This window comes from Parabacteroides caeci, assembly GCF_023656795.1.
GTDB classification, from domain to species: domain Bacteria; phylum Bacteroidota; class Bacteroidia; order Bacteroidales; family Tannerellaceae; genus Parabacteroides; species Parabacteroides segnis.
The window spans coordinates 1-57,671 of record NZ_JAMOKT010000037.1; the positions used below are offsets into that span (position 1 = coordinate 1).

Here is a 57,671-nt window from a genome sequence, read left to right on the forward strand (position 1 = left end):
ATATCTGACAACAAATGTAGACAGCGACCTGTTACACGAGGATCTGTCACTTCTGAAAAATAATTAGAGGTATTCATTTTGCAATGATAAACTTTTTAGAGGAATTTTGGTGCGGTCGCCCTGATTCTTTATCGGTCTTCGCCATTAGTTGCAGCCAGAGGAATAAGGCTCCTGGTACCATGATGATCGCGGCAGATGCCAGTAAGGCGATCCTGAGCGAATACATATCGTTCAGCCAGCCGATGAACGGAGCGATGGCGGCAAACATCAGGCGGATGATAAAGTTACGGATGGAAAGGACGGTGGCACGCATCTCCGAAAAGGTCATCTGGTTGATGTATCCTTTTAATATCGGGGTGGCAAAGCCTCTTATGATGTAGAAAACGAACAGGATGGCTAGCCCTGCGTAGGTCAGGTTGAAGGCGAGTGCCACGTAACCGCCTGCCACGAATGTCAGGATCAGTATGCCCATCTTTTTGGGACCGAAATAGCTGTCCACACGGTCCGAATAAAGAGCGGCGATCCCTACGGTCAGGTTCAGCACCGTCCAGATTACGCCGAACCACGAAGTGGGCGTATTCATAATACATCAGGTAAGGTTGTACGAACCACGCCATGGTGAGTGTGGCAGCTCCGATAATCCCTGAGAACATAATGTTGTAGCAGAGCCTTTTATTAGTGACCAGCGAGTACCTGATGATCCGTACGATCTCCTGTACAGGGCTTTGCACCTTACTTTTAATATTCAGTTCCTGTAGGGCGAAGGCTGCCGGAATGCCGCTGAATGCGATCAGTGCCTGTGCATAAAACGGATAACGCAGCGAATAAGCCGCCAGCAATCCGCCGAAAATACCGGCAATGGCTTCGGCAAAGTTACCGATCATGGTAATACGTCCTTCGTAACGCAGATAAAGGTTTTCCTTCTTATATTGGACTGTCGTATCGTACAGCAAGGCGGAGTCTGCCCCGTTGACCAGCGTTTGCCCTGTTCCCAATAGTATTTCGGCTATGACAAAGGCGGCGAAGGTAGAGGTGAAGGAGTAACAGAGATATCCAAAAAAGAAAAGAATGCATCCGAGTATGAGGCATTTGCGCCGTCCCCACACGTCAGCAAGATATCCGGAGGGTATCTCGAGTGCTACGGCTGCGATTGAATAAACACTCTTCAGTATAAATACATCCTGCAATCCCAGTCCGTGATCTTCATAGAAAAGCACGATGATTGGCATGACCAGGGTGAACCATTTGGATAGTTTAATAATGTATAGCGCAAGTATGTTTCGTTTCATCTTGTCCGGAAATCTATCTTTAATCGTTGGGCAAAGGTACGTATATTATCACTCTTGCGTCTTACAGGGACGAACCATTTTTCTCCCGGCGGTTTGGAGTAGTCCATGTGAAATGTTAAATACAGGTATGTATACATTCATCTTCTTCGCTTTACGAATATAATGTATGTTTTACGAATTCATCGTAATATCCTTGCTTCTTTGAAATATTATCCCTTTATTTGCGCTATGTTGTATTAAATTCAAAGGGATTATGAAAAGGATATGTTTATGTGCTGTGGCAGTGATGTTGGTTGTGGGACTGAATGGATGTAAGAATGGAGCAAAGAATGAAGGCCCGTTGCCTGTATTGGATTTTCGTGCGGATATTCCGGACAGGGAGGCCGCTTTGCAGGATTTGGGAAAGGTACGTTATTTCCGTCTGCAAACGCCTGAAAACGTGTTGCTGGGCGACCAGATGAAACTTATTCCCAGCGAAGCCGGGTTGTTCTTTATCGGGTCTTCTACCGGCGACGTGATCGGTTTCAATAAGAAAGGAGAGATGATCAGCCGTTTTAATCGCAAGGGGCAAGGCGGTGAAGAATATGCCCGAATACGCCATATCCTGTATGATGAGAAACGTCAGGAACTCTTTTTAGATGGAATAACCCAGATGCAGGTTTATGGTTTGGACGGGACTTATAAAAGGTCTTTCAGTCTGCCGGATTCTTTACAGATGGATGTAATCGAATCGCTGGATGAGAATGCAATGGTCTTTCTGGATATGAAAGGCGCTCTTTTTGTGAAAGAAGGTGAGACCGCTAAAATAGATGATAACCCGGAAGCAAGTAACCAGCCTTATGTCCTGATGGATAAGGAAACCGGAAAGAAGATCGAACGTCTGCCTATCGTCTCCGACAATCGTTATCGCAGTATGATCGTAACTACCCGCGACGGACGTCCTTTTATTCTGCTGAACCGTATGAGAAACCTGCTATCCTGCGGCGACGGAGGATGCCTGATCAGCGAACCGGCTGCCGATACGTTATATCGGTTGTCGCCCGACCGCCAACTGAAACCGGTCTTTACCAAACTGCCGTTATCGACAGAGAAAGATGGAAAGATCGCTTGCGAGATCCGGGCATTGACTCCGAATCAGATGCTTGTCAACGCCGTCTTCCTGAAAGATGAAGGTCAAATGAAACTGCGTGACGAACTCTATTTATATAATGTGGCAGAAAACTCTTTCTCGCATGTCAAGCTGACAAATAAAGACTGGCAGAACGGCGACATGATGAACTTTGTCTTCAATAATAACAAGCTCTATTATACCTTATATCCTTTTACTTTGCTGGAAGCAATGGAAAAGAACGAACTGGGCGGAGACCTGCTGGAGATAACCAAAACATTGGACGAGGACGAAAATTTGATCCTTATGGAAGTAAGTCTCGATTGATTTGGCGTTATTATTTATTGTCAGTTAGTAAAAAAGTTATTACTTTGCGACAGTTTTACACTACTAACAATTAAATGATAACAAACTGATACCATGATTTGGAACGAAACTATTGAATGTATGGACCGCGAAGAAATGCGGAAATTACAGAGCATCCGGTTGAAACGGGTTGTCGAACACGTTTATCATAATACTCCTTTCTATCGCAAGAAAATGCAGGAGATGGGTATTACTCCGGATGATATTCAATCAATTGAAGATATTTCCAAGCTGCCGTTTACGGTAAAGCAGGATTTAAGAGATAATTACCCGTTCGGACTGATGGCTGTGCCGATGTCCGTGATTGTTCGTTTGCATGCCTCTTCCGGTACGACCGGAAAACCCATTGTTGTGGGATATACCCGTAAGGACCTGTCGATCTGGTCGGAAGTGGTGGCACGCTGTCTGACAGCTTACGGACTTACGAAGAATGACTCTGTGCAGGTATCTTACGGTTACGGTTTATTTACCGGAGGTCTGGGTGCTCATGCTGGCGTGGAAAATATCGGTGGTACCGTAATTCCGATGAGTAGTGGTAACACGCAAAAACAGATTCAGTTGATGCACGACTTCGGAGCGAAAGGTCTGGCTTGTACGCCTTCCTATGCTCTGTATCTGGCGGAAACGATCCATAACTCGGGCATTCCTTTGGAAGAATTCCAACTAAGGGTAGGAGCGTTCGGCGCGGAACCCTGGACGGAAAATATGCGTAAGGAACTGGAGCAGAAACTGAATATTAAAGCATACGATATCTACGGATTAACAGAAATCTGCGGTCCCGGTGTCGGTGGCGAATGCGAATGCCAGAACGGTACCCACCTGTGGGAAGACCATTTCTTCCCGGAAATCGTCGATCCGGTAACTTTGCAACCTGTGCCTGAAGGTGAACAAGGCGAGTTGGTATTTACTACCCTGACCAAGGAAGGTATGCCGATGATCCGTTACCGTACGCGTGACCTGACGCACCTGATCTATGAAAAGTGCGAATGCGGCCGTACCGCTGTCCGTATGGGACGTATCCTCGGACGTAGCGACGATATGATGATCATCCGTGGTGTCAACGTATTCCCGTCGCAGGTAGAATCCGTATTGCTGGAAATGCCGGAATTCGAACCGCATTACCTGATTGTGGTGGACCGTGTGAACAATACCGATACTTTCCAGATCCAGGTGGAAGTACGACCGGATTATTATTCGGATGAAATGAACAAGATGATCGCGCTGAAAAAGAAGATCGCCGCCCGTATGCAGAGCGTGATCGGCATTCAGCCTGATATAAAGATTGTGGAACCGCGTAGCCTTGAACGCAGTATGGGTAAGGCAAAACACGTGATCGACAATCGTAAGTTAGTTTAAACCCTAAAAATAGTAAAGTGCTATGCTAATTAAACAATTATCAATCTTTCTTGAAAACAAGAAAGGCCGTTTTACGGAAGTGGCAAAGATTTTGGGTGAAGCCGGAGTGAACATGTCAGCCTTTACGGTGGCGGAGAATTCCGATTTTGGTATCCTGCGTCTGATCGTGTCGGACACAGACAAAGCAATTCAGGTACTTCGTGAAAAATTATATGCGGTGAGTGTGGCTGATGTGGTGTGCCTGCATTGCCCCAACCAGCCCGGTGCATTGGCGAAGGCGATGGAGATCATAACTTCGGCAGGTATATTTGTCGAATATATGTATGCTTTCTCGCAAGGAGAGGCAGCCAATGTGATCATCCGCCCCGACAATGTGGAGAAGTGTGCGGAGGTTCTGAAAGCCAACAAACTGGAGCTTATTGCTGCCAGCGATTTATATAAGTTGTAAATATTAACGTTATGCGCTTCGTTATTTTGCAATAAAAAATGTAACTTTGCGCGCTAAAAGTATGTGAATGAAAAAGGTTGTATTTTTATTGATGATGATTACGGTCTTGTTATCCTCCTGTGGGGAATATAACAAGATATTGAAAAGTACGGACTATGAGTTGAAGTATTCGTATGCAAAGAAGTATTTCAATGCAAAGCAATACAACAAGTCTGCTACCCTGCTGGATGAACTGGTTACAATCTTTAAAGGAACTGCTTATGCCGAAGAATCCTTGTACCTGCTGGCTCAGAGCTATTATGGACAAAAAGATTATCAGACGGCTTCGCAATACTTTAATACGTATTACACCACCTATCCGAAAGGCGAGTACACGGAATTGGCCCGCTATTATTCGGGATATGGTTTGTATCTGGACTCTCCCGATCCGCGGTTAGACCAGACGCAGACGTATGAAGCTATTAACCAGTTGCAGCTCTATCTGGAGTATTATCCGCAGAGCGAACGTGCCGCCGAAGCCCAGAAGATCATGTTTGAATTGCAGGAGAAACTGGCTTACAAGGAATTACTGGCTGTAAGATTGTATTATAACCTGGGTACTTACATGCGCGACAATAACTATTTGTCTGCCGTGATCACTGCCGAGAATGCCTTGAAGAACTATCCTTATTCCAAATACAGGGAAGAGTTTATGTTCTATGTTTTGCGTTCGAAGTATGAACAGGCTATTGCCAGTGTGGAAGAAAAGTTGCAGGGTCGTTATCGTGAGGTAGTGGATGAATACTACACTTACATGAACGAATATCCGGAAGGCAAATATGTAAAACAGGCACAGAAGTTCTACGATTATGCCAGCAAGAGAATAACAGATGCGTATTAACGATATTATTTAATCAATAAAGTAAAATGGATTACAGAAAGTCTAACGCCCCTTCGAATACGGTAACCCGTGACATGATGAAGTTGTCAGCCGACACGGGAAATGTATATGAAACAGTAATGATCATCGGAAAACGGGCTAACCAGATTAGTGTTGAAATGAAGCAGGACCTGGAAAAGAAACTTCAGGAGTTTGCTTCTTATAACGATAATCTGGAAGAAGTTTTCGAAAACAGAGAGCAGATCGAGATCTCCCGTTATTATGAAAAGCTTCCGAAGCCGACTCTGATCGCTGCTCAGGAATATGAAGAAGGTAAGGTTTACTATAAGAACCCTGCTAAAGAAAAGAATAACTTTTAACGAGTTGATGGTCGACAAGTAACCGTTGACAGTGAAATGTTCCAAATATAATGGGCAATTGTAATTAATAAAAATGCAATTGTCCATTTTTATTAGCCCATTTCCTATCTCTCTTTAACTGTCACTTGTCAACTGTCAACTGTCAACTTTAAGAATTATGTTACAAAGAATACAAACAGTTTACTTGCTTATTATCGTGGCCTTAATGGTCGCAACATTGTTTTTACCTCTTGCCATGTTGCAGGCGGGAGACCAGTTTTACTCTTTTGATGCAACAGGCGTAAGCACGATCGCTGCTGAACCGGAACTCGTTTATCCGACTTGGGGACTTTTTGCTTTGACGGCAGTAATCTCCATCCTGTCATTGATAACGATCTTCTTATTTAAGAAGAGGATGTTGCAGATCCGTCTTTGTATCTTTAACGGGATTCTGATGTTGGGTTTCTATGCCCTGTTCGGCTTCTTTGTATGGATTTTGAAAGATCAGCTGGCTGGTGCAGCGCTGAGTGTGAAGATTGCCCTTTCTTTCCCGATAATTGCATTGATCCTGGATTATCTGGCTATCCGTAACATCGGTGCGGATGAAGCATTGGTTCGTTCGCTCGACCGGTTGAGATAAGTTCAGATACTGTCTGAGACAGATAAAAAAAGCGCATTCATGTATTGATCATGGATGCGCTTTTTTATTGACGTATTCCGTATTTTAGCGTGATTGAATCCAAATATGTACTAACTCTATCTGTATAGCTTGTATTATATTTTATTTATCAAAAAACGAAAATTCTTTAGACGATATTGGATATCGAATGATTATCATATCGTTTTTTTTGTTGTGTGAAATAAATAAAAATTTGCCTATGATTAAAAAAAGAGAACACAACGACTGAAAAGGGATAATCCCCCTTAAGATCTAAATTAGAGAGAAAAAGAATTATCTAGGAAAAAACTTAAAGAAAATGACATTTAACATGAAGAGAGAGAATTTCCGGGGAATGAAAAACTGGAGCGTGACCTTTGCCCTTCTTTTTTTATTCTCTGCCGCCCCATCAAAAGCGGACACAGGAAAAGGCTTGGTAGCCTTAAATCCTATTATAGAAAAAGATGCTGGTACACTAGGTGTCCAACAAAATGAACGTACAATAAAAGGTTCAGTAAAGGATGAAAATGGTGAATCTGTTATTGGAGCTTCTATTCAGGTGAAAGGAACTTCTATCGGGACAATTACTGATGTAAATGGTGATTTCCACTTGTCTGTACCAACAAATGCTGTATTGAAAATCAGTTATATTGGTTATGTAACTCAGGAAATCCCTGTTGATAAAGAAAATCTTTTTAGAATTACTTTAAAAGAGGATACACAAACATTGGATGAGGTTGTCATTGTTGGTTTCGGAACACAGAAAAAAGTAAATCTCACAGGTTCGGTATCTGTAGTTGATTCCAAAAAACTCCAATCCCGACCGGTTGCTACTATTTCAGAAGCTTTACAAGGTTTGGTTCCCGGTATGAACTTCTCCTATGGTGGTACAGGTGGTGCAGAAATTAATCAAAATATGAAGATTAATATTCGTGGTGCTGGCACGATCGGAGAAGGATCAAAATCAGATCCTCTAGTCCTTATTGATGGTATGGAAGGTGATATGAACGTATTGAATCCGAATGATATCGAAACTATCTCCATATTGAAAGATGCTGCAGCCTCTTCCATATACGGTTCTCGCGCTCCTTTTGGTGTTGTTTTGATTACGACTAAAAAAGGAAAAGCCGGTAGGATTAGTATCAATTATAATAATAACCTTCGCTGGACTCATGCAATTAATATGCCGCATGTTGCTGACTCTTATACATTTGCTCAGTATTTTAATCGTGCGGCAGCTGCTGATGGTCAAAATCCAACATTTAACGAAGAGACAATGCAGCGTATTATAGGGTATCAAAATGGTTCATTTACAGACACGACAGTACCTAATACGAATGATCCGAATACATGGAACTGGATAGGAAATAGTAACAATGACTGGTATGATCTTCTTTTTGGTAATACAGCATTTTCACAAGAGCATTCGTTGAGTGCAAATGGTGGAACAGAAAAAATTCAGTATTATCTTTCTGGTAATTTTATGGATGAGAATGGTTTAATGAGTTATCGCCCGGATAATGTGAAACGATATACGATGACAGCTAAGATTAATGCAGAGCTTTTCCCTTGGTTACATGTAAATTACAGTACTAAATTTATGCGGAAAGATTATGAGAAAACCTCTTATATGGGTAATCAGTTATATCATGAATTAACGAAACGTTGGCCGACAGAACCGGTATTAGATCCGAATGGATATATTCTGAATGATCAGATATCAGGTCTTGTTCATAGTGGTTCCGATAATACACAGACAGATTGGTTGTATCAGCAATTCCAGATCGTGTTGGAGCCGATAAAGAATTGGAAAATATTTGGAGAAATAAATTATAAGACCATTGATGAGTTTTGGCATAAGCATACGTATAAACTACCTAAATGGAATGTTGACGGAAGCATGTTCTATAAGGGAGGCTTCGATGTGACTTCTGCAGAGGAATCAGCAGGGCGTACTAATTTTTTTAATCCGAATGTTTATTCAGAATATATGAAGGCATTTAAGGGAGGCCATACAATGAAGGCAATGGTGGGTTTCCAAGCTGAATTGAATAAATATCGTAAGTTAGGTGCAAAAAAGAATGATTTGATTACGGACAATGTTCCTAACATATCTCAGGCTACCGGGCAAGAGAAAATTACAGATTCGAAGTTGGAACATTGGGCTACGGCTGGTTTCTTTGGTCGTCTGAATTATGATTATAAAGAACGATATTTGTTGGAAGTAAATCTCCGTTATGACGGAACTTCACGTTTTATTCAGGATAAAAGATGGAATTTATTCCCATCTTTTTCTCTTGGGTGGAATATTGCCCGTGAAGAGTTTATGCAACCTTATGAACATATTGTAAATACGTTTAAAGTACGTGGATCATGGGGGGAGTTGGGTAATCAGAACACAGAATCTCTTTATCCATATATTCAAACAATGAAATTTGCAGCAGCCGATAAGGATGGTAAATGGCTTATCAATAATCAGCTTCCGAATACCTCAAATGCTCCGGATTTAATTTCTGTATTGCTTGGCTGGGAAACGATGCGCTCATGGGATATAGGTTTGGATATGGGATTCCTTCAGAATCGTTTGAATGTTAGTTTTGATTGGTTTGAAAGGAAAACAGTAAATATGGTAGGTCCGGCTCCTGAGCTTCCGGTAATTTTGGGAACAAAGGTTCCGAAGACGAATAATGCCGACTTAATGTCTCGGGGATTCGATTTGGATATATCCTGGAGAGATCAGATTAGAGACTTGCAGTATGGTGTTCATTTTATTCTTTCTGATGACCGTCAGAAAATATTGAAATACCCGAATGAAACAGGTTCTTTGAATACTTGGCGTGCTGGTCAGTATATGGGTGAAATTTGGGGATATGAAACGATAGGTATAGCAAAAACAGATCAAGAAATGAATGATCATTTGGCTACTTTGCCTAACGGAGGTCAGAATGAACAAGGTAGTAAATGGGCAGCCGGCGATATTATGTATAAAGACCTGGACGGTAATGGAGTGATTCATGAAGGAAAAACGATTACAGATCCGGGGGACTTTAAAATAATAGGAAATAACACACCGCGTTTTAAATTTGGTCTTGATCTGGATGCTGCTTGGAAGGGTATTGATGTTAGACTATTTTTACAGGGAGTTGCTAAAAGAGATTATTGGTTGGATGGCAATATGATGTTTGGTGCCAGTGGCGGAAAATGGGGATCGACTGTATTTACAGAACATATGGATTTCTTTCGTCCGGAAGGAGACGAATGGGGGACTAATCTGGATGGTTATTTTCCACGTCCGAACTTTGCTGGCGATAAAAACCAGAAGAAGCAGACGCGTTATCTTCAAAATGCAGCTTATTGTCGCTTGAAGAATTTGCAGATTGGTTATACGATCCCTGCTTACCTGACAAAAAGAATCGGTATACAAAATCTCAGAATATTTTTCTCGGCAGATAACTTGTTAACTATAACTTCATTACCTAATAGTTACGATCCTGAAACCTTAGGGACGGGATACGGGGCTGATAATGGTGCGACAAGTACGGCTAAAACATATCCGCTTTCACGGACTTATTCAACAGGATTTAGTGTTAATTTTTAAATGAAGTGACAATGAAAACATGGAATAAATATATAGTTATTTTGTTCGGAGGATTCATCGGACTGACATCATGCAATGACTTCTTAGAAATGAAACCGCTTGATAAAGTGACACCAGATGACTTCTTTTGGACGGAATCTGATCTAGCATCGTATGCTGTTAAGCATTATGAGTTCACAACTCATGATGGGTATAATATAGGTATATGGAAGGAAGATAATAATACAGATAATCAGGCTACTTCTTCTTTCGATAACCAATGGGCACCGGGTGAACTAAAGGTAAAGGAATCATACAATAAAAGAGAAGATGATCCTTGGAATTTTGATGTTATAAGGGAACTGAATTATTTTCTTGAAATTGTACTTCCTCGCTATGAAGCAGGTGAAATTACAGGCGTTGAAGAAAATATCAGACATTATATTGGAGAGATTTATTTTGAACGTGCCTGGAAATATTTTAGTAAATTGAAGACGTATGGTGATTTCCCGATTGTGAAGAATACCTTACCTGATGAGAAAGAGGCCTTGATTGAAGCAAGTAAGCGGCAGCCTCGTAATGAAGTTGCAAAATTTATTCTTAGTGACCTGGATCAGGCGATTTCATATTTAAGTAATACACCTCCTGGAGGAAAGAACAGGATAACCCGGAATGCAGCACTGTTGGTTAAGTCCAGAGTTGCTTTATTTGAAGCCAGTTGGTTGACTTATCATAAAGGGACGAGCCTTGTTCCGGGTGGACCCGGTTGGCCGGGTAAAGACTTCTCTGGGAATCTTGATGCCGATATCGCTTATTTCGTGTCTGAATGTAAAAAGGCGGCTGCAGAAATAGCAGATCTTGGCTTACTAGCTGTTAATCAGTCAGGAGAAAGAAAGATGGGAAATCCTTATTATGCGCAATTCTGTCTGGAAGATATGGAGGGTTGTCCTGAAATTTTGTTATGGAAGAAATATAATAATACTGATTTCAATATTTATCATTTTGCTACGTCGTATCTGCCAAGCGGTGGAAATTCGGGATTTACCCGTCAGTTTGTAGAAACATTTCTAATGAATAACGGACTGCCAATTTATGCTTCCGGTTCAGGATATAAAGGAGATACTTCTGTTGATAATGTAAGAGAAGGTAGAGAATCTCGTTTGGATTTATTTATGATGAAACCGATGGAAGTCATGGATACAAAAGTTGGTTTGAAATGGGGGGGAGATAACGGTGCTCCTGGAATTTTGAATTTGGCAGAAAATAGAGCTGTTACAGGATATGGATTACGTAAAGGTTTAAGTGATAACTATTATAAAGGTGGACAGACGAGTATAGAAGGTTGTCCTGTATTCCGTGCAGCGGAGGCTTATCTGAATTATATTGAAGCTTCCTGTATTGAAAATAATGGTACGAGTATTGATTCTAAGGCACAGGGATACTGGACTGCAATTCGTGACAGGGCTAATCTGCCAGATTATAAAATAACACTTGATGCTACGGATTTGGGTAAAGAATCAGATTGGGGTGTATACTCTGCAGGACAGCAGGTAAGTAAATTATTATACTGTATTCGCCGTGAACGTCGTTGCGAGTTACTGGAAGAAGGTTTTCGTATGACTGATTTGAAACGTTGGAGAGCACTTGATCAGGTACGAAATTATCAAGTAGAAGGTGTAAATTTATGGGAATCAGAGTTGAAGGATGCTTATAAAGATGAAACAAGCGGAAAGAATTTATTGATCCCGCAAGGACAGGAGAATCCCAATGTCTCTAATTACACAGAGAGTGGTAAATACTTGAGGCCATATCAGATCGTGAAAACTAATAATATTATGTTCAACGGATATAACTGGTGTGAAGCACATTATTTGACACCTATTGCTTTGACACATTTCAGAATTTCGGCAACGAACCCGGATGATCTGTCCACTTCTGTAATTTATCAGAATCCTGGATGGCCGTTAACACCTTCCGGTCCATCTAAATAGTATGATATAAAAGCTGAGTATTAGATCTATTATACTATGAATTTTATTATTATAATTATTTCATAGGTATTAGTACGCATCGTTGATGTGGGAAGGTTTCCTCCTCTGTGAAGAGGGGGAACCTTTAATGTACTATATAATTGAATTTTATTATTTTACCATAAAATAGAAATGTTATGAAAAAGGCAAGACTTATGATCTTATCATATCACTGTTTGTATGTGTTATAAGTTTTGCAACAACAATAGTTACTGTATTTTTATTTTTAATAATTTAAAGTTTTATAACTATGAGTATTTTAATTAAAGCAATCCAGCGTGCTAATCCGCGGGACAAGAATGCACCCAAAAAATGGTATGTCGTTCAAAACTCCACCGGATTGATCGGGGAGACCGAAGTTGCCGACCTCATTGCTGATGAGACGACACTTAATCCGGCAGAGGCTTTGATGTCTCTTCGTCAATTTCGAAAAATATTGCAACGTCTGATGTCGGACGGGCATAGTGTGAAACTCGGTAATTGGGGTACGTTTTCTCCATCCCTTAACAGTAAGGGCAAGGATAAGAAAGAAGATCTGAAGGCTACGGACATTAATTGTGTAAATATTAATTTCCAGCCCGGTGAAGAATTGAAGACAGCTATGCAAAAAGTGGACTTTGTATGGATCGACAAGCTGGTTGAAGGCAAGACAAATACCGGTGGCGGTTCTGGCGAGTCTGGTGGTGACCGTCCGGAGATTGAATAATTTCTATTTTCTGAATGATTAAAATTTCCTCTCCGGTTTTCCGGAGGGGATTTTTATTTCGGCTTTTCGGGTAGAAGAACTCTGTTTCGCAACATGAAGGAGTAAACTCCGAAACATGAAGAGACTTGCTTTGAAACATCAAGAAGTCTTTTCCGAAACTTGAAGAAGCCAGTATCGTGAGATGAAGAGGTTGGCTTTGCGAGATGAAGAAGTCAACTTCATGAGATGAAGAAGTCAACTTCATGAGATGAAGAAGTCGGAATTTCGAGATGAGGAACTTATAAGTTTTCCCTTATTCAGGTGCAGGTTTTGGTATATTTTACATTTATATATAATTTGTTTTTTATTCCGAAAAAGATTTTTACCTTTGGCACATCGTTCACTATCGGACGTCCAACCATTTAAAACCTTGTACTATGGAACAGTACGTAAACATTATGTTAGATCGCGGCTTCAAAGCCGTATTCGGTAACAAACAAGTAGCTATCGACTTTATCAATGCCGCCTTGGAGGGCGAGCGACAAGTTAAAGACTTGACTTACCTGGATAAAGAAATTTTACCCGAGTCATTGGACCAGCGCACAGTTATTTTCGATTGTCTTTGTGAAGATGTAGATGGCACGAAGTTTATTTTGGAGATGCAGAATTGTCCCCAACGCTATTTTTTTAACCGTGGATTTTATTATATTTGCCGAATGATCTCCCGTCAGGGACAGATAGGTTCGGGGTGGAAGTATGAACTTCTTCCCGTGTATGGTATCTACTTGTTGAACTTCAGCTTGCCGGAGTTTTATTCCTGGCGAACGAACGTAGTCTTGGCGAATGAAGAAACAGGTGAATCTTTTGGTGAAGTCAAACTGAAACAGATTTATATTTCGTTTGAGTTGTTTAATTTGAGTAAAGAGGAATGCGTAACTCCTTTTGAGAATCTGATTTATATATTGAAGAATATGGATATATTTGATATGTCTCCTTTCAAGGAGGAAAATGAAGCGTTTCGTCGTATACTCGATGCTGCAAACGTGAATGCAATGACATCCCATGAACGTGACGTGTATGACGAAGTCCTGAAGCGTTATCGTGATTGGCGATGTACGACCGAATATGCTATCGAACAAGCCGAGGAGAAAGGTTTGAAGAGAGGCATGGAAAAGGGCCTGGAAAAGGGCCTGGAAGAAGGTATTGAAAAAGGTCAGCAAGAAGCTTTGCAAAGAACTGTTCAAAACATGAAAGCGATGCAAATATCGACTGATGTCATAATGAAAGCAACTGGTATGACTTCCGAAGAGATCGAACAGCTTTAAAGATTTATATTAAGAAGATAGCCATAAAAAATCCCGGGGAATTTTTCTCTCCGGGATTTTTTGTAATATGAATAAGGTTTGCAACAGTCTGTTACTTTATCGGCCGGATAATAAACTCGAACGTTGCCTTCTTTACCGGGACGAGGTATTGAGGCAATACACCCGGGCCGCAGGTAGCCGTTCCTACGCCGGCCTGTTCAGCATCCAGATGGACGGTGACTGTGCCGCTTCGTTTCAGTTGGTTGATATGCGTGGATGCATCGATATTGCTGTCCGCGAAAGGAACCATACTGAATTGCCATGGGTGGGCAGCCGTTACGTGCAGGCCGTTACCGGCTTCGTTGGTGATTGTTGCCCAGCGCATATCCGTGCGGTTACCTGTCGATTGCGGTTTGACGTAATAATGGAACATACGTTCCGCGTCTGTCTGGTCGATGGCGATACGGCCGCTTTGGATACGGTCTGTGTAGGTTTCTCCGGTACGTCCCAGGTAGGAAACCTGTGCATATTCGGCAGGCATTTCAAAGGTTAGTCCGATGCGTGCCAACGATTTGACGATGGTGGTGTCCGGGGTAAAGGTAGTCGCTATCTTTACTGTGCCGTCAGGGTTGACACTATAGTGCTGTGTCGCTGTCCCTACTGTTTCGGATTTGTCATTCAGTAGTGCCAGGGTTGTCTGTACGCTGTTCTTGCCTGTGCGGAAAGCTGTTGCTTGCTGGCTGAGTTTGTCGAGGCCGGCGGTTTTCCAGAGGCGGGCACCATTGCGGTCGCGGTTATCGTTGTCGGTAATCGGACGGTACAGGCTGATGGTGAGAGGGGTTGAAAGTAACTCTTTATCATCGAGTTTGTAAGATGTCATGGCTCCTGTCTCCGGGGAGAAAGAGATGCTTATACGGTCGTTGTTGAACGTGTTGCCGTCCTGTTTCAACGCTGATGCTTTCAGACCCGGATATTTCGGCTGATAGTTTTTATTGGCTGCCAATACAAACTGGTCGTAAGCAACTTCATGAGTAGTCGGCAGGAACGGACGTGTCTGCTTAGGTGTCCAGCTCAAGTTCAGGAAGACTTCTTTGCAGTCTTTCGGTAAAACGGTTTTACCCAGTGTCAAAGTAGCTGTCTCGTGAGGGAGGCAATTGACGGTTTCCGTTCCCTGGCGGACAGTGCGGCCGTCGTCTGTAACCAACTGCCAGTTTAAGGTATATTCGTTCAGGTTGCTGAAGTCGTACCAGTTTTTAATGGAGAGGGTCAGATTGCGTTCGTCTGTCAGTTTTGTCTTGATATACTGGTAGACTTTTTTCACTTCGTTCAGATGCGGATGCGGTTCACGGTCGGCGCTGACCAGGCCGTTACAGCAGAAGTTGTCGAAGCTGGGGATACCTTTAGGACCGTAATCGCCGCCATACGACCAATACCAGTTGCCATTTTCATCCAGTTCGCGGAAAGACTGGTCCACCCAATCCCAGACGCAACCGCCTTGTGCCATCGGTTCGTTTTCGAATACGTCCCAGTATTCTTTCAGGCCGCCGACACTGTTACCCATCGCATGCACATATTCACAGAGGATAAAAGGACGGTAGATTTTCGGTTCCTTCTGGTTCAGATATTCTTTGATTACGTCTACGCTGCGGTACATGCGGCAATAGATGTCGGTATTGTAGTTTTGTTCGGCACGTTCGTACTGTACGGGGCGGTTCTTCTCGACCGATTTCAGCCAGTCGTAGGTACGTTCGAAGTTGATGCCGTTGCCAGCTTCGTTGCCCAGCGACCAGATTACGATGCAGGGATGGTTCTTGGAACGTTCGTACATCCGGCGGGTGCGGTCCATATGGGCCGGGAGCCAGGTGCTGTCTTTAGCCAGTGATTCGGGACCGTATCCCATTCCGTGCGATTCGATGTTGGCTTCGTCGATCATATAGAGGCCGTATTCGTCGCAAAGTTCGTACCATAACGGGTCGGTCGGGTAGTGGGAGTTGCGTACGGTGTTGATGTTGTACTGCTTCATCAACTCGATATCTTTCAGCATCAGTTCGCGGCTGACCGTACGGCCCAGTTGCGAATGTTCATGGCGGTTGGTCCCTTTCACCAGTGTCGGTACGCCGTTCACGCAGAAGCGGCCGTCTTTGATTTCGGACGTGCGGAAACCTACTCTGCCTCCGGTCAGTTCGGTTTCTTTGCCACCAGCGTCTTTCAGGGAGAGGACGAGCGTGTACAGGTTCGGATGTTCGGCACTCCAGGCTTTTACATCGGGGATTGTCGTTTCTTTGAATGTAATCCGGCTGTTTTCTCCGGTAGGGACTTTTGCCTCTTCTTTCAGGACGGTTTTACCGTCGGCATCTTTCAGCTGGTAAGCGATGCGGGCGTCCGGATTGGCCGGACCGGCAATCTGAACGTCCAGGTTGAAGATTCCGTCCTTGTAAGTATTCTTGTCGAGAGTGGAAACTACCTTGTAGTCGGCAATATACTGCCGGGGCGTGCTGTAAAGGTAGACGCTCCGTTCGATACCGCTTAGGCGCCACATGTCCTGGCATTCCAGATAGGAGCCGCTGCTCCAGCGATAGACTTCCAGGGCTACAGTGTTTTCGCCCGGTTTCAGCTTATCGGTAATATCCCATTCTGCCGGGGTTTTAGAACCCTGGTTATATCCTAGTTTTTCCCCGTTCACCCATACATAATAGAAAGAAATGATGCCTTCGCAGCAGAGAACTACGCGGCGGCCGTCCCAGTCTGTCGGAACGGTAAAGGTGCGGCGGTAAGAGCCGACTTCATTTTCTTCATAAGGGACGAAAGGCGGATTCTTCTTGAAGTTGAACATCGGGTCGTCGAACTCATACGTTTCGTTTACGTAAATGGCGGTACCGTATCCCTGCCGTTCCCAGTTGCCGGGAACGTTGATATCTGCCCATCCTCCGGTATAGAAAGAAGGCTTGTAGAAATCTTTCGGGCGGTTGTCCGGGTTCTTTGTCCAATGGAATTTCCATTTTCCGTTCAGGCTTTGGTACCAGGGGGACGATTCGTGGTCGCGTACGGACACGGCTTTCTCGTTCTCAAAAGGCCAGACGTAAGCATGCGGTTCCAGTTTGTTGAGTCCGGTTGCGTACTGGCTTTGCCACTCGGGCTTGTTGTTGTCTGTCGACCCTGTAGCCGCCTGGAGCATCCCCAGGCAGCACAGAGCGAAAATAGATAACCTCGTTTTTCTCATTTGTATTTTAGATTGATATGTTTCATTGTACTGTGACTTCATCTATATACATCCAGGTTCCTTGTCCGGGACGTGTATGGTCGTCCGGGCATTTACCTGGATTTTTCAGGGCGACTCTCAGGTAACGGCCTGTAGCCTTCAGGTTGTCGAATGTCTTGTCTTCGATGCGGATTCCTTCGCGGAATATTTCTTCCGGAGTAAAACTGCGTTCTGCAACCTGCGTATATGCCTGGTTGTCGTCTGAGACGGACAACGTAATCCGGCCGGGGATATGTGCGCCCATTCCGTAATTGGTGATGCAACCGATTGTTATTTCATTCATTGCCTCCGTTTTTCCCAGGTCGATCGTAAAGGTTGCATCTTCGTCGTACCAGCCGCACCATTCGAAGTCGGATTGTTTGTTGCTGCCCCGTAATCCGTTGGTCAGGCGATATGTCTGACTGTTTCCATCCTGAACGGGGCGGGCGGTGGCCTTGTTCCAATGGAGCGGGAGGGTCAGGGTTTTCCCCATTTGTTTGCCGTTTGCAAAGGTTGCAGCGTTGATTGTGATATCGTTGGTGACAACCAGAGAGTCGGTGTACAGGGATGATGTGGCGACCGGCTCGTTCCCGTCGGTCGTATAACGTATCTCCATATCCGGTCGGATACAGGTGAGGACAACTTTCAATGTATCGTTGTTGCCTGTTACCAGATGGTCGATGTTGAACATGGAACGGGCGTGGTTTACTCCCAGATAATCATAATGTTGTGTTAATACATCCAGGCGTTTCAGGAAGCCGGGCCAGTCTTTCCGGTCTTTTCCCGACCAGGCTATTTCGGCAACGGCGGCCAGACGGGGGAAAAGCAGGTATTCGACATCTTCTGCCGAATAGCAGAATTCCGTCCACATACATCCTTGCACGCCTATCAGGTTGGCGGCAACTTTCGGGTCCCAATCCGGCTGTATAGGTTCATAGTCGTATACGCCTTTTAAGGTATTGTTTCCGAAATAAGTACGTGGTTCAAACCATTGCGGGCCCTGATAGCGAATCAGGTAGAGGACGCGTGCCGGGGTCATAATAAACTTATGTCCCAGTTGCCCTGCCTTATATCCGGCCGTCCCCATTCCTTGCCATCCCAGGATTGTGGCGCCGTCGGGTATTTTGCTGTTGATGAGTTCGTCCCATCCGATGACCTGCTTGCCTTTACTTTTTACATAATCGGACATGCGGTTCATGAAATATCCCTGTAAATCTTCGATGTCCGTGTATCCTTCGGCTTTCATCCGTGCCTGGCAAAGCGGGCATTTCTTCCAGTTCTTTTTAGAGGCTTCATCGCCTCCCAGATTGATATAGGAAGAGGGGAAAAGGTCGGCCACTTCGTCTATCACATCTTCCAGAAAAGAATAGACTTTGTCGTTACCGGCGCAATAGACGATTTCAGAGGCATGTGCACCCATTCCTGGAATGACGCTGATAAAATCTTTTACTATGGGGCATGCCAGTTCCGGGTAAGCGGCCAGCGAGGAATTGGTATGTGCCGGCATCTCTATTTCCGGAATGATTTCGACCTGGCGGGCATTCGCATAGGCAATAATCTCTTTCATATCCTCCTGTGTGTAAAATCCGCCTATGGGTGTCGGTTCACTCGGTTTAGCATTTTTGCGTTGGGAGAAATCCCCTTCGCGTGCAACCCGCCAGGCACCGACTTCCGTTAACCGGGGATATTTCTTTATTTCCAGTCGCCAGCCGTTTCCGTCGACGAGATGCAAATTTAGTCTGTTCAGTTTCAGCATAGCCATGTAATCAATGATTTTGATTACATTTTCTTTAGGAATGAAACAGCGGGAGACATCGAGTAATAATCCGCGGTAGGGGAAACGCGGACTATCCTGTACGTTTAATGCCGGTACGTTCCATTGGATATTACTAACCGGTTCTTTGTTTTCTATAGCGGGAGGAAGCAACTGGCGGATTGACTGCACGGCATAGAAGAATCCTTCTTTACCGGCTGCCTGGATAGAGATACGGGATGGGGTTATATCCAGTTTATAGCATTCTTTTACGAGTGTTGTGTCGGTAGAAAAAATGACGGAGGCGGAAGCGGCGGACGAACCAGTGTTTACCACAGGTGTAAATCCGGCAGAAGAGGTAAACAAATCAGCTAATAATCCGGCAATCGGTTTCTGTTCCCGATTCTCGACCTGGATGACAGTATTCTTGCTGAATGTGAAATGGCTGTTTCCGGCTACTTGTTGTTCCGGTAGCGGGATGATATTCATTTCAGCCGGACCGGAGGTGGTGCATCCGGTAACTAACCAGCCAATAAATAAAAAAAGAAGGAGTTTGCCTTTTGCCATTTGATATACTTTTAGTGTTAACAATTTCGCTTTTATACTACCGGAGTATGCTGTTACAAATGTAGATGTATAGTTGGCGGTTAATGTCAGGATTTGTACAAAAAACTTCAATATTTGTCCAGAAAAGGGGAGAAATGTTGATTCCTAAGTGTTATTGGAGGAATATTAGTCCCGTAAGAACTCATGTTCTCTTATTTATTCAGCAAAGATATAAAAAGATTTTTTTACACAAAGATGCTTCTCTTATAGTTTATGGGCCAGGATTTTATTTCTTACTTAATTCTAACAAGTATACGGTAAAATTTAGTGAAGCGATATATAGTGTTTTATAGTCAGGCTGTACACCCTAGATTCTAAAACAGTAACTATTCCTCTGGTTATTCGTTATAATAAGCTACCTGTAAACTACCGAAGTATTTAATTCAATGACTAATTCTTTAATAATCTATTGATTAAGATACAATGGCATGAGTTCTTACGGAACACTGGTATTAATCTATTAATCAAACATTGAAGGTGTTGGCTACAAGAGTGTATATATATTTATTTTATGTCTTTTTTTGTTATTCGGCTCATACAAGCGTTATATCAGGAATGACCTGGTTCATGTTCTGTTGTAGCTTATTGGTTATAATAGGGCTGTTCTTTGTTTTCTGTCTGATCGTGAAAAAGCGGAAAAAGAAATCATCAGTTACACGTCTGCATTGGGCGGGGAAAGTGGTTGATGCCAATCTGCACAGGTTATTCACGGACTTTTCTGTAGGAAAGTATTCCGTTCTGATTATGGAGGATGAACCGGAACTTCTGAATTATCTGAAGATTTCATTGAAAACACATTTCAGGCAAGTGTATGTGGCGGAAGAAGGGGGAGAAGCATTGAATATCGCTGTGCATTGTGTACCCGATATTGTTGTTTGTGATATGATGATGTCTCGTATGAATGGCTTTGAATTTTGCCGGCAATTAAAAAGCACGCCGGAAGTCAGCCATATCCCGGTTATTTTGTTGACCGCCAGGGCAGACCAGGGTAGTACGATACAAGGATATAAAGAAGGAGTAGATTTTTATTTGCCGAAACCGTTTGATCTGGAGTTCTTGCTGGTAATGATCTGTAATCTTTTAAAGAACAGGGAAGCGGTTAAGCAACGTTATAAAAGCGATATTGCAGTCATTTCTCTTAAAGAAGATACGATTAGCAATGCGGATGAGGTATTTATGAAGAAACTGAATGAATTGATCGGGAGACAGTTGGAAAACCCAGACCTGGATGTGAACTATGTCGCCACGCAAATGGCAATGAGCCGTGCCTCCCTGTATAATAAGCTGAAGGCATTGACCGATATCAGTATCGGCGATTATATTAATAAATTCAGAATGACCCGTGTGATGGAACTGCTGGCGGATAAGAATCTCAGCATCCTGGAGGTTTCAGAGAAGGCAGGGTTCGCCAACCAGCGTTATTTTAGTACGGTATTTAAACAGGCGTACGGAACGACTCCGTCCAAATACCGTCAGGAACATTTCAGTTGAAAATTCTTATTTCCGGATGGGCAGCAGGTAGATGATACGTGCGGAGATTACCTGGCTGGACGATTTGTTGAAGTAATCGCTTTTGCGGCTACCGTAAATATCACCCAGCGCATAATAATAGCGTCCTTCCAGCAGGAAATAACCGATGCCGGTACGCAGTTCAAGCCCCGGACCACCACACAATCCCCAATCGAATTTTTTCTGGATGGCCATGTTGTGTTGCTCATTGGAGCCGGCGTTCGTATTTGTCTCGTTCGGGTTTGTTTCCGTCTTTTCGCTGAAGGCATAACCTATTTTGGGACCCAGGTTAAAATAAAACTTGAATCTGTTGCTGCCGAAATAGATATGGGTGAAGAACGGAATTTCGAAATAATTGATCGTACGACTGTATTTATAGGTCGGATGCTCTTCGAATTCCTCGTCCCATCCCTGTTGGCTGAAATTCAGTTCGGTTTGTAACCCCAGATTCTTTTCCGTGTTCCAGCGCAGCACCAGTCCGGCATTGTACCCCTGTTTCATTTTCGTATATACCTTGGGATTGAAACTTACGGACGAGAAGTTCATTCCGAAGGAAGCACCAACGGAGACCTCCTGAGGAAACCTGTTTTGCTGTGCCATGGCGCTTATAATAATGGCCAGGCACAAAAAGGATGTGATTATACTCTTTCTAATCATCTTACTTCGCTACGTGTTACGTTAAAATCACTCTGGTAGTGAACGATAAATATATTGGTATTGATGAATCCGCCCCAATTATTTACCCGTTCAAAATCGAATCCGGTTTGTATGCTCTTATAACGGATCTTGTCCAGGTTGTTTTCGAAATTGGAACCATATTTTTTGATGGCATCAAAAAAGAACATACCAGTGTCGAATCCTAATATACCGTATTTAGGGAACGTATTGATCAGGTTCTTACTATACCATGTCTTATATTTTGAATAGAAATCAGCAACTTCGGGCGAAAGGTTGTCGGCATAGAAGTTACTATATATATATGTATTCAGAGCGAAGAAGTCATCCAGGCATTCGCGGGTATACGTCTGCCATTCCGGATAACCGAACAGGGTGATATTGCATTCGGGTTTAGACTCAGCCAGCATGCGTAAAGGCGATTTGAGTTTATTCAGTGCATCCAGTGAGCCGGAAGTCGGAACGATCACGCTTCGTTTATCTGTACTGAGCATAGCTTCTATCTCGACTGGGAATGTTTCGGCTGAGTAGGTCAGTTCACGCCAGGCGATATTCCGTTGTTTCATTTCTGCTTTGAAGGCTTTGATGAAATCCGTTTTCTCTTCTGTGCCGGGCACTTTTACCAGGATGATATTATCGTTCCCAAACAGGTCGCAACCAGCTTGGGATGCTTTGGCATACAAATAGGAGTGAGGCGTATTAACTTGGTATACATGCGCATTGGATAATACATCGTCATTTTTGGAAGTGAATGGGATCACGTATTTGATATTATTCTTTTCTGCAAATTCGGCAACGGGAGCGATCTGGTCGTTTTGTACGGCTCCGATGATCAGGTTGGCTTCCTTCAAAGCATCTTCTTTCAGGATTTCTTTCACCTTCTTGGTTCCGTTGCCAGTATCGAAGACGGAAAGTTCGATCGAACAACCGCTGTTACGAAGGCTGTCGACAGCCAGCAGCATACCTTCGTAATATTCAATAAAACGCAACGTGTTTGCAGATGGAGTTGCTTCGTTTGTCATGAACGGCAATAACAAAGCTACCTTGATCATATTGACGCGCTTGATCTCTTGGGGGATCGACAAAAGGGCATTGACGTCTCTTTCATGCATGGCAGGAGCTGTTTCAGTCACTGTCTCTTTAGTCTCTACCGGTATTTTAATGACCATACCGGCTTTTACTCCGTTTTTCAGTTCGGGGTTCCTTTTGATCAGTTCTGCACTGGACACATTGAATTTCCGGCAAATGCGGTACATCGTTTCTTTCTTGGCGATCGTATATTCGATTTCCTTGGTTACGGTCTTTACTTCTTTGGTCGGCAGTGTTTCTATAGGAGTTGCCGGGATACGGATCGTCTTGCCAATGGTAAAAGTGGAAACGGATAATCCCGGATTTGCCGCGATAATATCAGGACCGGGCACTTTGTACCGGATAGATAATGAATACAGCGTTTCTTTAGGTTGTATAGTATGATACAGATAATTATCTTCAGCGTTTCCCATCGGAGCGGAACTTACATCCTTTTGCGGGATTTTTAAGGTGGCTCCGGCCTTTATTGATTCGCGACTTTCGGGATTCAGGTGATAAATGTCGTCGACAGTTACTCCGTACATGGTAGCGATCGAGTAGACTGTTTGTCCCCGTTCAATCGTATGATAAAATATATTATCATTTAATTCGTTAGTAGTAATGATCCGTGCTCTGTTGTTTTGTGAATACAAGGAGACAGCGGAAAAACTCAGGCATAACGTCAATACGTATATACTAATCTTATTCATTTGCTGATTCGAATATTTGCAGCAAAGATAGTGTATGTCCGTATAAAATACTAATTTTGGAAGCTAATTAGGTTATAATATATGCAAAGGAATTGTTTAAGAAGAGTGATCGGAACGCTCTGTTTTTTGTTATTGATACTTGCAGCACATGCTCAAAAATATACGGTAACAGGGGGGAGAGGTACGCCTTTGTTAGTGGATGCAGGTGTAGATATGAACAAGAATCAGCATTTGGAAGTCTATCTTGTTTATGGTATGGATAACGTACAAATCAGTTATACTTCATCTTCTACTTCGCATCAATGGTATAGGTATAAGACCAAAAGGCTGGAAGCAGAGAAGATTCCGTCTGTTCAGAATGGAACAACTTCTGTGGTAAGTAATTTGGAAGAAGGATATGGGTATTATGTTGAAGAAACCGGTCTTTCGGAAGCATATGTTTGGCTTATAGATTATAGTAAATATGTGTTTGAGATATCAAGTTTTTATATAGATACACAACGTAGTAATTGTACTAATATGTATTTGGGTGGTATTGCAGAAATGCCGGAAATGAGGTATAATTATCCTCAGACAGGTACTTCAAAAATATTAAACCGTGAGTTTGAGGTTATTTATCAGACAGAGAAGATGAGAGAAGATAAGACTTCTTTTCTTTCTGAAACTGTAATTGAAACAATTAATAATCCTTTTAAAGATCCTGTTCCAGCTCCGCTTTGTGACACAGACGTTACTTTAAAAGGTGACCTCTTCGCTCGTCATTTCGGTGTGGAGAAAACAATGACGACTGATGTCTATCAGGCCATCGCCGTTGAAGCTGTTATGAAAATAGATACTTTGTCTTATGCCTCTGATGTGCCTAATATGGTCGTAAAAGGCGACAGTCTCTCTGCTCCGGTCGAGTTTAATTTTACGGCAATTGCTAATACGCCGGTTGCTGCTATGTTTAATTGGAAGATATACAGGAAAGATGAAGGCGGAGGAAGCAGTGAAGGTAATGAAGAGGGCGAAGAGAATTACGGTACGTTATTGGGAGATTTTAGCGGAGAGGAAACCTCTTTTGTTTTCAACCAAAACGGTACTTATGTGGTTAGATTAACAGTGAACGACCGGACTGGCCAATGCCAGGCAAATCCCCCTGATGTTACGGTAAACATTTCGGATTCTTATCTCGATGTCCCGAATGCTTTTTCGCCCGGTACATCGCCCGGTATCAACGACGAGTTCAGGGTGGCCTATCGCTCTCTGACCCGTTTCAAATGTTGGATATTCAATCGGTGGGGAGTGGAAATGTATCATTGGACGGACCCGTCGAAAGGCTGGGACGGCAAAAAGGGAGGCAAGTATGTGGCCCCCGGTGTTTATTTTTATGTGATTGAGGCTACCGGCTCGGACGGTAAACCTATAAAGAGAAAAGGTTCTATTAACATTCTTAGATCAAAACAAATTCAGGATGAGATTATCGAAGAATAGTATATTCAGTTTTTTGTCAGGCGGTCTGATCTGCCTGACTGCTTGTTTGTCTATCGGCTCAAGCGATTCGGAAAAAGTAATGGACGGGCGTCCGGTGGTGATGTCGATGACATCGTCGCCCGATATACCGGCGTCGGTTACTTTCTGTGGTAAACCTATTGATCTGACCCGCTATAATATGCGCGAAGGGTTCGACCGTGAAATGAGTAGTTTTACTTATTTCCATTCGACCACCATGTTATTGATCAAGCGAGCCAACCGCTATTTCCCGGTTATCGAACCTATATTGAAAGCAAACGGTATCCCCGATGACTTCAAGTATCTGGCTGTGATAGAGAGTCATCTGGACCCGCGTGTGTCGTCGCCGGCACGTGCCGTGGGAATGTGGCAGTTTCTGGAAGGGACAGGTAAACAATATGGTCTGACTGTTACTCCGACGGTCGATGAACGTTGCCACGTAGCCAAGGCGACCGAGGCTGCCTGCAAATATTTGAAAGCTGCTTACGACAAATACGGTGACTGGGCGAATGTGGCCGCTTCTTATAATGCGGGCATGGGACGTATCTCCGGCGAACTGACCAAACAGGAAGCCGACAGCACCTTCGATCTTTGGTTGGTAGAGGAAACAAGCCGTTACGTCTATCGTATCATGGCGATCAAACAGATATTTGAGAACCCGTATAAATATGGTTTCGTGCTCCGGGCGGAAGACCTGTACAAGCCGGTTGCCTGCGAAGATGTGGCTGTCTCGTCAGATATTCCCGATTTGTCTGCTTTTGCACAGAAGTATGATATAACCTATGCCGACCTGAAACGCTTCAACCCCTGGTTGCGTGACCGGAAATTGCAGACATTGGGGAAGACTTATACGCTTCAGGTTCCCAAACAAAGTGATATGTATTACAAGACACCAAACACGTACGTGCATAACCCGGTTTGGGTGGTAAGATAAATTCCTTCCGGGTGTAATCGGAGTTCCATTCGGATGGAACAGGATTTTCTCCCGGATGAAAAAGAAAACAGTGATAAGAAGTATGAATGATAAGAATGCATTGGAAGGCGGACGTATTTCCGTTTTAGGCGCCCGCGTTCACAATTTGAAGAATATAGACGTCGAGATACCGAGAAACAAACTTACCGTGATAACGGGTATGAGTGGTAGTGGTAAGTCGTCATTGGCTTTTGATACGATTTTTGCGGAAGGACAACGCCGGTATGTGGAGACATTCTCTGCCTATGCCCGTAACTTTCTCGGAAATATGGAACGTCCGGATGTGGATAAGATCACCGGATTGAGTCCGGTCATCTCGATCGAACAGAAAACGACCAACAAGAATCCCCGTTCTACCGTCGGCACGACGACAGAGATCTACGACTTTTTCCGTCTGCTTTATGCAAGGGCGGGAGAGGCGTACTCGTATCTGAGCGGAGAGAAGATGGTGAAATACACCGAAGAGCAGGTGCTCGACCTGATTCTGGAACATTATGAGGGAAAGAAAACATACCTCCTGGCTCCGCTGGTCCGCAACCGTAAGGGACATTATAAGGAACTGTTCGAGCAGGTTCGTAAGAAAGGCTATCTGACCGTCCGTGTCGATGGAGAGATCAAGGAGATATTCCACGGCATGAAGCTGGACCGTTACAAGATGCACAGCATCGAAGTGGTGATCGACAAAATGGTTGTCTCGGCTTCTGACGAACGCCGCCTGAAAGAAAGCCTGCGTACAGCCATGAAGCAGGGTGACGGACTGGTCATGCTGCTGGATGCCGATACGGATGAGTTGCGCCATTACAGCCGTCGTCTGATGGACCCAGCAACCGGACTTTCCTACAGCGAACCGGCTCCGCATAACTTTTCCTTTAACTCCCCGCAAGGTGCATGCCCCAAATGTAAGGGATTGGGACAGGTGAACCTGCTGGATATGGAAAAGATCGTGCCGGACCCTTCCCTCAGTATCTATAACGGCGGGATCGTGGCCCTCGGGAAATATAAGAACTCGCTTATCTTTTGGCAGATCGAAGCCCTTTGCGAGAAGCATGGGGTAACGATCAAGACGCCGATCAAGGATATTCCGGCGGAGGCGATCGACGAGATCATGAACGGAACGGACGAACGGCTCCAGATCAAGAACGAATCCCTGGGTTCTTCCAATTATTTCCTGTCTTATGAAGGCGTTGCCAAATATATCCTGATGCAGCAGGAGAGTGAGGCATCCGCTTCCGCACAAAAATGGGCGGGGCAGTTTATTAAAATGACTACATGTCCGGAATGTAACGGCCAGCGTCTGAACAAAGAGGCTTTGCATTACCGGATTGCAGATAAGAATATTGCGGAGATATCTTCTTATGATATATCCGAACTGTATGATTGGCTGGACAGCATCGAAGACCGTCTGGATCATAAGCAGAAACAGATAGCGATAGAGATATTGAAGGAGATACGTTCGCGCCTGAAATTCCTGCTGGATGTGGGGCTGGATTATCTCTCTCTTAACCGTGCTTCGGCAAGCCTTTCCGGCGGTGAAAGCCAGCGCATCCGCCTGGCAACTCAGATCGGTAGCCAGCTGGTCAATGTGCTTTATATCCTCGACGAGCCGAGTATCGGGTTGCATCAGCGTGATAATGTCCGTCTGATCAACTCTTTGAAAGAACTTCGTGATACTGGAAACTCGGTCGTTGTCGTGGAACATGACAAGGATATGATGCTGAATGCCGATTACGTGATCGACATGGGCCCGAAAGCCGGCCGTTTGGGCGGAGAGGTCGTGTACGAAGGTACGCCTCAGGAGATGCTGAAAGTAAATACATTGACATCTGCCTATTTGAACGGAGAGACTGAAATCACTATTCCCACCGAGCGCCGGAAAGGAAACGGTAAATTTATCACGATAAAAGGTGCCAGCGGGAACAATCTGAAAAATGTGAATGCAACTTTCCCGCTGGGAACGCTGATCTGTGTGACAGGCGTGTCGGGGAGCGGCAAATCGACGTTGATCAACCGTACCCTGCAACCGATCCTGAGCCAGCATTTCTATCGTTCGTTGGAAGATCCGTTGCCTTATAAGTCGATCGAGGGCATTGACAATGTGGATAAGATCGTCAATGTCGACCAGTCGCCTATCGGACGTTCGCCACGAAGCAATCCGGCTACTTATACGGGGGTATTTTCCGATATCCGTAACCTCTTTGTCGATCTTCCCGAATCGAAGGTGAGGGGATATAAACCGGGGCGTTTCTCATTCAACGTGTCCGGCGGTCGTTGCGAAACCTGCAAAGGGAATGGTTACAAGACCATCGAGATGAACTTTCTACCCGACGTATTGGTGCCCTGCGAGGACTGTCATGGCAAACGTTACAACCGTGAAACACTGGAAGTGCGTTTCCGTGGTAAATCCATTGCGGATGTACTGGATATGACGATCAACATGGCGGTGGAGTTCTTCGAGAATATCCCGACCATCCTGTCCAAGATCAAGGTCTTGCAGGATGTGGGCCTGGGTTATATTAAACTGGGGCAGCCTTCCACCACGTTGTCCGGCGGCGAAAGCCAGCGTGTGAAGCTGGCGACTGAACTGGCTAAAAAGGATACAGGCAATACATTATATGTACTGGACGAACCGACAACCGGTCTTCATTTCGAAGACATCCGCGTCCTTCTGGGTGTCCTGAACAAACTGGTGGAAAAGGGCAACACCATCATCGTCATCGAGCATAACCTCGACGTCATCAAATGCGCCGACTACCTGATCGACATGGGCCCCGAAGGCGGTCGTAAAGGCGGTCAGGTCTTGTTTACCGGCACGCCGGAAGAAATGGTGAAGAAGAAAACGAAGAGCTATACCGCTCCGTTCCTGAAAGAGGAACTGAAGAAATAGACTGTGCATAATCCCAAAAGGATTGGCATGTACGAAAGGAATCATTATCAGATACTATAATAATGATTCCTTTTTTATATATTTGCACTTAGTTAGGTCTAATCCAATTGTAAATAGAAGTAATAATTATGCAATCATTAGTCATTAATAATTATAAGAATTTTGAGAATCTGACATTAGGTAATCTGGCTAATGTAAATCTGATTGTAGGAAAAAATAATGTAGGTAAATCTACATTATTGGAAGCTATATCTATTGTTGCGTCAAATGGAGATGTCAACTGGATTAGAGAACTGTTGGAGATACGTGGAGAGAGTGTTCGTTTTTCTTCCAGAGAAAATAGTATAGAGAAAGAAATAGAACGTTTCACTTCTTTATATTATAATAGAGATATAGACGCTTTTTTCCATTCACCGATAGAGATAAAAGTGACCGGCTCTCTTTTGCCTGAAACATTTCTCTTTAAATTGGTGAGATATATCGTTGCAACGGAGACGGATAACAGTGGCCTGGAAAGATCTGTGCGTAGATTTTTGGATGAAGCAGAAGAGCAGGATATAGAATATGCAAATGCTAAAATCGGTTTTTTGTCTTTGTTAGGAGATAAGAAGTCTTTATATACTTTCAATGGAGGCAGGCTTCCCGTGCCAATCGCAGATAAACAACTCCCTTTTGAATATGTTCGTACGAACCAGATTTCGAGTGACAAGAATCCGGCCCTCTTTGATCGACTGGCATTGACTCCCCTTGAAAAGTATATAATTAAAGCTCTTCGGATCATTGAGCCCAGAATTGAAGCTTTGAATTATTTGAAAGATGATGTTATACTTTCTTCTTCGCGAAGAGATGAAAGAGTGCCTGTCGTTGTGTTGCGTGATAGTGCAAAGCGTTATCGGTTAAGTTCTATGGGAGATGGGATCAATCGTGTCTTAACTATTATTTTAGCTCTGTTAAATTGTAAGGATGGCATTTTACTGATAGATGAGTTCGAGAATGGTCTTCATCATTCAGTGCAAAGCCAGTTGTGGAAGATAATTTTTGAGTTATCAGAGGAATTAAATATCCAGGTGTTTGCCACAACACATAGTGAAGACGCTATTAAAAGCTTTTCAGAAAATGCACAGGCAAACCAGAATGGGAAAATAATAAGACTTGAAAATCGGAATAACTCAATCCGGGTTGTTGAATATCAGGAAAAAGAAGAACTGGCTTATATTGGTCAGAACGATATTGAAATTCGTTAACTATGGAAACACCGACATCTTTGCTTTTAGTTGAAGGGCGTAGTGAAGAAAACGCCATAAGGGAATTTTATAAACAGTGGAAAATAGATCTCAATTTTGATATAAGTAGTGAAGGTTCTATTACTAAGCTGAAAACTTCCTTTAAGATGCATTTGAAAAGTTCCAATATCCTTAGAAAATTATGGGTCATTATCGATGCAGATACATCTTATGCTTGTGCGTGGCAATCTATAAGGGATATTCTGGAAAGAAGCGGTAAGTATAATCCTCCGTTACAGTTATGTCCGAATGGTTTGATTTTAACACCTATAGATGAAAATGACCTGGTCGTAGGCGTATGGATTATGCCAAATAATCAGGATGTCGGCATGTTAGAGGATTTTATGATGGGAATAATTCCCGAAGATAATATGTTGCTTCATGAAGCTGAAACTGTAATAACAAATCTTGAAAAGAAGAATATTCAAAAATATAAAAATGTACATCGGGCAAAAGCGAAACTTCATACCTGGCTTGCGTGGCATGATGAACCGGGCGATTCTGTAAATGTTGCTATAAGAAAGCATTTATTCAGTCAGGATAAAGAATTAGTTATTGCTTTCAAAGCCTGGTTAATGGAGTTAAACAAATAAGACAAACGCGTTTGTCCTTTTATAATATGTAATTAATTTAAGATGAAGAATCCTATCCAGATGATCAAACAATGCGTAGAGAAGGAAGAACCTTATTTCCTGCTGCGCGGACAAGATATATGCGCCCTGGCGGCCATTGAAACCTATTACGAAGAGGTGAAGAAAAATGTGAAAGATCCCTACTTTATCGAGGAGATCGAAGAGATCATGAAAGACTTCCGGGCCTTCCGCGAAGAACAGCAAACCCATATACCGGATTGACCGATGGCGGACGACAGTTACAGAACCATAAAACAAGTAGCCGAGGGCTATTACACGGAGAAGCGCAGCCGCTTTATCTCGTATGCCATCCCCGTGCGTACGGTCGAAGAGGTGAAGGAGCAACTGGACCGGTACCGTAAACAATATTATGATGCACGCCATGTCTGCTGGGCCTATATGCTGGGACCGGACCGCCTGACGTTTCGTGCAAACGATGACGGCGAACCGTCTTCCACTGCCGGGAAACCGATCCTCGGACAGATTAATTCCAATGAACTGACGGATATCCTGATCCTTGTAGTTCGTTATTTCGGAGGTATTGAGTTGGGTACCAGCGGGCTGATCGTTGCCTATCGTACGGCCGCTGCCGAAGCGATCGCTGCCGCCGAAATAGAGGAACGTACGGTGGATGAAGATATCACAGTCGCTTTCGAATATCCCTACCTGAACGGGATCATGCGCATAGTGAAAGAAGATAACCCCCTTATTGTATCTCAGAAATTCGAAATGGACTGTGAGATGACACTACGTATCCGAAAAGGGGAGGCGGAGAAGCTGAAGAACCGCTTATTGAAAGTGGAGTCGGCCTATCTGAAGTAATTTATTAATAATCTGAAACATGAGTTACCTGCTATTTTCGATTTGAGAGGATTTCCTTATTTTTGTACTCTGAAATCTAAATAAGCAAATAGTGGTAATATAATGAAGAAGATTCTGTTATTTTCTTTTTTCTTAGTGATTGGTTTGGTTGTCTCGCAGTTTCTTCCCGCTATGGTGGGAGAGAACTATTCGATGGTGAAGACGATCTCCAACACGTTGTTGTATGTGTGCCTGGCCTTTATTATGATCAACGTGGGCCGGGAGTTTGAAATGGACAAAACTCGTTGGATATCTTATACGGAGGATTACTTTATTGCGATGGCAACCGCAGCCTTTCCCTGGATCTTTGTGGCGTTGTATTATATGTTCGTCCTGCTTCCCGAGATCTATTGGTCGAGTGGTGAAGCCTGGAAGGAAAACCTGTTGCTGAGCCGTTTTGCAGCGCCTACCTCTGCCGGTATTCTCTTTACAATGCTTGCAGCTGCCGGACTGAAGGCTTCATGGGTATATAAAAAGGTGCAGGTTCTGGCTATTTTCGACGACCTCGATACGATCCTGCTGATGATACCGCTTCAGATCATGATGGTGGGACTGCGTTGGCAGTTGGGCGTTATCATCCTGATCGTGATGGTGCTGCTTATGCTCGGATGGAAGAAGATGGGCACTTATAATATGCGTCAGGACTGGAAAGCGATCCTGCTCTATGCAATTGTAACGCTAGCTATTACGCAGGGAGTTTATTTGGTGTCCAAACATTTCTATGGTGAAGACGCCAGTATTCATATTGAAGTGCTGCTGCCTGCTTTCGTCCTGGGTATGATCATGAAGCATAAGCATATCGACACGAAGGTTGAGCACAATGTGGCTACAGCCATATCTTTCCTGTTCATGTTCCTTGTGGGAGTGAGTATGCCGGTATTCTTTGGCATTGATTTTGCCAAACAATCGGCTGAGGCGGCAACCATTACCGGAGCACAGCCGATGATGTCGTGGCCGATGATCCTGTTGCACGTTCTTATTGTCTCTTTCCTTTCTAATATAGGAAAACTTTTCCCGCTGTTCTTCTATCGCGACCGGCGCAAGCGTGAGCGTCTGGCATTGTCGATCGGTATGTTTACGCGTGGTGAGGTAGGAGCAGGTATTATTTTCATCGCTCTCGGATACAATTTAGGTGGACCGGCCCTGATGATTTCTGTCCTTACTATTGTGTTTAATTTAATTTTAACTGGTATCTTTGTGGTCTGGGTAGAAAAGTTGACCCGTAGCGCCTATCTGCTTGAAATGGCAGAGAAGCAAAGACAATAACACAGTTAGGAATTACGGAGACAGGTCAGCAAGCTGTCTCCGCAAATATTTTAAACACAATGGATCGTACTATTAATGTTATCCTGAAACCATTGCGCCGTTTCGCTACACAGAAGTCGAGCGCCAGTTTTCTATTGTTTATGGCCACCATACTGGCTATGATACTGGCCAATTCCCCTTGGGCGTATGCTTATCATCATATATTATCTTATCCCATAGATCTTCAGATCGGTAAATTCAATTTGTTCTCGCATCACGGAGAGCCGATGCCGATGTTGGCTTTTGTGAATGATGCCCTGATGGCTGTATTCTTCTTTGTGATAGGGTTGGAGATCAAGCAGGAGGTTTTGATCGGTGAACTCAGTTCGGTCCGTAAGGCGATCCTTCCGGTAATTGCCGCCTGTGGTGGTATGATCGCGCCGGTCCTTTTCTTTCTTCTGGTGTGTAATACGGGGCCGGAAGCACGCGGGGCTGCTATCCCGATGGCTACCGATATCGCTTTTGCCCTTGCCGTCCTGGGATTGTTGGGGAGGCGGGTTCCCCTGAGTATGCGGATTTTCCTGACGGCGTTGGCTGTTGTCGATGATATCGGCGGTATAATTATTATCGCTTTGTTTTATAGCGGGCATATTGCCTATCAGCCGTTGCTGATTTCCCTGGCCCTGTTGGCGTTATTGTATGCCGGTGGAAAGATGCGGGTCAATAATAACCTGTTCTATTATATTGTCGGTTTCTTTGTCTGGATTTTGTTCCTGGAATCGGGTATCCATCCTACCATTGCAGGGGTATTGGTTGCCTTCACTGTTCCCGCCCGTCCGAAGATCAATCTGAACGATTTCACCTGTGATATGACCGGCTATCTGAATATGCTGGACTATACGGAGGTGCGCCAGTCTAAAAAGGCCGCCGTACTGACTCCGACGCAGATACAGGTATTGAACAATATCCATTCGCTGGCGGATAGAACGATCAGTCCGTTGCAAAGCATTGCCGACAAACTGCATCCGATGGTAAATTACCTGATCCTTCCGCTGTTTGCCTTTGTGAATGCCGGTGTCACGTTCGGCGATATACAGCCTGCGTCTCTGGTCAATGTGCCGTTGGCAGTCTTCCTGGGATTGTTTGTCGGAAAGACATTGGGGATTTTCTCTTTTACCTATTTCTTTGCCCGTACAAGCCTCGCCTCTATGCCGGCGGGAATGACACGTTGGAATCTGTTTGGGGTGTCTATGTTAGGAGGTATTGGTTTCACAGTTGCACTGTTCATTGCCAACCTGTCGTTTAACAGTACGGATGCTGTAGGCATGGATTTGCTGAACCAGGCTAAACTTGGCGTATTTACGGGATCGTTTGTTTCTGGACTTTGCGGATACTTATTGCTGAAAAAGGTGCTGCCGAAGGCGGCTAATGAGTGATAACATAGGGTATGCTTATAACTACTCATAGCGAAACATGTTAATCGTTCAGACAAAGGTAGTTCATTTTCTGTTATATTCCTGCCAATATTAATTAAAATAAGAAACAGTATGGATGAAATGAGTTTGATTAAGAAAGGGGTTGCACATAATGGGTTCGTGCTTTATGCACTGAATATTATTAACCAAGTGGAACAGGAAGGACGGTTCGGGACGGCACGGCACATGCCTATATGAGTAGCCTGAAGTCGCTGGTGCAGTTTTCCGGGAGCCAGCAGAGACCCTTTTGCCAGCATGTCGCTGGAATCGATGCCGACACGTAAGCGGGTATTGCTTAAAAGTACAGATTTATTATATCATTTATTTTGAACCTTTCGACATAGAAAAAGAATAACTATTTCACCTCGAAAAGTATCTTACGCTGATTACCCCAGTTATCGATCAGAGTGAGCATGTGTTTTCCGGACTCCACTGTGCAGGCGATCTGGTGGTTGTCCGTTGTTTCTCCAAGGTACGTGTCGTCGAGATGCCAGTAGATGGTGGCGTCGGGACGGGCATGGGCGGCTTTGAAGATAAACTTCTCCTGTTTGCCGGAGAATCCTTTCGGTAAGTATAAGATGGCGTTGTGTTCCGGGTAGATCAGTTCGATCTGCCGGCTTTGTGCTTGTTCGCATCCCGGTTTGATGGGAGGGAGGGGAATGTAGTCGATATGGTAGTTACGGTAATAATATTCCTGTGAAGGCGGGAGCACGAACCAGGGACGGGTGATCATCCGGTCGACAGACTCGCAGGAACTGTTTACACGAAAACGTCCGTCTGCCGATAGATGGACGAGTTTGTGGTAAGGACATACCGGGGTGTTGATGCCGGAACGGGGGATATACAATGTGTCCGTCTGATCACAGATCCGGGAGGCTTTGTGTCCGCTGTTACGACAGATCGCCGCCTGTTCCAGTTCGTCGTAAGGCATATCGAACCAACTGCTGCCGGGTAACAGTGAGAAGAGGTCGAAGAGGACAGGGGCTGCATTTCCTACTCCTGTCAGGCCCGGGCGACCTTCGCCAGACGCATTTCCCACCCATACGCCGACGACATAGCGGGGAGTAGTCCCGATAGCCCAGGCATCGCGTCCTCCGTAACTGGTCCCGGTCTTCCAGGCGATCTGCTTCATCGATTCGAATTGTTGCCAGTCGGCTTCTTCTTCCGGGCGGTTGAGGGCGGACATGGCTTCGTAAGTAAACCAGATGGAGGCGGCTGATAATAATGGCTTATCGGTAAGTCGCTTGTCTGTGATTGATTGTATAGGATCTTTTCCTTTGTTAGGGAATGGTGTCAACGGATGAATATCCTGCGGATTATATCGCCCGTTGTAGGGGCGGTAATGGGTGAGAACCCGGGACAGGGAGGCATACATTCCGGATATATCCCATAAAGTACCTTCTGCGCCTCCCAGAATCAGAGACGCTCCGTAATGTTCTTCCGAGAAACGGAGGGAGGTCATGCCTAATGTCTTCAGTAAGGTCATGAAACGGCCGGTATTATATTGCGACAACATGCGGACCAGAGGTACGTTCAGCGAACGTTCGATTGCCCGGTGGGCAGGGACGGCACCGTTAAATGTCTTGTTATAGTTCTGCGGCATAAAACCGTTGATGTTCAGAGGTACATCCGATACGAGGGTGGAAGGGAGTATCTGTCCGTCGTGCAGCATGCCGGCATAAAGGAAAGGTTTCAGGATGCTCCCCGTGCTACGGGGGGAAGTGATGATATCGACCTGGTTTCCCCGTTTTTCGTCGGCCTGGAAGGTGGCATTTCCAGCATAGGCCAGGATTTCTCCGGTTGCCACGTCGGCGATAAGGGCAGCCAGGTTATGGATATGGTTGGAACTGCTGTATTCCCGGGCATAACGGTTGACGAGTTCCTGGGTTTGTTTCTGCAAGGAATACTGTACCGATGAGGTGATACGTATTCCCGGTGTGCCGGCGGCCAGCCGTTCCAGCAGATGAGGAGCTTCGTTGGGTAAGGGTACCGGGGCTTCCGGCAGAGGTTCCATGCAGGATAGTTCGTATTCGGTATTATCGATGATATTTCTTTCTTTCAGCGTGTACAGGAGTTTGTCGCGTTTTGTTTTCAGTTGTTTTCGGTTCCTGCCCGGATGGATAAGGGCGGGAGAGTTGGGTAGTACGGCCAGTGTGGCACTTTCCGCCCATGAGAGATCGGAAGCGCTGCGTCCAAAGTAACGCCAGGCCGCTGTCTCGATGCCGACAACGTTCCCTCCGAAGGGGGCATGGGAAGCATACAGGTTGAGTATTTCCTTTTTACTATGGGTCGTTTCCAGGAAGAGCGCCCAGCACATCTCGATACTTTTTTCGTACACGGTACGATCCCGGTTTCCCCGGGCGAGGCGTGCCAGCTGCATGGTCAGTGTACTTCCTCCGCTGATGACGCGGTGGTACCGGACATTCAGATAGGCGGCACGCAGAATGGCCGCCGCGTCTATCCCTGGATGATAAAAGAAATAACGGTCTTCATAAGTAGTCAGGCAGGTAATGAATTTATCCGGCAGAGAATCGGTCGCCGGAAACCGCCATTGCCCGTCCGGTGCAATCCTCGCCCCCAGCAGGTTACCCTCCGAAGAGTAAAGTAATGTCGAGTAAGATACGGGGAACAGGGTACGGGGAACCAGCAGGTACATCCCTCCCCAAAGAAACAGGATAAACAGCAAAATAGATATTATCCAGGTTTTATTTATCGTCATAATGCCCTAAAGCTGATACTATATAAACAGTCACGATATTTTCATCTACTATGATCTCTGCTCTATGTAATGTTTTAGTTGCCATACTTTCCATTGTTATAGTTATTACAAAGATAAGGATAAAAAATGAAAGATCAGGTGGAATACGTTCTATCGTAGAATATAATTCTTTATATTTGTGAAATAAGTAGATGTGCTGATGTTTGCTTTTGATCTTGAATAAGTAGTAACCGTTAATTGGAAGAAATATGGCAAGGTATCTTTATTTGATGTGTTTATGCTATTTGTTGTGCCTGTTGGGCAGTTGTACTTCAAAGAGTAGCGAAGGCGAGACGGGAGAGTTGCCTTTTAACCCACATGTGGAAGCGTTTACCTCGGGTAAAATATCCAGGTATACACCGGTGTATCTGATATTCAATCAGGATATACCACAGGATAAATTACAGAGCGACCGGTTGTCGAAGCTGGTCCGCATCAAACCGGATATAGCCGGAGAGTTTTCTTTTGAGAATAACCGGACTATCGTTTTCAAACCTGCAAAAGAGTTTGACCGGAATACCTCCTACAAGCTGACGGCCGACCTTTCCGAATGGTTTGACGTGGCAGGCAAGGACAAGCAGTTTACCTTCGGCTTTTCTACTTTCCCTATGGCGTTGCGTGCCAATCTGGAATCGATGGAGATCAACAAGAAGAACGAGAACGGTTATGATGTACTGTGCACTTTGCTGACCCCCGATAAGGAGACACCGGAAACAGTTGAATCGTTGGTCCGCTTCTCAGAAAAGGTGGATGCTGTATGGCAACACAGCCCCGACGGTAAAAAACATCAGGTTACTTTGCAAAATGTACAGGCCGGAACCGACGGAAGCCGTACGCTTACCCTTTCCGTTGCCCCGAATAAACTGGGCGTTGCCGAAGATAAGCTGCTATCCGTAAGTATCCCGGATATGAACGATTTTGAGGTTTATGACGTGACTTATGTGACGGAACCGGAACGGTATGTGGAAGTGACGTTCTCTAAAGAGCTGGATTCTTCGCAGGATATGCAGGGATTAGCCTTTATCGCCGGGAATACCTCCGAGACGGTGAATGTGGAGGGGAATCGTCTGCGTTTATATCCCGATGCTCAACGTACGGGAGTTATGAATGTACATCTGAACCATCAGATACGCAGTAAGAACGGCCTTACTCTGAAAGAAGATATTACCCGTCAGGTCGAGATCAGCAGCCTTCTGCCGGATGTCAGGTTTGTCGGGCAGGGAGTTATTATACCGCAATCCACTCAATTGCTTGTGCCTTTCCAGGCCGTTTATCTTCGTGGCGTTGTGGTACGTGTGATAAAGATACTGGAACAGAATATCGGCCAGTTCCTCCAAGTGAATAATCTGGACGGGACTTCGGACCTGATGCGTGTGGGCCGCCTGGTTGCACGTAAGACGATCTTCCTGGATGAAGACGGCAGCGATCTTACCCAATGGAACACCTATGCTATCGATATGAAGCAAATGATGGAACCTGAACCCGGTGCCATTTACCGTGTCGAACTTTCTTTCAATAAAGATCTGTCGGCCTATCCTTGCGATGATTCCGTGAAAGTCTCCCGCGAACAATTGCTTGCTGAAGATGAAATCAAATTCAAAGAGGAAAGTTCGCGTTTCGATAATGGCGGATACTATTATTATAATGGTGATTTCGACTGGAGTGATTATAATTACAGCGAACGGAATGACCCCTGTTCGAATAGTTACTATTATAACAAGGTAGAAGGCAAGAATGTGCTGGCAACCAACCTCGGCCTGATAGCAATGGCAGGTGAGGATAATGAAATGACGGTCCTGGTGCATAACCTGATTACGACTCATCCGGAGAATGGTGTCAATGTCGCAGTTTACAATTACCAGAACCAGCAGCTGGCATCGGGTATTACGGACAGTCAGGGACAGGCCCGTCTGAAGATAACTTCGGGCAAGCCTTTCTATCTGATCGCTTCTTTGGGAAATGAACGCTCGTATCTGCGTGTGGATGGCGGATCGGCATTGTCGTTAAGCTCTTTCGATGTCTCCGGCGAGGTCGTACAGAAAGGCATTAAAGGATTTATCTATGGTGACCGGGGCGTCTGGCGTCCGGGCGATACCTTGTTCCTGAGTTTTATGCTGAACGACCGTGCCAAAAAACTTCCCGCCAACCATCCGGTGGTAATGGAACTATATAACCCGTTGGGACAATTATATCTGCGTAAGACACAGACCCGGGGAGAACTGGGTGTGTATTCGTTTGCCATGCCGACGGAACCGGATGCACCGACAGGCGCCTGGAATGTAACTGTAAACGTGGGAGGCGTCAGCTTCACCAAACGCTTGCGTGTGGAATCCATCAAGCCGAACCGTCTGAAGATCGACCTGTCCATGCCCGAAAAGACATTATTGCGCGGCGAACCGCTGAACGCACGTCTGCACACGGAATGGTTGCAGGGAGCAACGGCAAGGAACCTTAAATACGATATTCAGGGAACCTTTATCTCTACACCGACCACTTTCAGCGGATTTAAGGATTTCTATTTCGATGATCCTTCGAAAGTGTTTAACAGCGAAGAGAGCAAACTGATTTCCGGAACGACCGACGAGAAGGGAGACGCCCTTGTGCAGGCGAAGTTTGAGATCGGTTCGACGGCTCCGGGTATGTTGATGGCTAACTTCGTTACCCGTGTGTATGAAGAATCGGGCGATTTCAGTATCGATGCCAACCGGATGTTGTATTCGCCTTATAAGCGCTATGCCGGTATCAAGTCGCCGCAGCAGACACGCGAACAACTCAATACGGGAAGCAATTACACCTACGAAGTCGCTTCGGCCGATTACCTGGGCAACTCGCAGGCTAATACGGAACTGGAGGTACAGGTCTATAAAGTGTATTGGTACTGGTGGTGGAGTTCCGACAACAGTAGCCTGGCAAACTATGTCTCCGACTCCTATAACAAACCTGTCAAAAATATGACAGTCCGCACCGGGGAGAACGGGCGCGGGACCTTTAGCTTATCGTTCAGCAATGAAGAGTGGGGCACTTACTTTATTTCCGTGAAGGATAAGGAAAGCAAGCATTCGACCGGTGTCATGAGTTATTTTGACTGGCCTTATAACGAGGGGCGGAGGAATGCCGACGGTAGCGAATCGGCCAGCATGCTGACCTTCAAGACGGATAAGGATAATTACCAGCCGGGTGAGAAACTGGTTATCACCATCCCATCAGCCAAAGGAAGCCGTGCCGTTGTCAGCATAGAAAACGGCACGAAGGTACTGTCCGTCACCGAACATACCTGTGACGACCAACAGACCGTAATCAAACTGGACGTGACCAAAGAGATGCAGCCGAATGCCTACGTTTATGTAACGTTGTTGCAGCCTCACGGAATCACGAAAAACGATTTGCCGATCCGTATGTACGGCGTTGTCCCGTTCACGGTGACCTCTCCGGAAAGTCATTTATATCCCCAGATCAGCATACCGGACGAGATCAAGCCGGAAGCCAACTATGAGGTAACCGTTTCCGAAAAGGACGGCCGCGAAATGGCCTATACCTTAGCCATTGTGGACGAAGGCCTGCTCGACCTTACCCGTTTCCGCACCCCTGAACCCTGGAAGGCGTTCAATGCCCGCGAAGCCCTGGGCGTAAGCACCTGGGATATGTATAACTTCGTAGTCGGCGCTTACGGCGGACGTATCGAACAATTGTTCAGCATCGGTGGCGACGATGCCCTTAACAAGGGACCGAAAGCCATTGTGAACCGCTTCAAGCCGGTTGTCATGTTCGACGGCCCGTTCCTGCTGAAGAAAGGGGAGAAGCAGCGTCATTCCTACCGGATGCCGAACTATAACGGTCGGGTGAAGGTCATGGTCGTAGCCGGCAACGGTGAAGCCTACGGAAATGCCGACAAGAGCGTTTTCGTGCGCAAGCCTGTGATGTTGCTCGGAACGTTGCCCCGTGTGATCGGTGTCGGCGAAGAGATGGTTGTCCCGGCCACCGTATTTGCCACCGAGAACGGTGTCGGAAATGTCAATGTCTCGATCAGTTGTTCCGATAATATGGAAGTCGTGGGGCCGGCCACCCAGCAATTGAACTTTACGGAGAAGAGTGACAAGCAAGCCTCGTTCCGTATCAAGGTGAAAGACCAGCCGGGAGCCGGACGCGTAACGATCACTGCATCGGGCAAAGGCGATAAGTCGGTTTACACGACGGATATCGAGATACGTTCAGTCTCCCGTCCGCAGGTGAAGGTATTGCCTGTCACCCTGGAAGCCGGCAAGTCCTGGAAAGAAACGGTTCAGATGCCGGGAATGAAAGGCACCAATTCGTTGACACTTGAAGTATCCGACGTGCCGCCTTTGAATCTGTCTTCCCGCCTGTCATACCTGATCGGTTATCCGCACGGATGCGTTGAACAGATCACTTCCAAAGGTTTCCCGCAATTGTATGTCGGTGAATTTGCCGCTTTGTCGAAGGCGCAGCAGACAATGACCGGAAACGCCGTTAAGGAAGTCATCCGCCGCTTGCGTTCTTACCAGACGGTAGACGGTGCGTTCTCTTACTGGCCCGGCGGAACCAGCAGCAATGCCTGGGGTACGGTCTATGCCACCCACTTCCTGCTTTCTGCCGAGACGAAAGGATATCTGGTGCCCGACGGCATGAAACGGAATGTCCTGAATAACCTCCGCCGTGTGGCCCGCGACTGGAAGCCCGTCAACTCCTATTATTCCCGTTCGGAAGAGATGACGCAAGCCTATCGCCTCTATGTCCTCGCTTTGGGACAGACGCCGGAAGTAGGCGCCATGAACCGTCTGAAAGAAAATAAATTGTTGCAACCGATGAGCCGCTGGCTGCTTGCCTCCGCCTATGCCTTGATCGGCCGTAGCGACGTGGCAAAGAACCTGATCGAAAAGACTACGGAGCTGAAAACAGATTATTCGGACTACGACCTTACATTCGGCAGCGACCTGCGCGACCAGGCCATCCGCCTGATGACGCTCACCCTGCTGGGAGACGGTAAGGAAGCCGCCCTGCTCACCCGTGACATCTCGAAAGAGCTTTCGTCGGACGATTGGCTGAGTACGCAATCCACGGCCTTTGCCCTGGTATCCCTCTCCGAATACATGGCAAAGTACAAGGTGGGCGGATCGATGGATTTCACCTATTCCTGCGCCGGAAAGAATGACAAAGTCAGCTCCGTCAAGAACGTATGGACAGAAACCTTGCTGGAAAAGGCAGGGGCATCCGCCTCCGTAGAACTAAAGAACACCGGAACATCGACCTTGTTCGCCCGCATCATTACCGAAGGTATCCCGGAACAAGGCAAGGAAGAAGCCTATGCGAACGGTCTGTCGCTGGCCGTCAGCTACACCGACCAGAACGGCCGGGCTGTGAATATAGCCGACATGCAGCAGGGAACGAATTTCGTAGCCGTGGTGACGGTCAAGAATCCTACCGCCCGCGGCATAAACAACCTGGTATTGACGGAAATATTCCCTGCCGGTTGGGAAATCCTGAACACCCGCTTCCTGAACGACGGGGCGACGGACAAGACGGCCACAGGCATAAATTACCAGGATATCCGCGACGACAAGGTGTATAGCTATATCGACTATCTGCCTTCCGGCCGCCAGGTGACGGTAAAGATCAACCTCTGTGCCGTTTATCCGGGACGCTTCTATCTGCCCCCGGTTTATTGCGAAGCCATGTACGATAATTTGGTACGGGCGAATACCGAAGGGAAAGAGGTGGTTGTAGAGTGAAAAAAAGTCTCCGAGGTCTCGGGAATACCGGTCAAACGTTTAAAGTTAGCTTCCGAGGTCTCGGAGATCGTTTTTCAATAGTGAAAGTGACTTCCCGAGGTCTCGGAAATGGCTTTTCAATGGTGAAAGTTGCCTCCCGAGGTCTCAGAAACCGTTTTTCACCGTTTAAAGTTGGTTTCCGGAAACCCGGAAGGTCACTTTCACCGTTTGACCAGCATTCCTGGACTTCCAAATCGTAAGATAATCCAACTACATCGAAACAAATGCTTGTTTTATTCAGAAGTAACCTTTTTATCTTTGCCGTGGATAAATACAACTGATTCATGAAGAAAAAACACTTACTCTTTGCTTTGTTTTGTAGCGGACTTCTATCCTGTACAGCGCCTACAGCAACTCAACAGTTAGCCGGGGATATCCTGGCCGACCAAAGTTTTCATACCGTCGACAGTATGGCCCGTGCCGTAATCCGTAGCGGTTTTAATGCCGGAAGCGGTTACTCCCAGATATGGGCGCGCGATATGAATACCTTTATTGAAGTAGCCTGCGAAGAAAGCAACCCGTCCGATCTGCGCAATGCGATCCTGCTGTTTTTTGCCCTGCAACAGCCAAACGACGAGATGATAGACGGATATGTCCTGAAAACAGACTTCAACTGGGGAGACGATCATCCTTATTATTCCGATGCCGCTCCCGACCATGTCGCTTTCAAGAATACGGTCGAAACCGACCAGGAATCTTCCCTGATCCATATCGTAGGAAAGTATATCCGTAAGACTGGCGACACCTCTATCCTGAACGAAGTGGTAGCCGGCCGCACCGTCTACGACCGTATGGTCGGAATGATCGACTATCTGATGAAGGAACGTTATAGCGAACAATATGGCCTTCTCTACGGAGCCATGACGGCAGACTGGGGCGACGTGCAACCCAACGACGATTTCGGCTGCGATATGAATGAATTGTCGGACCCCGCGATCGATGTCTACGACAATGCCATGTTTATCATCGCCCTCGACTTTATGCAGGAGATGACTGCGGACAATGTGGATAAGACCCGCTGGAAAGAACTTCGCCAGCATATAGCAGCGAATACCCGCAAACATCTTTGGGATGAACAGCGTCAGAAGTTTATTCCCCATATCTACCTGGAGAAATCTCCGATACCGGAAGGCTTTAACGAACTGGACGTGCATTATCACGGAGGAACCGCCATCGCGATAGAAGCCGGTCTGTTGTCTCCCGAAGAAATAGCCGTTGTCAATGCGCAGATGTTGGAGAATGTCCGCCTGTCCGGTATGCCGAGTATCGGTCTTACGTTGTATCCTACTTATCCGGAAGGATTCTTCCGTGGCGGAATGTCCAAACCCTATATCTATCAGAATGGGGGAGACTGGACCTGGTTCGGCGGCCGTATGATCCAGCAGCTTATTGCCAACGGCATGGTGAAGGAAGCCTACGAAGAAGTGCGTCCGATGATCGACCGCGTCATAAAGAATCAGGGATTTTATGAATGGTACGGCAAAGGTGGCGTACCCAGCGGTTCCGGTCATTTCAAAGGATCGGCCGGGGTACTGGCGAAAGCTATCGAGATGTTCAATCAATGGTCGGAAGAGAATAAATAATAAAATATCATATAAATGAGAAAAAGTAATTACGATAAAAGCCCTTCGACAACTGTCGATGGGGCTCTTTGGAAAGGTTGGGAGTCTGTTCTGGATAAGCTGAAGGACGTATGCAACGTCCCGGAAGAGTTGGCGCGAAAGGTCGTTGTCATTGAATGTTATCATGGTGTATACCCGGAGGAACTGGCTGAACATCTGGCAACATTGCATCCTTCTTTGATGATTCATTCGGATCAATGTTTTAAAGGCGTAGAAGATATTGAGAAGATGACGCGTCCTTATCTGACAGACGATCGCCTTTTTGGACGCCGTGCCCCGTTTTACTATGCAGACTTCCTGGATGCGGACAAAGTAAAAGAATGCCGGGAAAAGATAAAAGCTGCGACCGGACTGGTAATCGTCTACGGGCATGCTGCGGCAGAGGTTGTCCCCGAAGCTGATGTACTGGTCTATGTCGATATGGCACGTTGGGAAATACAACAACGTTTCCGCCAGGGAAAGATCGACGGCCTGGGAGTAAGAAACCGGGAGGAAGCGCCTTCGCTCCATTACAAACGTGGATATTTCATTGACTGGAATGTCTGTGACGCCCTGAAAAAACATCTGTTACCGAAAGCAGATTACTGGCTGGACACTCATATCCCCGGTATGCCTAAAATGATAACCGGCGAAACCCTACGTGCCGGACTGGAAAAGACAGCCCGTAAACCGTTTCGCGTGGTTCCTTTCTTCGACCCGGCCCCCTGGGGAGGCCAGTGGATGAAGGAAGTCTGCGACCTCGATAAGGAACAGGCAAACTTCGGTTGGTGTTTCGACTGCGTGCCCGAAGAGAACAGCCTGTACCTGAAAGTAGAAGGCGAACTGTTTGAGATGGCCTCTAATAATCTTGTATTTTATCAAACCCGTAACCTGTTGGGAGGCCCGGTCGAATCGCGCTTCGGACAGGATTTCCCGATCCGTTTCGACTTCCTGGATACGATGGGAGGGGGCAACCTCAGTTTGCAGGTACACCCGACTACCCAGTATATCCGTGATACGTTCGGTATCTATTATACACAGGACGAAAGTTATTATCTGCTGGACGCCGGAGAGGATGCAACCGTTTACCTCGGTCTGAAAACGGGCGTGAACCCGGATGAGATGATCGACGCATTGAATGAAGCCCAGGTATCGGGTAAGCCGTTCGATACGGAGAAGTACGTAAACAAATGGCCGGCCAAGAAACATGATCATTATCTGATCCCGAACGGAACTATCCATTGCTCCGGTTCTAATGCGATGGTACTGGAGATCAGTGCTACCCCGAGCCTTTTCACATTTAAGTTATGGGACTGGGGACGCCTGGGGTTGGACGGCAAACCGCGTCCTATCAACATCACCCATGGTTCGCATGTGATACAATGGGAACGGCAGACGGAGTTTGTACGCGACCAGTTGGTCAACCATTTCGAACCGCGTGCCGAAGGCGAAGGCTGGGTAGAAGAACGTACTGGTCTGCATGAAAATGAGTTTATCGAAACCCGCCGCCACTGGTTTACCGGCACAGTGCCGCACAATACAGGTGGGGGAGTCAACGTTTTTAATGTGATAGAAGGAGATGAACTGATCGTGGAAAGTCCGGTAAATGCGTTCGAACCGTTTATCGTTCATTATGCCGAGACATTTATCGTACCTGCCGTAGTCGGTGATTACACGATCCGCCCGTATGGCATTTCAGAAGGAAAAACCTGCGGAACGATCAAGGCTTATGTACGGACGAAAGGATAATAATCGAATATCAATTAAACACACATATATATAATGTATAACGATAACCGCATAGTAATGACCCTTGATGCCGGAGGGACCAACCTGGTCTTTTCGGCTATCCGTGGGGGAAATGAGATAGTGACTCCTATAACGTTGCCCTCTTGTGCCTGTAATCTGGAACAATGCCTGGGGCAATTGGCCACAGGTTTTTCCCGGATTCGCGAACAACTGACGGAAGCCCCGGTTGCCATCAGTTTTGCTTTTCCCGGACCAGCCGATTATCCGGCCGGTATTATCGGTAACCTGCCGAACTTTCCTTCTTTCCGCGGAGGCGTAGCGTTAGGGCCGTATCTGGAAGAAAAGTTCGGCATCCCTGTCTTCATCAATAATGACGGCGACCTTTTTGCTTATGGCGAAGCCCTTACCGGAGCATTGCCGGAGGTAAATCTTCGTCTGGAAAAGGCGGGAAGCATTAAGCGTTATAAAAATCTGCTCGGCGTAACACTCGGTACCGGTTTTGGTGCCGGAGTCGTGATCAATGGTGATCTGCTGATGGGAGACAATGCCGCCGGAGGTGATATCTGGTGTTTCCGCAATAAGAAATACCAGCAATATATCGTAGAGGAAAGCGTCAGTATCCGAGCCGTGCAACATGTCTATCGCGAGCTTTCCGGCGACACTTCCGCTTTGACTCCGAAGGATATTTTCGATATTGCCGAAGGTACCCGTCCCGGAAATCAGGATGCCGCCCGCCGCGCCTTTGCCGAACTGGGGGAAATGGCCGGGGATGCTATAGCGCAGGCCATCACTTTGATCGACGGTCTGGTCGTGATTGGCGGAGGACTGACCGGTGCTGCCAAATATTTCATGCCTGCCTTGCTTGAAGAGATGAACAGCGAGACCGGTATGATGGACGGAAGCCGTTTCAGCCGTCTGCAAAGCAAAGCATTCAACCTGGATGACGAAGCGGACTTCAACCGGTTTGCCCGAGGGGAAGCGGTGAAGATACCTGTTCCCGGTTCGGACCGCCAGGTGGATTACGACCCTTGCAAACGCATCGGTGTCATGATAAGTAAGCAGGGAGCCAGCCGCTCGGTCGCTTTGGGTGCTTACGTATATGCCTTGAATCATTTATAAGAATATAAAAATAAATACGCCATGAATAAAAACTGTTTAATAACTCCGGTTCTCACCCTTCTGACAGGTTTGCTGGTTGTTTCCTGCTCGCCGGTGAAAGAAGAGAAGGCGGTTACGGAGAACCTGTCTCAATATGTGGAGCCACGTATCGGGACGGCACATTGCCGTTGGTTCCATTTCACTCCGGGAGCCTCTCCTTTCGGTATGGCCAAACCTGCTCCGTCGACAAACGCTCATTTGGGGAATAACTCCGGCTGGGAAGCAACCGGCTATGACTATCGCGATACTTCCATTGAAGGTTTTCCCTGTCTCCACGAGTTCCAGGTGGGCGGTATCGTCCTGATGCCGACGGTGGGTGAATTGAAGACTGTCCCCGGTGCCGTGAATGATTCGACCGGAAGCGGTTACCGTTCCCGCTTCGATCATTCGGAAGAGATTGCTACTGCCGGTTATTATTCTGTGAACCTGCAAGACTACCATATCCGGGCAGAATTGACATCTACTCCTCGCGTGGCCTTTCAGCGTTATACGTTCCCTGCTTCCGAAGAAAGCCGTATCCTGTTCGATATCGGTAACCGGCAGGGCGAAAGTGGTGCCGTGAAGGATGCCTCCGTCACGTTGAACGATGACGGGACGGTTGAAGGCTGGGTGATTACCTTGCCGGAATATGTAAAGAAATACCAGCCGGGCGCAACAGTTCCGTTATATTTTTCTGCCCAGTTGGATAAACAGCCTTCCGGATATGGCACCTTCATCGGTGAAAAGGTACAACCGGATGCAAAACAGGTTTCCGGAGTCGGTTCGGGATTATATCTTACCTATAAGACTACGGAAGGAGAAAGCATTACTGCCAAGGTCGGCCTGTCGTATACCTCTGTGGAAAATGCCCGTCTGAACCGTGATACGGAAGCCCGCACGCTAACCTTTGACGAGGCGAAAGAGGCGGCTCACCGACAATGGGAAGACTACCTCGGACGCATCCGGGTAGAGACACCGGTCAAAGAAGATAAGGTGAAATTCTATACCGGCCTTTACCATGCCCTGCTGGGACGCGGCCTTGCCAGCGATGTAAACGGAGCCTATCCCCGTAACGACGGTAGTGTAGGGCAGATACCTTTGGAAAATGGCAAGCCTGCCCATAACCTTTATAATACCGATGCAGCCTGGGGAGCGCAATGGAATCTTTCGCAAGTTTGGATTTTGGCTTATCCTGAATATGCATCCGATTATATCAGCAGTCATTTGCTGGTCTACAAAGATGCCGGATGGTTGGCGGATGGCTTGGCCAATAGCCGTTATGTATCGGGGGTAGGGACCAACCTGCTGACTACGATTCTGGCCGGGGCTTATCAGTGCGGTATCCGTGATTTCGATGTCGACCTGGCTTATGAGGCTTCTATTAAAAATGAACTCGACGGTACGAACCGTCCGCTGGGGGCCGGAAAGGTCGATACGGATAAGTTCCTGGAATACGGATATGTCCCCCATCTGGAAAATGGTAATGGTCCCGACGAGGCCTTTATGTTCTCCGCTTCCCATACATTAGAATATTCTTACAGTGCCTGGGCAGTCGCTCAATGGGCAAAGAAATTGGGTAAGACTGACGACTATGATAAACTGATGTGGTTGTCGAAAGGCTGGGAACGTATCTATGATCCGTCCACTAATTTTGTTCATCCGAAGAAGGCTGATGGAAGTTTCATTGATAACTTCAACCCGATGCAGGTGTGGCGCGGTTTCCAGGAAGGAAATGCCTGGCAGTACACGTTCTATGTGCCGCATGATGCGGCAGGTCTGGTCGGCAAGGTCGGAGCCGATGTTTTCAATCAGCGTCTCGACAGTATCTTTACTGTTTCCCGCGAGCTGATCTTCAGCGGTGGTACGGAGGTCGGAGCCTTTGCCGGTCTGCAAACTTTGTATAATCATGGCAACCAACCTTGCCTCCATATCTCCTGGCTGTTCAACGAGGCGGGACGTCCTTCGCTGACCCAGAAATGGGTACGTGCCATTCTGGACGAGTTCTATGGAACGGATGGTATTCATGGTTACGGTTACGGGCAGGATGAAGACCAGGGACAGTTGGGTGCCTGGTATGCGATCGCTTCCCTGGGACTGTTCGATGTCAAAGGACTGACAGACCCGCAACCTTCTTTTGCTTTGGGCAGCCCTGTATTCGATAAAATAACGATTCAGCTGAATAATACATATTATAAAGGAAAAGAATTTGTTATCGAAGCAAAGAACAACAGCAAAGAAAACTATTACGTTCAGCAGTACCGTTTGAACGGTAAAGTCTATCCGGCTACCCGCATTCCTTTTGAAACAATTGCAGCCGGAGGACGTCTGGAACTGGACATGGGGAATCAGCCGGTAGATACATACAATGATTATTGAAAAAACAATACATACCATGAATAAACAAAATTCGAAAGCCATTTACCCTATCCTCTTCGGTTTCTTTGTGATGGGCTTTGCAGATGTTGTCGGCATAGCAACCAACTATGTAAAGGTAGACTTCTCATTGTCTGATACATTGGCAAACCTGATTCCGATGATGGTTTTCCTTTGGTTCGCCCTGTTTTCTATTCCGACAGGAGTCATGATGGGAAAGCTCGGACGACGTAACACGGTGGTCATCGCGTTGGCTGTTACAGCCCTGGCGATGTTGCTGCCTCTGTTCTTTTATGACTTTGCCTGTATCCTGCTGGCCTTTGCCTTATTGGGGATCGGTAATACTATTTTACAGGTTTCCCTGAATCCGATGGTGGCTAATGTGGTTAGTCCGGACCGTATTACGAGTGTCCTGACTCTGGGGCAATTTATCAAGTCGATTTCCTCTTTCCTCGGCCCGATCATTGCCGGGGCGGCTGCCTCTTTCTGGGGTGACTGGAAATTGATATTCCTTGTTTACGCAGTAACGACACTGATCTCTACGATCTGGCTGATCTCCACGATCCCGGGAAAGGAAAAGCTGGAAGAGGCCGGGGCTACCTTTGCTACCACCTTATCCCTGTTCAAGGATAAATATATCGTATCCCTGTTCCTGGGGATCCTTTTTATTGTCGGCATAGATGTCGGCTTGAACACTACTATCCCCAAGTTGCTGATGGAACGGACAGGCATGCCCGTTTCCGAAGCCGGACTGGGTACCAGCCTTTATTTTGCCGCCCGTACGATCGGTTCGTTTGCCGGAGCTTTCCTGCTGGCGAAGCTCTCCGGTGCCCGCTTCCTGAAATATAGCATGTTTGTTGCGATAGCGGCATTTGTCTTATTGTTGCTGGTTCCGGATATGTGGAGCATGTTTGTTATGATCGTTATTGTAGGGTTGGCGTGTGCGAATGTCTTTTCGATCATCTTCTCATACGCCCTTCAGCACAAGCCGGAACGGGCAAATGAAATATCCGCCCTGATGATCATGGGAGTATCCGGTGGTGCCTTGATAACGCCGTTGATGGGAATTGTAGCCGATGGTTTCGGACAGGTTGCCGGATTGTCTATCCTCATGCTTTGCATCCTTTATATTTGTATAATCTCTTTTAGAATCGATAAAAAATAGATGCTTATGAAAACGCTTAAAACCTTATTCCTGACAGGGATGGCATTGTTTGCCATGTCATCCTTTGTCTGGAGCGCTTCGACCGCTCCGCCGGGGATCGAGACGCATCTCTTTCCCGCTTTGTATAAAACAGCGAAAGGACCGGTACAGAAAGTACGGGTTACGGTAAAACACGAAGGAGCCTCCGCCAATGCAACGATTACCCTGGGCGATCAGTCCCGGAAAGTGAAATTGAATGACGGGCCGAATCCCTTCTTTTTTGAGATACCGCAGGTACAGTCTGCCGTGCAGTTGCCTCTGACAGTAACTGTCGGTAAGGAACAAGAATCTGCCCGAGTGGAAGTAAAACCTGTCCGTCACTGGCAGATGAATATGGTGCAGCATACGCATACCGATATTGGCTACACCCGTTCGCAAACTGAAATCCTGGCAGAACATCTCCGCTACATCGACTATGCGCTCGACTATTGCGACGCTACCGATAATTACCCCGACTTTGCCAAGTTCCGCTGGACCTGCGAAATTGCCTGGGCCGTTAGCGAATACCTGAAATGCCGCCCTGCCGAACAGATCGCCCGTCTGAAAAAGCGGGTAGCCGAAGGACGCATCGAACTGGCTGCCATGTATCTGAACTTCGATGAATTGCCTGACGAACAGACATTGGCCGCCTCCCTCTACCCGTTGAAGGCCTTCCGTGAAGCTGGAATGAAAGCGGAAGTCGCTATGCAGAACGATGTGAACGGTATCGGCTGGTGCTTCACTGAATTTTTTGCCGATGCAGGTGTGAAATATGTCAATATGGGAACACACGGTCACCGTGCCCTGATCTGTTTCGACTATCCGACTGTTTTTTGGTGGCAATCGCCTTCGGGAAAGAAGGTATTGGCCTATCGTGCCGAACATTATAATATGGGTAACTTCTTTGGCATCCATACTGATAACTTCGAACAGTTCGAGGAACGTGTACTGAATTATCTAGGAGAGATGGAAGCCAAAAACTATCCGTACGATATCGTTGCTGCCCAGCATTCCGGTTATTTCACGGATAATTCACCTCCTTCGACAAAGAGTTGCGAGATGCTGATGAAATGGAATGAGAAATATGAATGGCCTAAAATACGTACAGCTGTGGCTAGCGAGTTCATCAAAGAGGTGGAATCGAACTATGCCGATAAGATACAGACCATCCGTGGCGCATGGCCCGACTGGTGGACGGATGGTTTTGCTTCCGGTGCCCGTGAAGCGGCTATTTCCCGTATCACCCATTCGGACATTATCGCCAACCAGGCAGGTCTGTCTTTTGCCGGTATGCTGGGAGCCAAACTTCCTTCTCAGATCGGTAACCAGATATACGACATCAACAAGGCCCTGTTGTTTTATGATGAACATACATTCGGTTACAGCGAAAGCGTCCGTGATGCCTATTGCAAGGAAACCTGGGAGCAGCGTTCCCTGAAACAATCGTATGCCTGGGAGGCTTACCGTCATTCCGGTTTGCTGGGAGAAGTGACGATGGGATTATTACAGTCGTTTGTTCCGAAAGCTGAATATCCCTCGGTGGCTGTCTTCAATACGTTGAACTGGGCGTATAGCGGTATAGCCAAAGTGTATATCGATCACCAGATATTACCTCGCGAGAAAGCCTTCGAAATAGTGGATGCCTCCGGGAATATCATTCCTGCGCAACCGGCGGAAAGCCGTTCGGACGGTACTTACTGGTCGCTTTACGTGAAAGACGTACCTGCCTTCGGGTATGCCCAATATTATATAAAGGTAAAAGACGAGCCTCGTCCTGCCGTGCAATTGGCAGATAAATTGGAGAATGCTCATGTCGAGAATCCCTGGTATGCCATCGATTTCAACTCACGCAAGGGAACCATCAGTAAACTGTTCGACAAGGAACTGAACAAGGAGCTGACTACCCCGAATGCCGAGTGGGAGCTGGGCGAATTTATCTACGAGATCATCGACAGCCGTCATCCGATGGAACAGTATCGCGCACCGCAATTCCTTCGCCGCCGTCCCGAACGGATTCGTTTCGAGCGTTACGAAAAGGGAGCGATCTGGGATACGTATCGTTTCCGTGGCGAGACTGTTGCCGGTCGTGAACCGAACAACCTGATGGTCGAGTTCCGTGTATTTAATGTGACAAAGAAGATCGATATTGTTTACCGTCTGCGTAAAAAAGCCATTACCGATCCCGAAGCTGTCTATATCTCGTTTCCGTTTGAGGTGAATCAGGGAAAGATATTCCTGGATGTTCCCGGCGGAACGATCGAAGCGGGTGTAGACCAGATTCCCGGTTCATCGAACGACTGGTATACCGTCCAGAACTTTGCTACGGCGCGTAACAGCGAATCGCAGGTAGTGATGGGCAGCCCTGAAATACCGTTGATGCAGTTCGGGGCAATCAACACCGGACGCTATAAGGCTGGTGCTGTTCCCCAGTCCACCAATATGTATTCCTGGTCGATGAACAACTATTGGGTAACCAATTTCAATGCCGACCAGATGGGTGAACTGCAATGGAGTTACTTTATCAATTCAAGCAAAGACAACTCGATTGGTTATGCCACCCGTTTTGCCTGGGAGAACCGCATCCCGTTCCTGACCCGCGTATTGCCGGCGGGAGCGAAGGGAAGCAAAGTTGTATCTCCTGCTTCCGTGTTCAATATCTCATCCGACAATTTGTTGTTGGTGAATATGAAACCTGTTGAAGGAGAAAACGCCGTGATGCTTCAGTTGCGTGAGATTGCAGGAAAACCGGCTAAATTTGCCGTTACTTCCGATAAGGTCAACTTTACGAAAGTCACTGTTTGTGATGTAGTGGGAGACCCGGTTGCCGGAAATGCAACAACCGACTTTGTCCCCTGGGAGAATAAGTTTATAAAACTTTCCTGGTAATCTATCTGTAAGATAAAGCAATGCCACTTATGAAACTATCCTTCTGTAATAAAGGATTTTCATAAGTGGCATTTTTTTATTATTCCCCTTGATACGTTTGGTAAATAAATATTTCTTACCTGAACTTTATTGCCGTGAAAGTATCTTTTATATCTTTGCTGTGATTATAACATTCATGTCTATGGTATTCTGTAAAGAATAGTAACTCCTGATATAAAAATGCAAGTGGAAAATACAGATATTTTGCTGAAAGATGTACGGAATAATTTTGACAAAATCTATGTTCTATATTATTCCCGTATGTTCCGTTTTGCTAAAGAATATGTATTGTTTGACGAAGATGCGGAGAATATAGTACAGGATGTTTTTCTCCTGTTGTGGGAAAAGAGGGAAGTGTTGGATATACAGATCAGTTTAGTCTCCTATCTTTTCGCTCTGGTTAAAAATAAATCCCTGGATTACCTCAGGCACAAGGTAATAGCAGATGAATATAAACAGGAGCTTAGTGCGAAGTTAACCGCCCTTGAATTATTGAATTACTCTTTTACTTCTGATGAAGAAATAGAACAAATACTGATGACGGCAATCAATAAACTTCCGGAACGCTGCCGGCAGGTATTTCTTAAAAGCCGTATCGAAGGAAAGAGAAACCGTGAGATAGCCAATGAACTTAACTTAACCGTAAGTACGGTGGAAAACCAGATGACCATTGCCCTGAGAAAACTCCGTGTAGAGTTGAAGGACTATTTGCCCCTGCTACTCTTTCTTTTAGATGTTAAATAATATTTATTTGTACAACGGCTTTAGGAGGAAATCGCTTTTGAAACGCTCTCCTTGTATAAAAGCCGGAAAATGCACATTTTAATAACAAAATACTTTGAAGGAGAAATAACGGCAGCCGAAAGAAAGTCGTTATTCTCGATGATCCAGGCAGATGAAGAGTTGAGGAAAGACTTTTCTTCTGTACAGAACCTGTATGCTTTATCTTCCTGGTTACCAAATGAAAATGACGAATTTGAGGCTGTGGATAAATTAGCCGCTTTCAAACAGACCCATTGCAGGAAAAAGCGTTATCCGATACATATCATTAAACATGCTGCCGGTTATGCCGCTGCCATTTGTATAACAATTCTCTCGACCTGGATGGTCATGAATGACCGGGAACCGGCAGAAGAAATGGTCACTTACGAGGAATTTACGACCCCGTCCGGACAACGGGCGATGGTGAAACTGCACGACGGAACGACTGTCTGGTTGAACGCCCGTTCCACGCTCCGCTATCCGAATCATTTTGCCCGTGAAGAACGTAAAGTGGAACTGGACGGGGAAGCCTTTTTCGATGTTGAACATAATGAACATAAACCTTTTGTGGTGTCAACGGAGAAACTGGATATAAAAGTCCTGGGAACGAAGTTCAATGTATTTGCCTATAAAGGCCGGGAAGAATTTAATACGGCATTGCTGGAAGGTTCGGTGAAAGTATATGAACGTATGAACGAGGAAAAGGCGCTGTTTATGAATCCAAACGAATGTGTGGAATTAAAAGATAATAAATTAGTGAAACGCCCTATGGGCAATACCGATTTTCTGCTGTGGAAAGAAGGTATTTATGCCTTTGATGACGTCCCGTTTGAAGACATAATAAAGAAGTTTGAATTATATTATGATATTGTGATAACGGTCAATAACAGCAAGCTCATGAAATATAAGTTTAGTGGAAAATTCCGGCAGAGGGATGGGGTGGAAAGTGCACTCCGTACACTGCGGAAAGTCTATTATTTCACTTATATTAAAGATGAAGAAAACAATAATATTATAATACGATAAAGACTGAGAGAATAAAATATGTTCAACCTTTAAATCATCATTTGCCTATGGAAATATAAAGAATAAAAAAACGGCCGAAAGACGTTCCCGCATCCATTCGGCCGCATGCTAACACGTAATCAAAGTAATTAAGTATTAACAAATAATGGAAACAAAGTTATGAAAAAAGAACCGAAAATTCTAAATGTTATGAGAATTTCAGCCATTCTGCTTTCCCTTTGTGTATTCTCTTCCTTTGCTTCAAAGACCAGTTCGCAAAACGTGAAAGTGAATATGAGCGGAAAGAATATGACTATCGCTAATTTTATAGATCAGATTGAACAGCAGACAGATTATCTGTTTGTCTATAGTAAAAATGAAGTAGATGTGAATAAAACCATTCCTGTAAAAGCCGGAAGTAAATCCGTTGCCCAATACCTGAATGACGCTTTTGCAGACTCGGAAGTAAAGTTCGCTTTTGAGAATGATTATATTGTACTGACGAAGAACAGTTTGCTTTCTATCAAGCAGCAAGGTAAGAAAGTAACCGGTTCGGTAACCGATTCGTCCGGAGAGCCTGTCATCGGTGCCAATGTGGTAGTGAAAGGAACAACCAACGGTACGATCACGGATGTCGATGGTAAATTCTCCCTGGAGATTCCGGATAAAGCGGTATTGGTGATCTCTTATATCGGCTATCTGACCCGCGAAGTTCCGGTAAACGGCCAGTCGACCGTCAGTGCTGTGCTGACAGAAGATACACAGGCGCTGGATGAAGTCGTTGTTGTCGGCTACGGAACAATGCGCAAATCGGATGTAACAGGGTCTATCGGAGTTGCCAAAGGAGAGGAACTGACAAAGAATCAGAACTTCAGCGCGTTGGATAACCTGCGCGGTAAAGTCTCCGGTGTCAATATCTTCTCGAACTCCAGTCAGCCGGGAGCCTATGCGAACCGTGTCATTATCCGTGGTATGGCTACTATCAACTCTTCTTCCGAACCGTTATATGTAGTGGACGGTGTCGTGATGGAAGACTTCGGACTGGTTAACCCGAATGATATCGAATCCATGGAAGTGTTGAAAGACGCTTCTGCTGCTGCCATCTACGGTGCACGTGGTGCCAACGGAGTTATTATGGTCACAACCAAACGGGGAAAGAAAGACGGCGAAGGAACCTCTATCAGCTATCAGGGGTCGGTCAGCGTCAGTCATATTGCCCGTAAGATGGACTTGCTGAATTCGCAGGAATGGGTAGACACTTTCATGAAAGGGTTGGAGAATGAGAATACCTATATGGGGAAAGACTGGTCGTTGGACCGTTCCTATTGGTTCCATGACCGTAACTATTTCGATGAAAACGGTAATCCTTTGTATGATACTGACTGGCAGGATGAAGCTACCCGTACGGCTGTTTCACATAACCATCAGATAAACATACAGCAGGCCGGCAAGAACTCTTCTATGGGTGCTTTCCTGAATTATACCGACCAGCAGGGTATTGTTAATAATACGTATAACAAACGTCTGAATGCCAAGGTCGCTTACGATGCCAATCCGACTCCCTGGTTGTCTACGGCTGTTAACCTGTTGGTTAACCATACATGGGGACGCTATACTCCGGAAGACGGCGGCGGACAAGATGCCCGCCGTACCATGATCGAGATGGTTCCCTGGCTGCCGGTCTATGATGCCAATGGTGATTATACGACAAGCACCACTTCTTTGAGCGAAAGCAATTATTTCGGTCTGGAGGGCATGTCCAATCCGGCTATGATCCTGGACTTGCAGAAACGTATGCGATATAATACGCAGATATTCGGTAATGCTGCGCTGACTTTCCATCTGATGGACGGCCTGGACCTGAAGACCCAGTTCGGTATCGACAGCCATAATGCAACCTACAGGGGATATTCTTCCATTTCCCTGAATAATATCTCCATGCCTAACGGTTGG

Annotated in this window: 36 protein-coding genes and 1 pseudogene (1 of these 37 running past the window's edge); 31 read left to right on the top strand and 6 right to left on the bottom strand. The window is 45.9% G+C overall.

Translation table 11 applies throughout. The annotated features are described in order from the left end of the window. Window positions 1–73: 73 nt before the first annotated feature. A pseudogene (locus NBH15_RS17650) lies at window positions 74–1,289 on the bottom strand (MFS transporter). A gap of 253 nt (window positions 1,290–1,542) precedes the next feature. On the opposite strand from NBH15_RS17650, the gene NBH15_RS17655 reads away from it, so the two are divergent. The 10 genes from NBH15_RS17655 to NBH15_RS17700 all read left to right on the top strand — a co-directional run bounded on the left by NBH15_RS17655 (window position 1,543) and on the right by NBH15_RS17700 (window position 14,060). After that, on the top strand, window positions 1,543–2,724 hold the full coding sequence (locus NBH15_RS17655; protein ID WP_186959243.1) for a DUF4934 domain-containing protein: 1,182 nt from the start codon (window positions 1,543–1,545) through the stop codon (window positions 2,722–2,724). 93 nt (window positions 2,725–2,817) lie between these two features. Beyond that, window positions 2,818–4,119 carry a phenylacetate--CoA ligase family protein gene (locus NBH15_RS17660; RefSeq protein WP_250823189.1) on the top strand — a complete coding sequence of 434 codons (1,302 nt, stop codon included), beginning with the start codon at window positions 2,818–2,820 and terminating at the stop codon, window positions 4,117–4,119. A 22-nt stretch (window positions 4,120–4,141) separates the two neighbouring features. Continuing rightward, window positions 4,142–4,567, top strand: coding sequence for an ACT domain-containing protein (locus tag NBH15_RS17665; RefSeq protein WP_007658150.1), 426 nt, complete (start codon window positions 4,142–4,144; stop codon window positions 4,565–4,567). Window positions 4,568–4,634: 67 nt separating this feature from the next. Continuing rightward, window positions 4,635–5,447 (top strand): outer membrane protein assembly factor BamD, encoded by an 813-nt coding sequence (locus tag NBH15_RS17670; RefSeq protein ID WP_007658148.1) that lies wholly within the window; start codon window positions 4,635–4,637, stop codon window positions 5,445–5,447. 26 nt (window positions 5,448–5,473) lie between these two features. Further along, window positions 5,474–5,806, top strand: a complete 333-nt coding sequence (locus NBH15_RS17675; RefSeq protein WP_122363083.1) for a DNA-directed RNA polymerase subunit omega — start codon at window positions 5,474–5,476, stop codon at window positions 5,804–5,806. Between the two features lie 157 nt (window positions 5,807–5,963). Beyond that, window positions 5,964–6,425 (top strand): DUF4293 domain-containing protein, encoded by a 462-nt coding sequence (locus NBH15_RS17680; protein ID WP_128134661.1) that lies wholly within the window; start codon window positions 5,964–5,966, stop codon window positions 6,423–6,425. Between the two features lie 349 nt (window positions 6,426–6,774). After that, window positions 6,775–10,041: a SusC/RagA family TonB-linked outer membrane protein gene (locus NBH15_RS17685; protein ID WP_250823190.1), complete on the top strand. Its 3,267-nt coding sequence runs from the start codon at window positions 6,775–6,777 to the stop codon at window positions 10,039–10,041. A gap of 11 nt (window positions 10,042–10,052) precedes the next feature. Beyond that, the gene (locus NBH15_RS17690) at window positions 10,053–12,011 is read left to right on the top strand and encodes a RagB/SusD family nutrient uptake outer membrane protein (protein ID WP_250823191.1); all 1,959 of its coding nucleotides are present in this window, start codon (window positions 10,053–10,055) and stop codon (window positions 12,009–12,011) included. Window positions 12,012–12,300: 289 nt separating this feature from the next. Continuing rightward, window positions 12,301–12,756 carry an HU family DNA-binding protein gene (locus tag NBH15_RS17695; RefSeq protein ID WP_128135758.1) on the top strand — a complete coding sequence of 152 codons (456 nt, stop codon included), beginning with the start codon at window positions 12,301–12,303 and terminating at the stop codon, window positions 12,754–12,756. A gap of 416 nt (window positions 12,757–13,172) precedes the next feature. Continuing rightward, on the top strand, window positions 13,173–14,060 hold the full coding sequence (locus NBH15_RS17700) for an Rpn family recombination-promoting nuclease/putative transposase (protein WP_128135759.1): 888 nt from the start codon (window positions 13,173–13,175) through the stop codon (window positions 14,058–14,060). A 91-nt stretch (window positions 14,061–14,151) separates the two neighbouring features. Here NBH15_RS17700 and NBH15_RS17705 read toward each other — a convergent pair whose 3' ends face one another. Both NBH15_RS17705 and NBH15_RS17710 read right to left on the bottom strand, forming a co-directional pair. Then, window positions 14,152–17,259, bottom strand: coding sequence for a glycoside hydrolase family 2 TIM barrel-domain containing protein (locus tag NBH15_RS17705; protein WP_443146945.1), 3,108 nt, complete (start codon window positions 17,257–17,259; stop codon window positions 14,152–14,154). A gap of 22 nt (window positions 17,260–17,281) precedes the next feature. After that, window positions 17,282–19,597 carry a family 20 glycosylhydrolase gene (locus NBH15_RS17710; RefSeq protein WP_250823192.1) on the bottom strand — a complete coding sequence of 772 codons (2,316 nt, stop codon included), beginning with the start codon at window positions 19,595–19,597 and terminating at the stop codon, window positions 17,282–17,284. Window positions 19,598–20,260: 663 nt separating this feature from the next. On the opposite strand from NBH15_RS17710, the gene NBH15_RS17715 reads away from it, so the two are divergent. Beyond that, the gene (locus NBH15_RS17715) at window positions 20,261–21,127 is read left to right on the top strand and encodes a response regulator (RefSeq protein ID WP_233567190.1); all 867 of its coding nucleotides are present in this window, start codon (window positions 20,261–20,263) and stop codon (window positions 21,125–21,127) included. A 6-nt stretch (window positions 21,128–21,133) separates the two neighbouring features. Here NBH15_RS17715 and NBH15_RS17720 read toward each other — a convergent pair whose 3' ends face one another. Together NBH15_RS17720 and NBH15_RS17725 are read right to left on the bottom strand one after the other, a co-directional pair. Next, a complete protein-coding gene (locus NBH15_RS17720; protein ID WP_199676289.1) occupies window positions 21,134–21,802 on the bottom strand; it encodes a porin family protein in 669 nt (222 codons plus the stop codon). Beyond that, complete coding sequence (locus tag NBH15_RS17725) at window positions 21,799–23,598, bottom strand: LysM peptidoglycan-binding domain-containing protein (RefSeq protein ID WP_244050972.1); 1,800 nt, start codon at window positions 23,596–23,598, stop codon at window positions 21,799–21,801. The genes NBH15_RS17720 and NBH15_RS17725 overlap by 4 nt, the downstream gene beginning before the upstream one ends. An 81-nt stretch (window positions 23,599–23,679) precedes the next feature. Between NBH15_RS17725 and NBH15_RS17730 the strand changes: the two genes are divergently transcribed. The 10 genes from NBH15_RS17730 (at window position 23,680) to NBH15_RS29235 (ending at window position 34,640) form a co-directional block, all read left to right on the top strand. After that, window positions 23,680–25,071, top strand: a complete 1,392-nt coding sequence (locus tag NBH15_RS17730; RefSeq protein ID WP_128134076.1) for a T9SS type B sorting domain-containing protein — start codon at window positions 23,680–23,682, stop codon at window positions 25,069–25,071. After that, complete coding sequence (locus tag NBH15_RS17735) at window positions 25,052–26,023, top strand: lytic transglycosylase domain-containing protein (protein ID WP_186959253.1); 972 nt, start codon at window positions 25,052–25,054, stop codon at window positions 26,021–26,023. Before NBH15_RS17730 ends, NBH15_RS17735 begins: the two co-directional genes overlap by 20 nt. A gap of 82 nt (window positions 26,024–26,105) precedes the next feature. Further along, entirely contained in the window at window positions 26,106–28,946 is a 2,841-nt protein-coding gene (uvrA, locus tag NBH15_RS17740) for an excinuclease ABC subunit UvrA (protein WP_244051270.1), read from the top strand. Between the two features lie 128 nt (window positions 28,947–29,074). Continuing rightward, a complete protein-coding gene (locus tag NBH15_RS17745) occupies window positions 29,075–30,190 on the top strand; it encodes an AAA family ATPase (protein ID WP_244050973.1) in 1,116 nt (371 codons plus the stop codon). 2 nt (window positions 30,191–30,192) lie between these two features. Then, a complete protein-coding gene (locus tag NBH15_RS17750; protein WP_128134074.1) occupies window positions 30,193–30,822 on the top strand; it encodes a DUF3226 domain-containing protein in 630 nt (209 codons plus the stop codon). A gap of 42 nt (window positions 30,823–30,864) precedes the next feature. Beyond that, window positions 30,865–31,083 carry a hypothetical protein gene (locus NBH15_RS17755; protein ID WP_007658121.1) on the top strand — a complete coding sequence of 73 codons (219 nt, stop codon included), beginning with the start codon at window positions 30,865–30,867 and terminating at the stop codon, window positions 31,081–31,083. 3 nt (window positions 31,084–31,086) lie between these two features. After that, window positions 31,087–31,683 (top strand): IMPACT family protein, encoded by a 597-nt coding sequence (locus NBH15_RS17760; RefSeq protein ID WP_046147368.1) that lies wholly within the window; start codon window positions 31,087–31,089, stop codon window positions 31,681–31,683. A gap of 102 nt (window positions 31,684–31,785) precedes the next feature. Then, a complete protein-coding gene (locus NBH15_RS17765; RefSeq protein WP_250823193.1) occupies window positions 31,786–32,988 on the top strand; it encodes a cation:proton antiporter family protein in 1,203 nt (400 codons plus the stop codon). A gap of 59 nt (window positions 32,989–33,047) precedes the next feature. Continuing rightward, a complete protein-coding gene (gene nhaA / locus NBH15_RS17770) occupies window positions 33,048–34,403 on the top strand; it encodes a Na+/H+ antiporter NhaA (protein ID WP_244050974.1) in 1,356 nt (451 codons plus the stop codon). 111 nt (window positions 34,404–34,514) lie between these two features. Next, complete coding sequence (locus NBH15_RS29235; RefSeq protein WP_255419953.1) at window positions 34,515–34,640, top strand: hypothetical protein; 126 nt, start codon at window positions 34,515–34,517, stop codon at window positions 34,638–34,640. Window positions 34,641–34,797: 157 nt separating this feature from the next. On the opposite strand, the gene pbpC is transcribed toward NBH15_RS29235, so the two are convergent. Next, window positions 34,798–37,098: a penicillin-binding protein 1C gene (pbpC, locus tag NBH15_RS17775; protein ID WP_250823208.1), complete on the bottom strand. Its 2,301-nt coding sequence runs from the start codon at window positions 37,096–37,098 to the stop codon at window positions 34,798–34,800. Window positions 37,099–37,409: 311 nt separating this feature from the next. Between pbpC and NBH15_RS17780 the strand changes: the two genes are divergently transcribed. From NBH15_RS17780 to NBH15_RS17825, 10 genes are all read left to right on the top strand, one after another. Next, entirely contained in the window at window positions 37,410–42,944 is a 5,535-nt protein-coding gene (locus NBH15_RS17780) for an alpha-2-macroglobulin family protein (protein ID WP_250823194.1), read from the top strand. A gap of 323 nt (window positions 42,945–43,267) precedes the next feature. Next, window positions 43,268–44,566, top strand: coding sequence for a GH36-type glycosyl hydrolase domain-containing protein (locus NBH15_RS17785; RefSeq protein WP_128134072.1), 1,299 nt, complete (start codon window positions 43,268–43,270; stop codon window positions 44,564–44,566). A gap of 15 nt (window positions 44,567–44,581) precedes the next feature. Next, window positions 44,582–46,333 carry a class I mannose-6-phosphate isomerase gene (locus tag NBH15_RS17790; protein WP_244050975.1) on the top strand — a complete coding sequence of 584 codons (1,752 nt, stop codon included), beginning with the start codon at window positions 44,582–44,584 and terminating at the stop codon, window positions 46,331–46,333. A gap of 30 nt (window positions 46,334–46,363) precedes the next feature. Continuing rightward, window positions 46,364–47,452: an ROK family protein gene (locus NBH15_RS17795; protein ID WP_128134071.1), complete on the top strand. Its 1,089-nt coding sequence runs from the start codon at window positions 46,364–46,366 to the stop codon at window positions 47,450–47,452. 21 nt (window positions 47,453–47,473) lie between these two features. After that, on the top strand, window positions 47,474–49,846 hold the full coding sequence (locus tag NBH15_RS17800; RefSeq protein WP_250823195.1) for a GH92 family glycosyl hydrolase: 2,373 nt from the start codon (window positions 47,474–47,476) through the stop codon (window positions 49,844–49,846). Between the two features lie 16 nt (window positions 49,847–49,862). Further along, entirely contained in the window at window positions 49,863–51,008 is a 1,146-nt protein-coding gene (locus NBH15_RS17805) for an MFS transporter (protein WP_250823196.1), read from the top strand. 54 nt (window positions 51,009–51,062) lie between these two features. After that, complete coding sequence (locus NBH15_RS17810; protein WP_443146946.1) at window positions 51,063–53,912, top strand: glycoside hydrolase family 38 N-terminal domain-containing protein; 2,850 nt, start codon at window positions 51,063–51,065, stop codon at window positions 53,910–53,912. Window positions 53,913–54,131: 219 nt separating this feature from the next. Beyond that, window positions 54,132–54,695, top strand: coding sequence for an RNA polymerase sigma-70 factor (locus NBH15_RS17815; protein ID WP_128134069.1), 564 nt, complete (start codon window positions 54,132–54,134; stop codon window positions 54,693–54,695). Between the two features lie 69 nt (window positions 54,696–54,764). Then, a complete protein-coding gene (locus NBH15_RS17820; protein WP_250823198.1) occupies window positions 54,765–55,739 on the top strand; it encodes a FecR family protein in 975 nt (324 codons plus the stop codon). Between the two features lie 159 nt (window positions 55,740–55,898). Further along, window positions 55,899–57,671: the 5' portion of a SusC/RagA family TonB-linked outer membrane protein gene (locus tag NBH15_RS17825; protein WP_250823199.1), read on the top strand. 1,605 nt of this gene lie beyond the right edge of the window; 1,773 of the gene's 3,378 nt are visible here — the first part of the coding sequence; it begins with the start codon at window positions 55,899–55,901; the stop codon falls past the right edge of the window.

Bases quoted from the DNA above. Each gene is read 5' to 3' on its own strand.
- NBH15_RS17720 (WP_199676289.1), bottom strand. From the start codon at position 21,802: ATGATTAGAAAGAGTATAATCACATCCTTTTTGTGCCTGGCCATTATT.
- NBH15_RS17665 (WP_007658150.1), top strand. From the start codon at position 4,142: ATGCTAATTAAACAATTATCAATCTTTCTTGAAAACAAGAAAGGCCGT.
- uvrA (WP_244051270.1), top strand. From the start codon at position 26,106: ATGAATGATAAGAATGCATTGGAAGGCGGACGTATTTCCGTTTTAGGC.
- NBH15_RS17780 (WP_250823194.1), top strand. From the start codon at position 37,410: ATGGCAAGGTATCTTTATTTGATGTGTTTATGCTATTTGTTGTGCCTG.
- NBH15_RS17660 (WP_250823189.1), top strand. From the start codon at position 2,818: ATGATTTGGAACGAAACTATTGAATGTATGGACCGCGAAGAAATGCGG.
- NBH15_RS17755 (WP_007658121.1), top strand. From the start codon at position 30,865: ATGAAGAATCCTATCCAGATGATCAAACAATGCGTAGAGAAGGAAGAA.
- NBH15_RS17705 (WP_443146945.1), bottom strand. From the start codon at position 17,259: ATGAGAAAAACGAGGTTATCTATTTTCGCTCTGTGCTGCCTGGGGATG.
- NBH15_RS17725 (WP_244050972.1), bottom strand. From the start codon at position 23,598: ATGAATAAGATTAGTATATACGTATTGACGTTATGCCTGAGTTTTTCC.
- NBH15_RS17710 (WP_250823192.1), bottom strand. From the start codon at position 19,597: ATGGCAAAAGGCAAACTCCTTCTTTTTTTATTTATTGGCTGGTTAGTT.
- NBH15_RS17670 (WP_007658148.1), top strand. From the start codon at position 4,635: ATGAAAAAGGTTGTATTTTTATTGATGATGATTACGGTCTTGTTATCC.
- NBH15_RS17730 (WP_128134076.1), top strand. From the start codon at position 23,680: ATGCAAAGGAATTGTTTAAGAAGAGTGATCGGAACGCTCTGTTTTTTG.
- NBH15_RS17750 (WP_128134074.1), top strand. From the start codon at position 30,193: ATGGAAACACCGACATCTTTGCTTTTAGTTGAAGGGCGTAGTGAAGAA.
- NBH15_RS17680 (WP_128134661.1), top strand. From the start codon at position 5,964: ATGTTACAAAGAATACAAACAGTTTACTTGCTTATTATCGTGGCCTTA.
- NBH15_RS17675 (WP_122363083.1), top strand. From the start codon at position 5,474: ATGGATTACAGAAAGTCTAACGCCCCTTCGAATACGGTAACCCGTGAC.
- NBH15_RS17655 (WP_186959243.1), top strand. From the start codon at position 1,543: ATGAAAAGGATATGTTTATGTGCTGTGGCAGTGATGTTGGTTGTGGGA.
- NBH15_RS17765 (WP_250823193.1), top strand. From the start codon at position 31,786: ATGAAGAAGATTCTGTTATTTTCTTTTTTCTTAGTGATTGGTTTGGTT.
- NBH15_RS29235 (WP_255419953.1), top strand. From the start codon at position 34,515: ATGGATGAAATGAGTTTGATTAAGAAAGGGGTTGCACATAATGGGTTC.
- NBH15_RS17695 (WP_128135758.1), top strand. From the start codon at position 12,301: ATGAGTATTTTAATTAAAGCAATCCAGCGTGCTAATCCGCGGGACAAG.
- NBH15_RS17700 (WP_128135759.1), top strand. From the start codon at position 13,173: ATGGAACAGTACGTAAACATTATGTTAGATCGCGGCTTCAAAGCCGTA.
- NBH15_RS17810 (WP_443146946.1), top strand. From the start codon at position 51,063: ATGTCATCCTTTGTCTGGAGCGCTTCGACCGCTCCGCCGGGGATCGAG.
- NBH15_RS17820 (WP_250823198.1), top strand. From the start codon at position 54,765: ATGCACATTTTAATAACAAAATACTTTGAAGGAGAAATAACGGCAGCC.
- NBH15_RS17685 (WP_250823190.1), top strand. From the start codon at position 6,775: ATGAAGAGAGAGAATTTCCGGGGAATGAAAAACTGGAGCGTGACCTTT.
- NBH15_RS17745 (WP_244050973.1), top strand. From the start codon at position 29,075: ATGCAATCATTAGTCATTAATAATTATAAGAATTTTGAGAATCTGACA.
- NBH15_RS17735 (WP_186959253.1), top strand. From the start codon at position 25,052: ATGAGATTATCGAAGAATAGTATATTCAGTTTTTTGTCAGGCGGTCTG.
- nhaA (WP_244050974.1), top strand. From the start codon at position 33,048: ATGGATCGTACTATTAATGTTATCCTGAAACCATTGCGCCGTTTCGCT.
- NBH15_RS17815 (WP_128134069.1), top strand. From the start codon at position 54,132: ATGCAAGTGGAAAATACAGATATTTTGCTGAAAGATGTACGGAATAAT.
- NBH15_RS17800 (WP_250823195.1), top strand. From the start codon at position 47,474: ATGAATAAAAACTGTTTAATAACTCCGGTTCTCACCCTTCTGACAGGT.
- NBH15_RS17785 (WP_128134072.1), top strand. From the start codon at position 43,268: ATGAAGAAAAAACACTTACTCTTTGCTTTGTTTTGTAGCGGACTTCTA.
- NBH15_RS17760 (WP_046147368.1), top strand. From the start codon at position 31,087: ATGGCGGACGACAGTTACAGAACCATAAAACAAGTAGCCGAGGGCTAT.
- NBH15_RS17690 (WP_250823191.1), top strand. From the start codon at position 10,053: ATGAAAACATGGAATAAATATATAGTTATTTTGTTCGGAGGATTCATC.
- pbpC (WP_250823208.1), bottom strand. From the start codon at position 37,098: ATGTACCTGCTGGTTCCCCGTACCCTGTTCCCCGTATCTTACTCGACA.
- NBH15_RS17790 (WP_244050975.1), top strand. From the start codon at position 44,582: ATGAGAAAAAGTAATTACGATAAAAGCCCTTCGACAACTGTCGATGGG.
- NBH15_RS17805 (WP_250823196.1), top strand. From the start codon at position 49,863: ATGAATAAACAAAATTCGAAAGCCATTTACCCTATCCTCTTCGGTTTC.